Origin of the sequence: Salisaeta longa DSM 21114 (assembly GCF_000419585.1) — a bacterium.
Classification (GTDB): domain Bacteria; phylum Bacteroidota; class Rhodothermia; order Rhodothermales; family Salinibacteraceae; genus Salisaeta; species Salisaeta longa.
This window is the reverse complement of the sequence record NZ_ATTH01000001.1, coordinates 3,144,728-3,192,765: the sequence shown is the minus strand read 5'-3', so window position 1 is coordinate 3,192,765 and position 48,038 is coordinate 3,144,728. Positions and strand designations below refer to the sequence as shown.

General features: G+C 64.1%; 39 protein-coding genes, 2 CRISPR repeat arrays and 1 riboswitch (1 of these 42 cut by a window edge). Of the genes, 17 read left to right on the top strand and 22 right to left on the bottom strand.

Going from position 1 to position 48,038, the window contains the following annotated elements:
- The coding region (locus SALLO_RS17300) for a DinB family protein (protein ID WP_022836805.1) at positions 1 to 377 on the top strand (377 nt) is incomplete at its 5' end.
- Positions 374 to 808: a hypothetical protein gene (locus SALLO_RS0113330; protein WP_022836804.1), complete on the top strand. Its 435-nt coding sequence runs from the start codon at positions 374 to 376 to the stop codon at positions 806 to 808. The genes SALLO_RS17300 and SALLO_RS0113330, both read left to right, overlap by 4 nt.
- 289 nt (positions 809 to 1,097) lie before the next feature.
- Here the strand turns inward: SALLO_RS0113330 and SALLO_RS0113320 are convergent, their stop codons facing one another.
- Both SALLO_RS0113320 and ccmA read right to left on the bottom strand, forming a co-directional pair.
- Positions 1,098 to 2,153, bottom strand: coding sequence for an SDR family oxidoreductase (locus tag SALLO_RS0113320; RefSeq protein ID WP_022836802.1), 1,056 nt, complete (start codon positions 2,151 to 2,153; stop codon positions 1,098 to 1,100).
- 73 nt (positions 2,154 to 2,226) lie between these two features.
- Positions 2,227 to 2,853, bottom strand: coding sequence for a heme ABC exporter ATP-binding protein CcmA (gene ccmA / locus SALLO_RS17295; protein WP_040605780.1), 627 nt, complete (start codon positions 2,851 to 2,853; stop codon positions 2,227 to 2,229).
- Between the two features lie 89 nt (positions 2,854 to 2,942).
- Here ccmA and SALLO_RS0113310 point away from each other — a divergent pair, with 89 nt between their 5' ends.
- The 3 genes from SALLO_RS0113310 (at position 2,943) to hisG (ending at position 4,916) form a co-directional block, all read left to right on the top strand.
- Positions 2,943 to 3,644 carry an ABC transporter ATP-binding protein gene (locus tag SALLO_RS0113310; protein ID WP_022836800.1) on the top strand — a complete coding sequence of 234 codons (702 nt, stop codon included), beginning with the start codon at positions 2,943 to 2,945 and terminating at the stop codon, positions 3,642 to 3,644.
- Positions 3,645 to 3,752: 108 nt separating this feature from the next.
- Entirely contained in the window at positions 3,753 to 4,016 is a 264-nt protein-coding gene (locus SALLO_RS0113305; protein ID WP_022836799.1) for a phosphoribosyl-ATP diphosphatase, read from the top strand.
- A 48-nt stretch (positions 4,017 to 4,064) separates the two neighbouring features.
- Positions 4,065 to 4,916, top strand: coding sequence for an ATP phosphoribosyltransferase (gene hisG / locus SALLO_RS0113300; RefSeq protein ID WP_022836798.1), 852 nt, complete (start codon positions 4,065 to 4,067; stop codon positions 4,914 to 4,916).
- Positions 4,917 to 5,053: 137 nt separating this feature from the next.
- Here the strand turns inward: hisG and SALLO_RS17290 are convergent, their stop codons facing one another.
- Positions 5,054 to 5,782 (bottom strand): hypothetical protein, encoded by a 729-nt coding sequence (locus SALLO_RS17290; protein ID WP_022836797.1) that lies wholly within the window; start codon positions 5,780 to 5,782, stop codon positions 5,054 to 5,056.
- 201 nt (positions 5,783 to 5,983) lie between these two features.
- On the opposite strand from SALLO_RS17290, the gene SALLO_RS0113290 reads away from it, so the two are divergent.
- Positions 5,984 to 7,858 (top strand): putative nucleotidyltransferase substrate binding domain-containing protein, encoded by a 1,875-nt coding sequence (locus tag SALLO_RS0113290; protein ID WP_022836796.1) that lies wholly within the window; start codon positions 5,984 to 5,986, stop codon positions 7,856 to 7,858.
- A 3-nt stretch (positions 7,859 to 7,861) separates the two neighbouring features.
- Entirely contained in the window at positions 7,862 to 8,530 is a 669-nt protein-coding gene (locus tag SALLO_RS17285) for an exonuclease domain-containing protein (RefSeq protein ID WP_022836795.1), read from the top strand.
- A 31-nt stretch (positions 8,531 to 8,561) separates the two neighbouring features.
- On the opposite strand, the gene SALLO_RS0113280 is transcribed toward SALLO_RS17285, so the two are convergent.
- Together SALLO_RS0113280 and SALLO_RS0113275 are read right to left on the bottom strand one after the other, a co-directional pair.
- Positions 8,562 to 9,425, bottom strand: a complete 864-nt coding sequence (locus SALLO_RS0113280; protein ID WP_022836794.1) for an SDR family oxidoreductase — start codon at positions 9,423 to 9,425, stop codon at positions 8,562 to 8,564.
- A gap of 608 nt (positions 9,426 to 10,033) precedes the next feature.
- A CRISPR array of direct repeats spans positions 10,034 to 10,385; the repeat unit is 37 nt; unit sequence GTTTCAATCCTCTTGGAATGGAGGCAAGACTTCCGAC.
- Between the two features lie 865 nt (positions 10,386 to 11,250).
- A complete protein-coding gene (locus tag SALLO_RS0113275) occupies positions 11,251 to 12,942 on the bottom strand; it encodes a CTP synthase (RefSeq protein WP_022836793.1) in 1,692 nt (563 codons plus the stop codon).
- 152 nt (positions 12,943 to 13,094) lie between these two features.
- On the opposite strand from SALLO_RS0113275, the gene SALLO_RS0113270 reads away from it, so the two are divergent.
- From SALLO_RS0113270 to SALLO_RS17275, 5 genes are all read left to right on the top strand, one after another.
- Positions 13,095 to 13,835 carry a CDP-alcohol phosphatidyltransferase family protein gene (locus tag SALLO_RS0113270; protein ID WP_022836792.1) on the top strand — a complete coding sequence of 247 codons (741 nt, stop codon included), beginning with the start codon at positions 13,095 to 13,097 and terminating at the stop codon, positions 13,833 to 13,835.
- Positions 13,836 to 14,004: 169 nt separating this feature from the next.
- Positions 14,005 to 14,592: direct repeats of the CRISPR family, unit length 37 nt; unit sequence GTTTCAATCCTCTTGGAATGGAGGCAAGACTTCCGAC.
- Between the two features lie 1,771 nt (positions 14,593 to 16,363).
- Entirely contained in the window at positions 16,364 to 17,134 is a 771-nt protein-coding gene (locus SALLO_RS0113265; protein WP_022836791.1) for an SDR family NAD(P)-dependent oxidoreductase, read from the top strand.
- An 88-nt stretch (positions 17,135 to 17,222) separates the two neighbouring features.
- Positions 17,223 to 17,999 carry an energy transducer TonB gene (locus tag SALLO_RS17945; protein ID WP_084696306.1) on the top strand — a complete coding sequence of 259 codons (777 nt, stop codon included), beginning with the start codon at positions 17,223 to 17,225 and terminating at the stop codon, positions 17,997 to 17,999.
- 106 nt (positions 18,000 to 18,105) lie between these two features.
- Positions 18,106 to 19,248 carry a 4-hydroxyphenylpyruvate dioxygenase gene (gene hppD, locus SALLO_RS0113255; RefSeq protein ID WP_022836789.1) on the top strand — a complete coding sequence of 381 codons (1,143 nt, stop codon included), beginning with the start codon at positions 18,106 to 18,108 and terminating at the stop codon, positions 19,246 to 19,248.
- A gap of 40 nt (positions 19,249 to 19,288) precedes the next feature.
- Entirely contained in the window at positions 19,289 to 20,512 is a 1,224-nt protein-coding gene (locus SALLO_RS17275; protein WP_022836788.1) for a homogentisate 1,2-dioxygenase, read from the top strand.
- Between the two features lie 83 nt (positions 20,513 to 20,595).
- Here SALLO_RS17275 and menD read toward each other — a convergent pair whose 3' ends face one another.
- On the bottom strand, positions 20,596 to 22,356 hold the full coding sequence (menD, locus tag SALLO_RS0113245; protein ID WP_022836787.1) for a 2-succinyl-5-enolpyruvyl-6-hydroxy-3-cyclohexene-1-carboxylic-acid synthase: 1,761 nt from the start codon (positions 22,354 to 22,356) through the stop codon (positions 20,596 to 20,598).
- Between the two features lie 129 nt (positions 22,357 to 22,485).
- Between menD and SALLO_RS0113240 the strand changes: the two genes are divergently transcribed.
- Entirely contained in the window at positions 22,486 to 22,935 is a 450-nt protein-coding gene (locus tag SALLO_RS0113240) for a DoxX family protein (protein WP_022836786.1), read from the top strand.
- A 60-nt stretch (positions 22,936 to 22,995) separates the two neighbouring features.
- On the opposite strand, the gene meaB is transcribed toward SALLO_RS0113240, so the two are convergent.
- From meaB to hpf, 7 genes are all read right to left on the bottom strand, one after another.
- Positions 22,996 to 24,087, bottom strand: a complete 1,092-nt coding sequence (meaB, locus tag SALLO_RS0113235) for a methylmalonyl Co-A mutase-associated GTPase MeaB (protein ID WP_022836785.1) — start codon at positions 24,085 to 24,087, stop codon at positions 22,996 to 22,998.
- Between the two features lie 41 nt (positions 24,088 to 24,128).
- A complete protein-coding gene (locus tag SALLO_RS0113230) occupies positions 24,129 to 24,419 on the bottom strand; it encodes an FmdB family zinc ribbon protein (protein WP_022836784.1) in 291 nt (96 codons plus the stop codon).
- A gap of 124 nt (positions 24,420 to 24,543) precedes the next feature.
- Positions 24,544 to 24,888: a phosphomannose isomerase type II C-terminal cupin domain gene (locus SALLO_RS0113225; protein WP_022836783.1), complete on the bottom strand. Its 345-nt coding sequence runs from the start codon at positions 24,886 to 24,888 to the stop codon at positions 24,544 to 24,546.
- Between the two features lie 93 nt (positions 24,889 to 24,981).
- Positions 24,982 to 26,901, bottom strand: a complete 1,920-nt coding sequence (locus SALLO_RS17270; protein WP_022836782.1) for a Na+/H+ antiporter NhaC family protein — start codon at positions 26,899 to 26,901, stop codon at positions 24,982 to 24,984.
- Between the two features lie 54 nt (positions 26,902 to 26,955).
- A complete protein-coding gene (gene upp, locus SALLO_RS0113215; protein ID WP_022836781.1) occupies positions 26,956 to 27,582 on the bottom strand; it encodes a uracil phosphoribosyltransferase in 627 nt (208 codons plus the stop codon).
- 54 nt (positions 27,583 to 27,636) lie between these two features.
- On the bottom strand, positions 27,637 to 29,397 hold the full coding sequence (locus SALLO_RS17265; protein WP_022836780.1) for an alanine/glycine:cation symporter family protein: 1,761 nt from the start codon (positions 29,395 to 29,397) through the stop codon (positions 27,637 to 27,639).
- A gap of 1,024 nt (positions 29,398 to 30,421) precedes the next feature.
- Entirely contained in the window at positions 30,422 to 30,736 is a 315-nt protein-coding gene (gene hpf / locus SALLO_RS17260) for a ribosome hibernation-promoting factor, HPF/YfiA family (protein WP_022836779.1), read from the bottom strand.
- Between the two features lie 151 nt (positions 30,737 to 30,887).
- Here hpf and SALLO_RS0113200 point away from each other — a divergent pair, with 151 nt between their 5' ends.
- Positions 30,888 to 31,292, top strand: coding sequence for a hypothetical protein (locus tag SALLO_RS0113200; RefSeq protein ID WP_022836778.1), 405 nt, complete (start codon positions 30,888 to 30,890; stop codon positions 31,290 to 31,292).
- Positions 31,293 to 31,376: 84 nt separating this feature from the next.
- On the top strand, positions 31,377 to 32,831 hold the full coding sequence (locus SALLO_RS0113195) for an aldehyde dehydrogenase family protein (protein WP_022836777.1): 1,455 nt from the start codon (positions 31,377 to 31,379) through the stop codon (positions 32,829 to 32,831).
- 8 nt (positions 32,832 to 32,839) lie between these two features.
- Here SALLO_RS0113195 and SALLO_RS0113190 read toward each other — a convergent pair whose 3' ends face one another.
- Both SALLO_RS0113190 and SALLO_RS0113185 read right to left on the bottom strand, forming a co-directional pair.
- Positions 32,840 to 34,027, bottom strand: a complete 1,188-nt coding sequence (locus SALLO_RS0113190) for a DNA polymerase III subunit (RefSeq protein WP_022836776.1) — start codon at positions 34,025 to 34,027, stop codon at positions 32,840 to 32,842.
- Between the two features lie 34 nt (positions 34,028 to 34,061).
- The gene (locus SALLO_RS0113185) at positions 34,062 to 35,141 is read right to left on the bottom strand and encodes a mannose-1-phosphate guanylyltransferase (RefSeq protein ID WP_022836775.1); all 1,080 of its coding nucleotides are present in this window, start codon (positions 35,139 to 35,141) and stop codon (positions 34,062 to 34,064) included.
- A 263-nt stretch (positions 35,142 to 35,404) separates the two neighbouring features.
- On the opposite strand from SALLO_RS0113185, the gene SALLO_RS0113180 reads away from it, so the two are divergent.
- Together SALLO_RS0113180 and SALLO_RS0113175 are read left to right on the top strand one after the other, a co-directional pair.
- The gene (locus tag SALLO_RS0113180; protein ID WP_022836774.1) at positions 35,405 to 37,093 is read left to right on the top strand and encodes an acyl-CoA dehydrogenase family protein; all 1,689 of its coding nucleotides are present in this window, start codon (positions 35,405 to 35,407) and stop codon (positions 37,091 to 37,093) included.
- Positions 37,094 to 37,263: 170 nt separating this feature from the next.
- A complete protein-coding gene (locus SALLO_RS0113175) occupies positions 37,264 to 37,965 on the top strand; it encodes a CPBP family intramembrane glutamic endopeptidase (RefSeq protein ID WP_084696305.1) in 702 nt (233 codons plus the stop codon).
- Positions 37,966 to 37,975: 10 nt separating this feature from the next.
- Here SALLO_RS0113175 and purM read toward each other — a convergent pair whose 3' ends face one another.
- From purM to SALLO_RS17245, 7 genes are all read right to left on the bottom strand, one after another.
- The gene (gene purM / locus SALLO_RS0113170; protein WP_022836772.1) at positions 37,976 to 38,977 is read right to left on the bottom strand and encodes a phosphoribosylformylglycinamidine cyclo-ligase; all 1,002 of its coding nucleotides are present in this window, start codon (positions 38,975 to 38,977) and stop codon (positions 37,976 to 37,978) included.
- Between the two features lie 25 nt (positions 38,978 to 39,002).
- Positions 39,003 to 39,815: a squalene/phytoene synthase family protein gene (locus SALLO_RS0113165; RefSeq protein ID WP_022836771.1), complete on the bottom strand. Its 813-nt coding sequence runs from the start codon at positions 39,813 to 39,815 to the stop codon at positions 39,003 to 39,005.
- Between the two features lie 78 nt (positions 39,816 to 39,893).
- Positions 39,894 to 40,136, bottom strand: coding sequence for a (2Fe-2S)-binding protein (locus tag SALLO_RS17255; RefSeq protein WP_022836770.1), 243 nt, complete (start codon positions 40,134 to 40,136; stop codon positions 39,894 to 39,896).
- Positions 40,137 to 40,204: 68 nt separating this feature from the next.
- Complete coding sequence (locus tag SALLO_RS17250) at positions 40,205 to 41,296, bottom strand: DUF5074 domain-containing protein (protein ID WP_022836769.1); 1,092 nt, start codon at positions 41,294 to 41,296, stop codon at positions 40,205 to 40,207.
- Positions 41,297 to 41,320: 24 nt separating this feature from the next.
- A complete protein-coding gene (locus SALLO_RS0113150) occupies positions 41,321 to 43,267 on the bottom strand; it encodes a TonB-dependent receptor plug domain-containing protein (RefSeq protein ID WP_040605779.1) in 1,947 nt (648 codons plus the stop codon).
- Positions 43,268 to 43,385: 118 nt separating this feature from the next.
- Positions 43,386 to 43,617: riboswitch (cobalamin riboswitch) on the bottom strand.
- A 179-nt stretch (positions 43,618 to 43,796) separates the two neighbouring features.
- Positions 43,797 to 45,629 (bottom strand): RagB/SusD family nutrient uptake outer membrane protein, encoded by a 1,833-nt coding sequence (locus SALLO_RS0113145; protein ID WP_169577935.1) that lies wholly within the window; start codon positions 45,627 to 45,629, stop codon positions 43,797 to 43,799.
- A gap of 103 nt (positions 45,630 to 45,732) precedes the next feature.
- On the bottom strand, positions 45,733 to 48,038 hold the 3' portion of the coding sequence (locus tag SALLO_RS17245) for a SusC/RagA family TonB-linked outer membrane protein (RefSeq protein WP_169577934.1). The gene runs 736 nt beyond the window's last position; 2,306 of the gene's 3,042 nt are visible here — the last part of the coding sequence; the start codon falls outside the window, past its right edge; it ends in the stop codon at positions 45,733 to 45,735.

Below are 48,038 nucleotides of genomic sequence, written 5' to 3'. Positions count from 1 at the left end.
CCACGGGGCTGCCGCACTCCGGCTGGGAGCTGGTAGAGCACCTCCGCATCGCCCAACGCGACATCCTGGATTTCTGCCAGGCCGATGCCTACGAACAGCCGGCCTGGCCCGACGACTACTGGCCCGCGGCCGCGGCGCCCCCCAGCGAAAACGCCTGGCACGACAGCCTGCAGCAGATCCGCGACGACCACGCCGCCCTCTGCACGCTCGTGCGCGACACGCCCGACCTGATGGCCGTCGTACCGCACGGCGAAACGCAAACCTTCTTGCGCGAAGCCCTGCTCGTTGCCGACCACAACGCGTACCACCTCGGGCAACTGGTGGATGTGCGGCGCGCGCTGGACTGCTGGCCGCCCGAAGCCGACGATGCCGCATGACGCTTACGCTCCTCCTCGTGCATGCCGCGGCCACCCTGCTCATGACGGGCGTCATCTGGGTCGTGCAGCTGGTGCACTACCCGGCCTTTCGGTGGATAGACCCGGCCCGCACGGCCGACTTTCAGGCGTTTCATATGCGCCGCATCACGTGGATTGTGGGCCCGGCCATGACGCTGGAGCTAGGCACGGGCCTCGCGTTGCTGGCGTACGCGCCTGCTGCCGTGCCCCCTGCAATGCCATGGAGCGGCGCGGGGTTGCTCGTGCTCATCTGGGGCATGACGGGCCTCGTGCATGTGCCGCAGCACGCACGCCTCACCGACGGCTTCGATGCCGCCACCCACCGGGCCCTCGTGCGCAGCAACTGGATACGCACCCTCGCCTGGACGCTCCGCGCGGCTCTTGCGGGATGGATGTGTGCCGTCGCGCTGTAGTCACCGACACGGGTGGGACGATGCCCGACCCTTAAAGGCCGAAGAGACGCTCGGATGCGACCGCAACAACGTTCCAGCGTGACGCTCCGTTGGTCGGCCACGAAGCGGACGGCGCCTCGGACGCGGAGGGGCGTGCGATGAAGAAGCTGTTCTGATTTTGGGTCAAGTCAAAAATGAACATTACCCCGGAGCGCATGGGGCGCCCCCCGAAACACGAAAACGCTACGTTATCATCATGCAGGGAAAAGAAATTCCCGCATCAGATGGGCAGGGCGCATCCGGATTCGAGTTAGTACATCGCTTCCGCGCGTTGCCCGCCATGCGCCTGCATGAAGCGCACCATGGCCGGCGCGTAGTCGCGCAGCGACGGGCAGCGAATGCCGGTGCCCGCGAGTGCCGATTGGGTGTGCTGGCTGTCGTATGTTGCTGCATGATCGAAATAGTCGATGAGCTCGGGCGCAATGCCCAGCGCCCGGCCCGGCCCGGTGTTCATGAGGCCACGGGCCACCGCCGGCGGCACACCCACGTACGCCACCTTCATGTTCAGCAGTGTCGTAAACGTCTTCATGATCTGCTGCGTGGTTAGCGGCTGCGGATCCGTGAGATGAAACACGGTGCCCGCGTGCTCCGCTGTCGAGAGCGCAAGCATCGCGTCGATGACAAAATCCACCGGCACCAGGTTCACCGTTTCCTGCCCCGTACCGATGCGCGTCATGAGCGTGTAGCGCGGCAGCTTCTGCAGCGCGCTCAGGATGAAGTACGGACCGTCAAACTTATCGGTCGCGCCCGTTTTCGAATCGCCCACCACGATGCCCGGCCGAAAAACTACGGTGGGCAGCGTATCGAAGCGCTCCTGCACCAGCACCTCGGCGTGGTACTTGGTCTCCTCGTAGAAATTCTTGAACCCGGCGTGGTGCGTCAGCTCCTCCTCGCGGATAACGCCGGTGCGCCGGCCCGACACGTACGCCGTGCTCACGTACCCGAACACCGAAAGCTGCGGCGCATCGTCCAGCAGGTCGAGCACGTGGCGCGTGCCCTCCACGTTGATGCGCCAGCCCACCTCGCGCGGGATGGACAGGTCGTAGACCGCCGCCAGGTGATACGCCTCGGTGATGGATTCTGCCACCGCGTCGTAGCGATCGCCCAGCCCCAGATCCGGCTGCGTGATGTCGCCCGGCAGGAGCGTTGCACGGTCCCACAGGCCCAGGTCTTGCAGCACGAGGCGCGCTTTGGTTTCGAACTTGGGCTGCACCAGGAGCTGAAAGTGGGCGTCGGGGGTGCGCTGGGCCAACGCCTGCACCAGGCGTGTGCCTAAAAAGCCCGGAAAGCCGGTCAGGAAGATCATAAGGAGCCCGCAGGTTCAATGAACGCTTGGTTAACGCCGTTAATACGACGGGCCTTGGAAGCGGTTCGCGCCGTTAGCGATGATCTTCAATGCGGAGCACGCGATGGGCGGTGGCGGCTTCTTCGGGCCGGTTGGTGGCCACCACCAGCGCGCCGCCCCGTGCATGCTGCGCGGCCGTGACCTGCTCCACCAGCGCGCGCCCGGCGGCGTCGAAATTTGCCGACGGCTCGTCGAGCAGCAGCACCAGCGGCTTAGGGAGCAGGGCCGCTGCGTATTTGACGCGCTGCTTCATCCCCGACGAGTAGGTGGCCACTTGCGCGTCGGCGCGCCCGGCGAGCCCCACCGTATGCAGCGCCGCGTCGATGCGCTGTTGGGGCTCCGAGAGGCCGCGGGCGGCGGCTAAGAACGCCAGGTTCTCGCGGGCCGTGAGGCCGTCGTACACGTTTAGGTACGGCGCCACGAGGCCCACATGCTGCGGGTGGCGGGCCCGCTCGACCACGCGCCCCTCCCGATGCAGCACCACGCGGCCCGCGCGGGGCGTAAGCACACCGGCCAGGATGCGAATCAGCGTCGATTTGCCGGATCCATTGGCCCCCGTGATGGCCAGCGTCTGACCCGCGGCCAGCGTAAACGAAAGGTCGCGAAAGAGCAGCAAGGCGCCGAAGCGGTGCCCCACGCCGGTGGCGGTAAGGATAGGCATGCGCGGTGGTGGACTTTGACTTTTGTTTACGAACCGAGACCCACGGCGGCGGTTCAAGGCCGCACGTTTGTTTCATCAACGCCCGTGCCATGCCCGACGCTTCGTCTGCCGACGCCCCGCTGGTTGTCGTCGATCACGTCTCGAAGACCTACCGGATGGGCGCTGCGCCGGTGCACGCCTTGCGCGACGTGAGCCTGACGCTCCCCCGCGGCAGCTTTACCGGCGTGGTGGGCCCCAGCGGCTCGGGGAAGTCGACGTTGCTGCATCTGCTCGCGGCCCTCGATGCGCCCACGCAGGGCACGCTGCGGGTGGGCGAGTGGACGCTGGGCGCGCTGTCGGCCCGCGAGCAGTCGCGCTTTCGCCGGACCATGGTGGGCGTCGTCTTTCAGCAGTTTCACCTGATCCCGACGATGACGGCGCTGCAAAACGTGGCCCTGCCGCTCATCCTCGCCGGCGTGCCGCCTGCAGAGCGCGCCCGTCGGGCGGCCGCGTGCCTCGCGCAGGTGGACCTGGCCGACCGCACCGGCCATCGGCCCGTGGAGCTCTCCGGCGGCGAGCAGCAACGCGTGGCTGTGGCGCGGGCGCTGGTGGGCGATCCCCCGCTATTGCTTGCCGATGAGCCCACCGGCAACCTCGACGCCGACACCGGGGCGCAGATCATTGACCTCCTGGCCGACTTGCACCGCACGCAAGGCCGTACCGTCGTGGTCGTCACGCACCACCCGGCATCCATAACCGCTTACGCCCAGCGGCTCATCCGCCTGCGCGACGGCGCCCGCGCCTCCACGTGAGCGTCCCTCTGCGAATTCTGCCCAAAAGCCGCCCCGCCGGGTTCCGCTCGCCCCCGCTATGCGCTATCCTGTAGCTGTTTATCGCCCTGCCCAACCGTTCACGTTGCTATGAAGCGCTTCGAGGAATTGTTTGCCGAACTGCAAGCCAAGGTGGCCCGCCAAGATCCAACCTCGGGCACCGTACAGGCCGTACACGACGGTCCGCATGCGATTGGCAAGAAGCTGCTGGAAGAAGCCGGCGAGGTGTGGATGGCCGCCGAGCATGAAGGCAAAACCCGCACTGCCGAAGAAATCTCGCAGCTCTTGTACCACATACAGGTGATGATGCTGGCGTGCGATCTTGACCTCGACGACGTGTACGAACACCTGTAGCGCCCCACGCCCTCCGCGACGCCCTCTTTCCTACGACTGCTTTCTGCTATGCTCAAGATCGCCCTGCCCAACAAAGGCGCCCTCTCCGACGGCGCGGTTGCACTTGCCGCGGCCGCCGGGTATCGCTGCCGCCGCCGCGGCCGCGAGCTGTCGGTGCGCGATACCGACAACGACGTCATGTTCATCTTCCTGCGCCCCCGCGACATTGCCACGTACGTGAGCAACGGCACGCTCGACCTGGGCGTTACCGGCCTCGACCTGCTCCACGACAGCGGCGCCAACGTGGAGCGCGTAATGGACCTCAACTTCGGCAACGCGCGCTTCTGCTACGCGGCCCCCAAGGAACAGGACATCACGCCCGACGACTTTACGAGCCAGACGCGCATCGCCACCTCGTACGCCAACCTGGTGCGCAAAGACCTCGACGCCCGCGATATTGACGCAACGGTGGTGCACCTGGACGGCGCGGTAGAGATTTCGATCGACCTGGGCGTCGCCGATGCCATTGCCGACGTGGTGCAAACCGGCCGCACCATCGACGAGGCCGGCCTGCACGTCATTGGCGATCCTATCTTGGAGACCGAGGCTGTGCTCGTGGCACAGAACGGCGCGACCCTACAGCGCGAGGCGGCCCAGCGCTTCATCGAGCGCGTGCAGGGCATTCTGATGGCCCGCGCCTACGTGATGGTGGAGTACGACCTGCCCCGCGACCAACTCGCGACGGCCCGCGACATTACGCCCGGCATCGAGTCGCCCACCGTGTCGCCGCTGAGCAAGGACGGCTGGGTTGCCGTGAAGGCAATGGCCCGCGAGGCCCGCGTCAACGAGATCATGGACGACCTGACGGCCATCGGCGCGAAGGGCATCATCATCACCGACATCCGGACGTGCCGCATCTAACCCCCTGCAACGCGCCGCACGCACGTGGGCGGTTTCGAAGGAGGCGGCTGTTTTAGTCATCGGGGAAGGGGCCACGGCGTCCCCGCCGGAGCGCGCGCGGCCCCCGGCGGGGAGGATGGACCCGTTCCGTATCGCCTCTACGCTTGCCCCTCTTGGCGCGCCAGGTAGCGCATCAGCTTGCGCTTCACAATCGGCAACACGGTATCCTCGTACGGAAACGTCTCCTCAGTGTCAATCAAGTACGTCGCCGGATTCGGTAGATCCTTGCGCTCATCCACCAGCGACAGCTTGATGCTGCTGGGGTGCTCGGCCACGGTGCCTTGGGCAATCGTTTTGCAATGCTCGGTGCGCAGCGTGCGGTAACGCTCGCCCTCACGCGTGATGAGCGACAACGTGTAACGCAGCACGTGCACCGCCGCGGCCCCGGGGTCGCGCACAAGCACGTAGCCCTCCTGCACATACGACGGCACAATGCCCACCGTCTCCAGCGCCAGGTTGTCCTCCACGTACTCGTACACGTCGGTGCCTTCCGCAATGGCCGCGCGCAGGTGCGGCAGCGCCCAGTGCATCAGCTCCGTGACCACCGCCATCTGATCCTGGTCCAGATCCGGCCACGCATACTGCAGCCGCTGATTCTCCCAGTCGATGCCCGTCATGGTGCCCGTGGCGGACGTGCGGTACGCCTCGGAGCGCTCCATGACCGTCGTGAGGGCCTCGTGCAGCTTCACCAGGCGGCCCAGGTGCGGATATACCCGCCGGTCGGAAAACGCCGTACGAGCGCGCTGCAAGCCGCCCAAGATTTCGTACTGCGTGCGCTCCACATCGTCAACGGCGCGGGTAAAGGTTTGTAGCGAGAGCGGTTGCATAAGCGTCCTTCTCTTGTGAACGTATTGTTACGTTGGTGGATCGCCCTCATGAATAGCCAACGATTCACACAACGTCAACATGAACGAGCAATGAACATGCCAATGCGTCCCAGCGTTAGTTTAGCCCTTGCCGGGTGTGCATTCGCGCGCCGGGTGTTGTAGATTGGCGTTCGTGTGTCCGACGAATACGAGGAAGGTGCTATGTCCGCTCGCGTGCCGTCGCCTGCGGCTGCCGATCCGGTGACGGCGTTTTTGCACGAAACGCCGCCGTTTGCGTCGCTGCCCGCCGCCGTCATTGAACAGGCCGCGCAGCGGATGCAGATCGCCTATGCCCCACACGAAACGACGGTGCTGGCGCTCGATGAACCGGTGGAGGCCGTGTCCCTCATCCGCAGCGGCGCGGTTGAACTCACCGACGCCCGCGGCACCCTCGTGGCCCGCCTGGGGCCGCACGACTTTTTTGGCTACCCGGCGCTGCTCACCGACACGCCCGCCCAGCGGCAGGTGACCACGCTAGAGGACACCCTGCTGTACCTGCTGCCGCCTTCGCTCTTTCACGACCTGCGGGCGGCGCATCCCACCGTCGACCGGTTTTTTGCGCAGGCCCACAGCGCCCGCCTCCGCGCCGCCTTGGCCGAGCGCGAGGGACGGCGTCCGCTGGCCCAGCCCGTGGATCAGCTCATTACGCGGCCGCCGGTGACGGCGCGGCCCTCGGTGTCGATCCGCGAAGCAGCCGAGATCATGCGCACGGCGGGCGTCTCCTCCTTGCTGCTGTGCGATGCCGCGGGCGCCGTGCAGGGCCTGCTCACCGACCGCGACCTGCGCTCGCGCGTGGTTGCCGCGGGCGTCGCGCCGGAGGCCCCCGTACGCACCGTCATGACGCCCCGCCCGGTGACCATCGCCGCCGGCCGCTATGCCTTCGAGGCGCTGCTGACCATGACGCGCCACAACATCCATCACCTGCCCGTGTTGCGCGACGACGCGCTGATCGGCGTGGTTACCACCACCGACCTGATGCGCGTGCAGTCCGACAGCCCCGTGTACCTGATGGGCGATCTGCGGGCCGCCGCGACGGTTGACGCCCTGGCTGCTACGGCCCAAAAGATTCCGGCGCTCGTTGTTCATCTGGTGGAACGCGGCACCCCTGCTGCGGATGTTACGCGCACGGTATCGACCCTTACCGACGCCCTCACCCACCACCTGTTAACGATGGCCGAGGAGCGCCTGGGCCCGCCGCCCGTGCCGTACGCGTGGCTCGCGCTGGGATCGCAGGCGCGCTTCGAACAAACCGCGCACTCCGATCAGGACCATGCCCTGCTGCTCGACGATGCGTTCGATGCGCCGTCGCACGACACCTACTTCCGCTCGCTGGCCGCGTTTGTGCGCGACGGCCTGCAGGCCTGCGGCTATCCGCTATGCCCCGGCGACGTGATGGCCACCAACGAGCGCTGGCGGCAGCCCCTGGCTGCGTGGAAGGATACGTTTCGGCAGTGGATCGACGCACCCACCCCGCAGGCCCTGATGCACACGAGCATCTTCTTCGACCTGCGGGCCGTGGCCGGACGCACCGCCCTCGCCGATACCCTGCAGGCATTTATCCACGAGCGCACTGCCGCCAACACCATCTTTCTGGCGAGCCTGGCCACCAACGCCCTCAACCACCGGCCGCCGCTCGGCTTCTTCCGCCAGCTTGTGCTGGAGCGCACCGGCGAGCACAAGGATACGCTCGACCTCAAGCATCAGGGCGTGGTGCCCATCGTGGATCTCGCGCGTATCCACGCGCTGGCGCACGGCCTCAGCGGCCCCTCAACCGACGACCGCCTGCGCCGGCTGGCCGATACGCACGCGCTGGCTACCGACGATGCGGCCGACCTGCGCGACGCCCACGCGTTCATCAACCGGGTGCGCCTGGAGCATCAGGCCGAGCAGCTGCGCACCGGTACGGCGCCCGACAACTTTGTCGATCCGGCGGCGCTTTCTCCGCTCGACCGCCGCCACCTCAAGGATGCGTTTTCGGTGGTGCGCACGCTGCAGCAGGGCCTTGCCCAACGCTACCAAACGGATTTGCTGTCGTAGCCTATGTGGATGCGCGCGCGGCGGTGGTGGTACCGGCACCGGACAACGCATCCGGCCATGCGGGCCTTTTTGGATGCCCCCGTGCCGTCGCCCGCGGCCGATGCCCGCGCGCTGCCGTACCTGGTGCTCGACCTCGAAACGACCGGCTTGCACCCCCGCTCCGATGCCATTGTGAGCCTCGGGTGGGTGCCCATCACCAACGGACGCATCGCCCTCTCCGGCGCCCGCCACCTGCCCCTGGCGCTCCGCCGCTCCGTGCACGAAAGCGCAACGGTGCATCACCTGCGCGATGCCGACCTGGCCGGGGGCTGGCCGCTGAAAGACGCGTTGCAGCACCTGCTGCGTGCGCTCGAAGGACGCGTGTTGGTGGTGCACCACGCCCCGCTCGACGTCCGCTTTTTAGACGCCGCATGCCGGCAGCACCTGGGCGCCCCGCTGCTGGTGCGCGTCGTCGACACCCTCGACCTTGCCCGGCGCCGCCAACGCTCGCCCGGTGTGGATGCCGAGGCGCTGCGGCTCGGTGCCGTCCGGGCGGCGCACGGCCTGCCGGCGTATCCGGCGCACCATGCCCTCTCCGATGCCCTCGCCACCGCCGAGCTGTGGCTGGCCCTTCAATCGGTGTGGGCCGGCGCGGCGCCCCTGCCGCTGCGCACGGTGCTCCGCACGCTGTAGCCTGTAGCGCCCCCCGGCCTGCGCGCGTCCATCAGTCGCTGGCCGAGCGCATCGCCTCAAACATCGCTTTCACCTGCGCGCGTGGCATCCGCGTAAAGTCGTTGAACTGACCGCCCGCCACCAGCTTCTCGCCGCCGTCAAACGTCACCACCTCGCCGTTCATGTAGCTATTGGCCGAGCTCATCAGAAAAGCCACCAGCCGCGCTAGCTCCTCCGGCTTGCCAAAGCGCTTGAGCGGCACGCGGCTTTTCATCTTTTGCTCCATGTCGTCGCCCGGCACGAGGCGGCTCCACGCCCCCTTGGTGGGAAAGGGCCCCGGCGCTACGGCATTCAGCCGGATGCCCGCGTGCCCCCACTCGGCCGCTAGCGACTTTGTCATGGCCACGATGCCGGCCTTCGACATGGCGCTGGGCAACACAAAGGCGCTGCCGGTTTCGGCGTAGGTGGTGGCAATGGAGAGCACCGTGCCGCGTTCCTCTCGTTTCAGCCAGCGCTGCCCGCACTGCTGCGTGCAGTAGAAGGTGCCGTACAGGTTCGTTTTGATGATCGCGTCGAAGCCGTTGGGCGAGATGTCTTCGGCGGCCGCCAGAAAGTTGGCCGCGGCATTATTGACGAGCCCCGTTACCGGCCCCTGCCGCTCCTCGGCAGCATCAAAGAAGTCGCGCACGGCATCGGCCTCGCGCACGTTGCAGGAGATACCCGCGGCCGTGCCGCCGGCGTCGCGAATGGCCGCTACCGTCTCATCCAGCGGCTCGGTGCGGCGCCCGTTGATGGTGATGGTCGCGCCTAGGGCGGCCATCTGCTCGGCCATGGCACGGCCCAGGCCGGTGCCGCCGCCGGTCACCACGATGTGTTCATCAGCAAGGAGGTCGGAGGCAAGCGGGGCGTCGGACATAGCGTGTGCGGGTCGGTGCAAAAGCGAACGGACCCCTAAGCTAAGGCACAGCGGACTTGATTCCAATGCCCGATCCGGCACGCCGCCCCCTCCCTTTTCGTCCGGTGGAAATTGACACCCTGCGGAGCCTGGGCTTCAAGGGTGATCTGTTCTTTGGGTTTGCTCGGTGCGCTTCTGCCTATTTGCGGAGATTGCGCTTTCAGGATGACCCAAGGGCCCCCGCGTCGTTCGCATCCGCTCACTCCTCGCAATGACATTGCGGGGTGCGCGAAAAGCCGCGCGTTGATGGTTCAAATGGTTGTTCGGGGTGGTGTGCCCATCTGCACGCGCAACGCACCAAAGCAGCAAAAAGCAATATGTCATCGCGAGGAACGACCGAAGGGAGTGACGCGGGGGCCGAAGGTCATATCTATGATGGGGCCGGAGGTCATGCCTGTGGTGAGATCTCCATGTGCGAAGGCGAACGGCTCGCTGCAAAGGGTACCCCGCACAGCAGATACGCACGCGACGCCCCCAACCACCAAACGCCCGCCCGCAGCAGCGGACAGGCGTTCGTGTGTACACGTAGGGTGCTGCGCAAAATGTGCGTCAGGCGTCATCACCAGAAGCCATCAATCCTCTTGGAATGGAGGCAAGACTTCCGACTATGGTGTATATCACAGTATATGATTTGATTGAAAAAGCCCCGTTTCAATCCTCTTGGAATGGAGGCAAGACTTCCGACATGCAGACGATATACGACATACTCGACACCGACCGCCGCAGGTTTCAATCCTCTTGGAATGGAGGCAAGACTTCCGACTGTGAATCAATTTGTTGAACAGAGATTCATCATACATTCGTTTCAATCCTCTTGGAATGGAGGCAAGACTTCCGACCTTCCATTTTAAATCGCCTGCCATCAACCAGGCGATTAATATAGGGTTTCAATCCTCTTGGAATGGAGGCAAGACTTCCGACGGTACCTGAAGGAGAGATGAATACCGGTGCGAAAGGCAGCTGTTGCGGCCGCTGCAAGCCGTTGGTGGTAGCTCGGAGGCGTCATTTCTGCAGACCCTGTTCTAGCATGCGCTTGCTTCATGGCTTTTGGTGAAGCCGCCATGAAGGCGTTTTGCGTAACCCTATGTAAAAGAACACCTTGCGCGTGTGTCGCAGACCCCCCGCCTTGAGCGGACATTTTAGGTCTGCAACGCGCGTTGAATTCAATGGCATAGCACTGATTTCAACATCACGCAAAAGCAGGGTATATAAGCGGCTGGAGAATGTCAAGTGCCGCGGCCCGCTTTTTTTGCGGTGGGCTAGCGCGGAGGGTTGCCCGGCTGCGGAGGTTGCCCGGCTGCGGAGGTTGCCCGGCTGAGGAGATTGCCCGGCTGAGGAGATTGCCCGGATGGGGAGATTGCCCGGCTGAGGAGATTGCCCGGATGGGGAGATTGCCCGGATGGGGAGATTGCCCGGATGGGGAGATTGCGCTTTCAGCATGACCCAAGGGCCCCCGCGTCGTTCGCATCCGCTCACTCCTCGCAATGACATTGCGGGGTGCGCGAAAAGCCGCGCGTTGATGGTTCAAATGGTTGTTCGGGGTGGTGTGCCCATCTGCACGCGCAACGCAACAGAGCAGCAAAAAGCAATATGTCATCGCGAGGAACGACCGAAGGGAGTGACGTGGCGATCTCCATGTACGGAGCGTAACGCTCCACTGCGGAGATTGCCACGTCGCTCCGCTCCTCGCAATGACAACAGTGGTTGATGCCACAAACAAGGCGTCGATGGTTCAGAGGGCTGTTCGGACCGGTTCGCCCATCTGCATGCCCAACGCAGGCGCAGCTCACATATCGGCCGACGCCAGCGGAATCACCTGCTGCTCCGGCGGCTGCGGACGCCCCATCAGGTTGCGCTCGCGGGCCACGGCCGAGCAGGCCGACACAAACGAGCAAAACAGGGGATGCGGGTGGCCCACCGTGCTGCGGTACTCCGGATGAAACTGCACGCCCAAAAACCACGGATGGTCGGGCAGCTCTACGATCTCCACCAGGTCGGTCTCGGGATTGACGCCCGTAAAGCGCAGCCCCTCCTCGCGCAGGCGGTAGCGCAGCACGTTGTTCACCTCGTAGCGGTGCCGGTGGCGCTCCTGTACCACATTGGTGCCGTACACGCGGCGCGCCCGCGACCCCTCCCTCAGCGCACAGGTGTACTGACCGAGCCGCATCGTGCCGCCCTTGTCCGAGATGTTCTTCTGGGTCTCCATCAGGTTGATGACGGGATGCGGCGTCTCGGGGTCAAACTCGGTCGAGTGCGCGTCGTCCCATCCGCACACGTGGCGCGCGAACTCCACGATGGCGCATTGCAGCCCCAGGCAAATGCCAAAGAACGGAAGCTCGTGGGTGCGGGCGTACTGCACCGCCGCAATTTTGCCCGCAATGCCGCGATCGCCAAACCCGGGGGCCACCAGCACCCCCGCCACATCGCCCAGCCGGTCGGCCACATTGTCGGGCGTTAGGTCGTCCGACAGCACAAACGAGATGTCGATCTGGAGTTGGTCGGGCACGCCGGCCAGCATCAAGCTTTCCGTAATCGACTTGTACGCGTCCTGGTGCTCCACGTACTTTCCCACAAGCGCAATGGGCACGGTAGCTTCCGGATTCTTGAGCTGCTTCAGGAAGTTCACCCAGGCGTCGAGGTCGGGCGTGTCGGCGATCTGCGCCCGCTCGCTATCCGAAAACAGGTGGTTGACGGCCAGCGTGCCGGCCTGCTCGTCTTGCAGCAGCAGCGGCACCTCGTAGATTGTCTCGGCGTCCAGCATCTGCAGCACCGCCTCGGTTTCTACGTTGCAGAACAGGGCGATCTTTTCGCGGATCTCGGCGCTCAGGGCGCGCTCCGAGCGGCACACCAGCACGTCGGGCTGCAAGCCGTTGGCCAGCAGCGTTTTAACGGAGTGCTGGGTGGGCTTCGTCTTGAGCTCGCCCGCGGCGCGCAGGTACGGCACTAGGGTAAGGTGCGCGAGCATCGAGTTGGCGCGGCCCAGCTCGTTGCGCAGCTGCCGGATGGCCTCCAGGTACGGCTGGCTCTCGATGTCGCCCACGGTGCCGCCAATCTCGGTGATGACGACGTCGTACGTGCCGGTTTGGCCGAGCTTCAGCATCCAGTGCTTGATCTCGTCGATGATGTGCGGCACCACCTGCACGGTTTTGCCGAGGTAGGCGCCGGCGCGCTCCTTGGCGATGACCTCCGAGTACACGCGGCCGGTGGTTACGTTATTGGCCTGCGAGGTGGGGCGGCCCAAAAAGCGCTCGTAGTGGCCCAGGTCGAGATCGGTCTCGGCGCCGTCTTCGGTCACGTACACCTCGCCGTGCTCGTAGGGGTTCATCGTCCCCGGATCGACGTTGATGTACGGGTCGAACTTTTGGATGGTGACGCGCAGGCCGCGCGCTTCGAGCAGGCGGCCCAGCGAAGCGCTAAAGATGCCTTTGCCGAGCGACGAGGTGACGCCGCCGGTCACAAAAATATATTTCGTTTGCACGGGTCGGTGGGGTCGGGTGATGCACGCAGAAGAACTGGAAGACAACATACGCGCAAGCTACGCGTCTTTCAATGGGGAACCGGCGGGCCCGGGCCTGCCGGTGGTGAAGGTCACGCGGCTTTTCTGTTTGGAGATGATCAATCGAGGGTGCTATGTCTGATGCGTGGCCGACCGTACGGGCGTACGCCGTGCATCTCTTCACGGCGTCGGGCGTGCTGTGCGCGCTCGCGGCCTTGTGGTACGTGATGCGCACGCCCCCGGCCCCGGCGTGGGCATTTGCCATGCTGGGGCTTGCCGTGCTCATTGACGCGGCCGACGGGCCGCTGGCGCGCCGCTGGGCGGTAACCATCCATGCCGCCCGCATCGACGGCGGCCTGATCGACAATATCGTTGACTACCTCACGTTTACGTTTCTGCCGCTGGTGCTGGTGTGGCGCATGGGCTGGCTCGCGGGCCCCGATGTGGTGTGGGTGGGGCTGGCCATGACGGCGAGTTTGTTTGGCTTTGCCAACCACAGCGCCAAGCAGGCAGCCGACGGGTTCTTTTTGGGCTTTCCGTCGTACTGGAATATTCTGGCGTATTACGCGGGCCTGTTGCACGCGGCGTACGGCGCTACGGGCCGCGCGGTGATGCTGGGGGTGGTGCTGCTGGCCACAGCGCTTACCGTGGCGCCGGTGCGCTTCATCTATCCCAACCAGGCGCCGTCGCCCTGGAAGCCGTGGATCATTGGCGGCGCGCTGGGGTGGCTGGCGCTGCTGGTGGGCTTCTTGCCCACCTACCCGGCCGTGCCAACGTGGGCGCAGCCCTGGGGCCTGCCGGTGTCTATGCTCTACCCGGCGTTTTATGTGGGCCTGTCGGGGTACCTGGATGTGCGCCTGCGCCGGGCGGCCTAGGGCGGAAGGCGGTGCGCAGCAACGCTGCCCGCCGACCGCGTGCGCAAGGATGGAGCCTTGGGGCACCTCCTTCCCCCTTCAAACACGAAACGCCTGCTCGCAGACGCGGGCAGGCGTTGGTGTATATGCTCGGGGTGCGGCGTTAGCGCGTGTCAGGCACTGCTGGAAGCCATCAATCCTCTTGGAATGGAGGCAAGACTTCCGACGCACCATTCGTAATACCGTAACGCCGTGTACTGCAATTCACGTTTCAATCCTCTTGGAATGGAGGCAAAACTTCCGACCTTATCAACGCCGGCGACTATGATCGGGTGTTGCACCGTTTCAATCCTCTTGGAATGGAGGCAAAACTTCCGACGAGGCCGACCAATTCGAGATCCACGAAGAGCCGTTCGCGGCGATCGTGTTTCAATCCTCTTGGAATGGAGGCAAGACTTCCGACTGGCGGCCGGCGACTACAAGGGTCGCGACGTGGTCGCGACGCTGTTTCAATCCTCTTGGAATGGAGGCAAGACTTCCGACATTCGTGGACCACGGAAGCATTAACCGTGAGTGGTTCGGCCCGTTTCAATCCTCTTGGAATGGAGGCAAGACTTCCGACTTTTTTGGTTATCGGCGATTGTGCCGATAGACCAGCCAAAGTTTCAATCCTCTTGGAATGGAGGCAAGACTTCCGACTCATCGTCTTGGACCAGTACCTCCCTTGGTCCGGAATGCCAGGTTTCAATCCTCTTGGAATGGAGGCAAGACTTCCGACGGTACCTGAAGGAGAGGTGAATACCGGTGCGAAAGGCAGCTGTTGCGGCCGCTGCAGGCCGTTGGTCGTAGCACGGAGGCGTCATTTCTGCAGACCCTGGTGCTAGCATGCGCTTGCTTCATGGCTTTTGATGAAGCCATCGTGAAGGCATTTTGCGCAACCCTATGTAAAGAACACCTTGCGCGTGTGCCGCAGACCCCCCCGCCTTGAGCGGACATTTTAGGTCTGAAGCGCGCGTTGAATTCAATGACGTAGCACTGATTTCAACGCCACACGGATTGCAGGGTAGTAAGCGTGAGTGGTTCGGCCCGTTTCAATCCTCTTGGAATGGAGGCAAGACTTCCGACTTTTTTGGTTATCGGCGATTGTGCCGATAGACCAGCCAAAGTTTCAATCCTCTTGGAATGGAGGCAAGACTTCCGACTCATCGTCTTGGACCAGTACCTCCCTTGGTCCGGAATGCCAGGTTTCAATCCTCTTGGAATGGAGGCAAGACTTCCGACGGTACCTGAAGGAGAGGTGAATACCGGTGCGAAAGGCAGCTGTTGCGGCCGCTGCAGGCCGTTGGTCGTAGCACGGAGGCGTCATTTCTGCAGACCCTGTGCTAGCATGCGCTTGCTTCATGGCTTTTGATGAAGCCATCGTGAAGGCATTTTGCGCAACCCTATGTAAAAGAACACCTTGCGCGTGTGCCGCAGACCCCCCGCCTTGAGCGGACATTTTAGGTCTGAAGCGCGCGTTGAATTCAATGACGTAGCACTGATTTCAACGCCACACGATTGCAGGGTATGTAAGCGGCTGGAGAATGTCAAGCGCCGCGGCCCGCTTTTTTTGCGGTGGGCTAGCGCGGAGGGTTGCCCGGCTGGGGAGGTTGCCCGGCTGGGGAGATTGCCCGGCTGGGGAGATTGCCGCGTCGTTCGCATCCGCTCACTCCTCGCAATGACATTGCGGGGTGCGCGAAAAGCCGCGCGTTGATGGTTCAAATGGCCGTCCGGGGTGGTGTGCCCATATGCACGCACAACGTGTCAAAGCAGCAAAAACTGATGTGTCATCGCGAGGCGCGAGCGGCAGTGAGCAACGTGGGGGCCGGAAGGTCATGCCCGTGGTGCGATCTCCATGTACGGAGCGTAACGCTCCACTGCGGAGATTGCCACGTCGCTCCGCTCCTCGCAATGACAACAGTGGTTGATGAAAAATAGAGCGTTGATGGTTCAGATGGCTATTCGGGGTGGTCTGCCCATCTGCACGCACAACGCAACAGAGCAGCAAAAAGCAATGTGTCATCGCGAGGACTGAACGAAGTGAAGGACGTGGCGATCTCCATGTGCGAAGGCAACGGCCGATTGCGGAGATTGCGCTTTCAAGCATGACCCAAGGGCCCCCGCGTCGCCTTTGGCTCCTCGCAATGACAACAGTGGTTGATGAAAAATGGAGCGTTGATGGTTCAGATGGCCATTCGGGGTGGTCTGCCCATCTGCACGCGCAACGCACCAAAACAACCTAACCTTTCCTGTCATCGCGAGGACTGAAGGGCCTTGGTCATGCCACTGGTGCGAAGTAAAGGACGCGGGGGCCGAAGGTCATATCTATGATGGGGCCGAAGGTCATGCCCGTGGTGCGATCTCCATGTACGAAGGCGAACGCCCCATTGCGGAGATTGCCCGGCTGCGGACATTACCCTTCGGGAGAGGGTACGGCGGGGCGGATGCAGGAGTGCAGCGCAGCCATTATGTTGGCCCCACGCGCACTCTCCACAAGACGTTGATGCATCATGTCGTTCGACCTCTCCGACAAAGTAGCCATTATCACCGGCGCCTCGCGCGGCATTGGGCGCGCCATTGCGGAGGCTTACGCCGCCGCCGGCGCCCGCGTGGTCCTGTCGAGCCGCACGCAAGAAACCCTCGACGCCGTCGCTGCCGACATCGAAGCCGCCGGCGGCACGGCGCTCCCCCACGCCGCCCACACCGGCGACCGCGCCGCCATTCAGCAGCTCGTGGAAACCACCGTCGACACCTTCGGCGGCGTCGACGTGCTGGTCAACAACGCCGCGACGAATCCGCACTTTGGACCACTGCTCACCGCCGAGGAAGGCCACTGGGACAAAACGTTTGACGTAAACGTGAAGGGCTACTGGCGCACCATCCAGGCCTGTGCCCCGGCGCTGGGCGACGGCGGCGGCTCGGTCATCAACGTGGCCTCCATTGCGGGCGAGCAGCCCTTTCCCGGCATGGGCGTGTACTGCGCCAGCAAGGCAGCCGTCCTAATGCTCACCGAAACGCTTGCGGCCGAGCTGGCGGACGCGGACATCCGCGTCAATGCTATGGTGCCGGGCTTTGTAAAGACGAAGTTCAGCAAGGCGATTTGGGACAACGAGCGCTTTAACGAGGCGGTGCTGCGGGCCACCCCCCAGCAACGCATGGCCGAACCCGAGGAGCTGACCGGCCTGGCCTGCTACCTGGCCAGCGACGAGAGCGCGTTTGTAACCGGCGCGGCGCTCCGCATCGATGGCGGGCTGCGGGTTGGCACGGGCGCCGCACCGTAACCTGAAGCGTTGCCCGGCACTTCTTCGAAATTCGTGCATTGAAAATATGAAGAGGACACGAATCGAAGAACCAACGTGAGAGGTCGCCATGTCCAGCCTCCACCGCTCGGCCGGTTTACCGTCGCGTCGCCGCAGGCCGGCAACGTACCGCACCCGCCTCTTGGGGAGCGTGGTGCTGGTGCTGCTGCTGTGTCTGGGCGCGGTGCACCTTCCGTGGGCGTCATGGATCGATGCGCCCGGCCGGGTGGGGTGGATCGCCCGAGCGGCCGCTAGCGAGCGTATCCAACTGCTCGACCTACGTCCGCCCTCGTCTGATGCTGACGCGCCGGCCCCCTCCGTGGCGCGCAACCGGCTGTTGGGCGTCGTAGGCGCCCCGCCGCCCACGCAGCAGCGCGACCCATCGCCCGAGGCCCAGGCGACCACCGGCCGCTCTGGAGCGCCTGTGCCGCCCCCGCCTGAAGCCACCGATGACGTTCCTCCGGCGGTCGCGATGCGCACGCTAGGCGCCACGATGAACCGCGGGCCGGGGGTGAAGGGCGGGCTGGGCTCGCTGTACCTAAACATCGAGTATCCGCGCGAGGCCCGCATGCAGGGCATCCAGGGCCAGGTGGTGCTCACATTCGTTGTGCAGCCCAGCGGGCGAACGGCGCGCATCCGGGTCCGGAAATCGCTGCACCCCCTGTGCGACTCCGCCGCGGTGCGTGCCCTCCGAACCACCCGCTTCGTGCCCGCCACCCGCAACGGCACCGCCATCCCCATCCACATGCAGCTTCCCATCACTTTTCGGCTGACCAACGCGCCAGCGCCCGCCCACCATACGCCCGCCACAGCCAACCGCGGACGCTCGTCCACAAAGGAACGTTGAAGCCCCCTCGTCGTGCAATAACGATGCGTTGCGAGTTTACCTGCAACAAAAAATCGCGCGCTGTGGAAGCGCTTTTTCGCCGTTCCGCTCACCGTCCCGATATACCATGCCAGAATCGACTGTAGCGCCCCAAACGGATCCTACGACGGCCGAGGATTTTCTGCCGATCAACGGCACCGATTACATTGAGTTTTACGTTGGCAACGCCAAACAATCGGCGCTCTATTATGCCCACTGCTTTGGCTTCAGCATCGCGGGCTACCGCGGCCCCGAAACCGGCCACCGCGAAGCATCGAGCTGGCTCCTCACGCAGGACAAGATTCGGTTTGTGCTCACGACAGCGCTCACGCCCGGTCACCCCGTAGCCGACCACGTACAGCGCCACGGCGATGGCGTGAAGGACATTGCCCTGTGGGTGGACGACGCCGCGCAGGCCTATCAGGAGGCGACGTCGCGCGGCGCGGTGCCCGTGCACGAGCCCACCCACCACGAGGATGCCGACGGCACGATCGTAACCGCAGCCATCGCCACCTACGGCGACACCATCCACACGTTTGTAGACCGCTCGGCCTACGACGGGCTGTTCTTCCCGGGCTTTGTGCCGTACGAAAACGACGACTGGCACGCCACGCCCACCGGCCTGAAGTACGTCGACCATTGCGTGGGGAACGTCGCGCGCGGCGACATGGACAAGTACGTCGACTACTACGCCCGCACCATGGGCTTCTACAACATGCTCCACTTCACCGACGACGACATCTCGACGGAGTACTCCGCGCTGATGTCGAAGGTGATGGCCAACGGCAACGAGCGCATCAAATTTCCCATCAACGAGCCGGCCGAAGGCAAACGGAAAAGCCAGATTGAGGAGTACCTCGAGTTTTACAACGGCGCGGGCGTGCAGCACGTGGCCATTGCCACCGACGACATCATTGCGACCGTGCGCGACCTGCGCAGCCGCGGCGTTGAGTTCCTGGAGGTGCCCGACACCTACTACAACCCCGAAACGCTGAAGAAGCGCGTGGGCGACATCGATGAACAAATCGACGCGCTGCATGAGCTAAGCATTCTGGTAGACCGCGATCCGGAAGGCTACCTCCTGCAGATCTTTACCAAGCCGCTGCAAGACCGTCCCACGGTATTCTTCGAAATCATCCAGCGGAAAGGGGCCCGCACGTTTGGCGAAGGCAACTTCAAGGCCCTTTTTGAAGCCATTGAGCGCGAACAAGCCAAGCGCGGCAACCTGTAGCGTTCCCTTGCCTGCTATCTTCTGAAAAGCAACCATCGTTATGCCGTACTACACACGCGTTGGAAACGTCCCCAAGAAGCGCCACACCCAATTTCGCCGCCCCGACGGCGAGCTCTACACCGAGGAGGTGATTGGCGCGGAGGGCTTTAGCGGCATCTCGTCGATCGCCTACCACATCCACCAGCCCACGATTGTGGATCGTATCGACGACCCGGTGCCCTACGACATTGAATATGCCGATGAGGATTTCCTGCAGCATCGCCACATTAAGGGCTTCGAGGTGGAAGCGGGCGGCGACTGGCTGAACGGCCGCACCTACATGATGGGCAACAGCGACGTGAACCTCGCGCTGTGCCGCCCCACCGAAAACATGGAAGGCTACTTCTACCGGAATGCCTCGTGCGACGAGCTCGTTTACGTGCACGAAGGCGAAGGCCGGCTGGAAACGCCACTCGGCACGGTCTCCTTCACCGACGGCGACTACGTGCACGTACCACGTACCATTGCGCATCGCTGGCACTTTACGGGCGACCTGGACGAAAACCCGCCGCGGCTGCTCGTCATCGAGTCCAACTCGGAGGTCCGCTTCCCCAAGAAGTACCGGAACGACATGGGGCAGCTGCTGGAGCACAGTCCGTTTTGCGAGCGTGATGTGCGCCCGCCCACCGAGCTGAAGACGTACGACGAAGAGGGGCCGTTTGAGCTGCGCATCAAAAAACACGGGCGGTTGCACCGCTACTACGTGCGCTACCATCCGTTTGACGTGGTGGGCTGGGATGGCTGCATGTACCCGTACGCCATCTCCATCCACGACTTTGAGCCCATCACGGGGCGCATCCATCAGCCGCCGCCCGTGCACCAGATGTACGAGGCCCACAATTTTGTGGTGTGCTCGTTTGTGCCGCGGCTCTTCGACTACCATCCCAAGAGCATCCCGGCGCCTTACAACCACTCGAACATCGACTCGGACGAGGTGCTGTTTTACGCCGAGGGTGACTTCATGAGCCGGAAGGGCATCGCGCGCGGCTCCTTCTCGCTGCATCCCGGCGGCATCCCGCACGGCCCGCACCCCGGAACCGCCGAGGCCTCCATTGGCAAAGAGGGCACCGAGGAGCTCGCGGTGATGGTGGACACCTTCCGCCCGCTGAAGCTTACCGCGGCGGCGCTTGCCGTAGAAGACGAGGAGTACGCGTACTCGTGGCAGCCCGAGCGCCATGTGGGCGGCGACGGACAGGTGCAGTCGGAGCAACCGGCGCAGCCATAGACGCCCCGCATATCCTGATGCACCCTCCGCCCGTTCTGCTTTGTGCAGGACGGGCGGTTCTGTTTGGGCCCGGCGCCCGCGCGCTACAGGGCATCGGCAATGCGCTGTTCGAGCTGGGCATGCACGGACCGGTTCTGCTCCCGCCCGGTGCGCACTTCAATCAGCGCGGACGTGCCGTTATGCGTGCGCAACGCTTCGCGCAGGGCCTGTGGCGTGGCGGGCGCCGCGTACGGCAGCTGGTAGGTAGCCGCCGCATGCGTAAACGAGCGGCCGTGCGGCGTGCCAAAGTACGGCTCAAAGACATCCGTGTGCTCGGCAATCGGCAGGAAGTGGAAGATGCCGCCGCCGTCGTTGTTCACCACCACCACCGTCACGGGCGCGTGCTGGAGCAGCGCCAGGCTGCTGATGTCGTGCCACAGCGCGAGGTCGCCAATCAGCAGCAGCACAGCTTGCCCTGTAGCATGGGCCAGGCCCGCCGCGGTGGCGACGGTGCCGTCGATGCCGCTCGCGCCGCGGTTGGCGTAGATGGGTCCGCCCGGGGCTGAAGGATTCGCGTAGCGGTTCATGTCGCGCACCGGCATGCTGCTAGCGCACACGAGGGGCTGCCCCGGCGTTCGCGCCGCAGCGACGGTGCGCGCCACAAGCGGCTCGGACAGCGCGTCGGCGCCATCGGCATACGCCATAAGCACACGTGCGGCCTGGGCGTCGGCCTGTTGCCACGCATCGCACCAAGCCGAGAGCCGAGGCGGCGCATCGTGCGACGTGAGGACCTCGGCCAGGGCCGGTAGGGCCGTTTCCCAGTGGTGGGTGACGCGGTGATCGGGATCGAGGCGCGACGGGCTGGGGCGCACTACGATGCGCCAACGGGGCCCGTGCGCCGCCAGGTACTGGCGCAGGCGCTTCGAGACGGCGCGGCCGCCGAGGTGCAGCACGGCCTCGGGCGCGTGGCGGTTCGCAAAAGCATCGGCCGCCAGCAGCTGATCGGCATAGGCGATGCGCAGCGCCTCCACGGCACCCGTCCGCAGCCCCGAGGTAACGTCTGCTACAAGCGGCCAGCCCAGGTGCGCGGCCATGCGCTGCGCGGCCGCGCGGTCGTCTGCCGTATCCAGCCGCCCGGCCACCACGAGGCCCCGCACGCCGTCCTGCCAATCGGCCATGCAGCGGGCCGCCGCCTCGGGCACCGACGCGGCCGGCACCGGATAGGTGGTGTACGGCGCGTCGCCTGCCAGCCACTGCGCCAGCGGCGCCAGATCGTTCGTTGCATCGCGGCCGTCGGGGACGGGGTCGAGCGGCTTCCGAAACATGGCGTTCACGTGCACCGGCCCCATGGGCCCGCGCACCGCCTGGTGAACGGCGTGCGCGGCGGTCGTCAGGACATACGCCAGATCAATCGCGGGCGTCGGGGGCGGCAGGTCGACCTGCCAGCGCGCATACGACCCAAACAGCTTCACCTGGTCGATGGTCTGGTTCGCGCCCGTATCGCGCAGCTCGGGCGGACGATCGGCCGTGAGGAGGAGCATGGGCACGTCGTCGGTGGCAGCCTCCACCACTGCGGGCATGCCGTTGGCAACGGCGGTTCCGGAGGTTGTAATCCACCCTGCGGGGCGCTGCGTGGCCCGTCCGTAGCCCAGCGCCGCGAAGGCGGTGCCGCGCTCGTCGACGTGCACAACGGCGCGCGCTTGGGGATGCTGCGCCACCGCCACCGTGAGCGGCGTAGAGCGCGAGCCTGGCGCAATAAAAAACGTGTCGACGCCGTGGCGCACCAGCGCCTCCACCAGCAGACGCGTCCACAGATGGGTGCGATTGGGGGCGTTGTGCACATACGATTCAGCGGGGGTGGGCATGCAAACAGCGGCTACGAGGAAAGCGACGCGTGGGGACGCTCCGGCGTGTAACGCTGCCTTGCCTCCTTGCACCAAGGAAACAGCAAAAGAGGGCTACTTCGTGTTTCAACAACCAAATAGCGACACGCCATGAACGTACTCAACCGTATTGCCCCCCATGCCCACTGGTTTCTCCGGATTTCGCTTGCGAGCGTCTTTCTGTACCACGGCCTCGCCAAATTTCCAGTGCTTGGCGCATTGGCCAGCATGATGAAGATGCCCGTGGCGATGGTTGCGGTGCTCGCGATCATGGAAACGCTGGGCGGCGCGCTCATTTTGGCCGGCGGCGTCGTGAATAAGGACTGGGTGACGCGCCTGGGCGGCTTGCTGCTTGTGCCCATCATGCTCGGTGCCATCTTTATGGTGCATGCGCAGCACGGCTGGAACTCGGTGAATATGGGCAGCGGCAATATGGGCCGCGGGATGGAGTTTCAGGTGACGCTGCTCTTGCAAGCCCTCACCTTTTTGGTGGTGGGTAACGCATTCAACGGACTCCAGATTGGCACTGGGGCGCACAAGCCGCAGGCGGCCGCGCAATGAGCCGCGGACCGATATGCTGTGGAAAACGAAGCCGCTCCGGGACCGCCGGGGCGGCTTCGGTCATGATCCCTCGGGGGCGTCGTGGTAGGCGGACAGCAGCTGCTCGGCGGCCTCGAACGAGCTGAGCGTGCCGTCGAGCACGCGGGCTTCCACGGCCGGACGCAGGGCGCGCACCGCCTCGTCCTGAAAGAAGTCGTCGCGGAGGCGCTGTTCGATGGTTTGTTGCATCCAGTGGCGCGCCTGTTCGTGGCGCTGCTCGGCGAAGAAGCCGTTCGCTTTGGTGTGGGCCACGTACGCCTCCACCACGTCCCACACCTCGGCGATGCCCTGCTGTTGGAGGGCCGAGCACAGCACCACCGGCGGCGACCAATCGGCGGGGCCGGGCGGAAAGAGGTGCAGCGCATTTTGGAAGTCGCGCCGCGCCCGCTCGGCCGCGGATCGGCGCTCGCCCTCGGCCTTGTTGATGACCACCGCGTCGGCCATCTCCACGATGCCGCGCTTGATGCCCTGCAGCTCGTCGCCCGCGTTGGCCAGCGCAAGCAGCACGAACACGTCGACCATCGAGTGCACCGTAACCTCCGACTGCCCCACGCCCACCGTTTCGACGAGCACCACATCGTAGCCCGCGGCCTCGCACAGCAGCATCGTCTCGCGCGTCTTGCGGGCCACGCCGCCGAGCGAGCCCGCCGTGGGCGAGGGCCGGATGAAAACCTCGTCGCGGGCACTGAGCGCCTGCATGCGCGTCTTGTCGCCCAGAATGCTTCCGTGGCTCTGCGTACTGCTCGGGTCAATCGCGAGCACCGCGAGGCGATGCCCCGCGTCGATGAGGTGACCGCCCAACGCTTCGATAAACGTACTCTTGCCCACGCCCGGCACGCCGGTGATGGCCACGCGCAGGGCATGGCCGGTGGCCGGCATCACCGCGGAGAGCACCGCGCGCGCCACATCCCGATGATCGGTCCGTGTGCTTTCCAGCAAGGTGATGGCCCGGCTGAGCATGGCGCGATCGCCCGCCCGGAGCCCGTCGACGATTGTATCGCGGGAAGGCACCGGCCGTCGCTGCTTCAGGTGCTGCTTGAGGTTGGGGTTGAGCGGCTGCCCGCCGCCCGCGCCCGACGACTCCGACAGGTGCGACTCGGACGCGTCAGACATAGCACAGCGCGGGGAACGGACAGGTAGGCAACGGACCGTCTTTACGCGGCTTCTGTCGCGCCGTTCGACGATGCATCCGATGCGGCACGGCCTTCGCCCGCGGAGGACGACCCGTTTGCCGCGCCGTTGCCATTGTTCTTCGCCGGCTGGCTCTTCGATCCGTAATCGTTCACGTAAAACCCGTCGCCCTTAAAGATGAGGCCGGCCTGCCCGCTGATGATGCGCTCCACAGGCTGTCCGGTTTCTGGGCACTTCTCCAGCGGATCGGCGGTGATGCGTTGCTGAATTTCGAAGGTGGTGCCGTCTTCGCGGCGGTACACGTATGTTGGCATTGGTCGGTTTGGTCGATGGGTAGCATGACAATCGGTGTGCCGACGACGCGCGCACGGACACGGTTCTTCCGATCTCGTGAAATCTCGACAACGCCGGGCAGCGGCCCGTAGAACAAGGCGGCGCTTACCCGCGGCCGTAGTCATCCTCCAGGCGGATGATGTCGTCCTCCACGCACAGGCCCATCTGTGTCTCGATGAACACCAGGTAGTCGTCGCCGGTGTTTTCGATGCGGTGCACGTCGCCCACTTCAATAAAGAGCGTGTCGCCCGCGGCCACGTCGATGGTCTCATCGTTGTGCGTAAACACGCCCGCGCCGCGCACAATCACCCAATGCTCCTTGCGGTGCTCGTGCTTTTGCAGCGAGAGGCGCTCGCCCGGGTTTACCACAATGCGCTTTACGCGGTAGCCCGGCTCGTTCAGGTATTCTTCCCAGCGCCCCCACGGGCGGTCGTCGGCGTCGAGTAACATGTGGTTGAATGGCTTGGGTGTGTAGTGCGTGAATGGTGTAGAATAGGCGCTGCCGGAGCGTTGCACCAGCAGGCGCCCAACGTCCAACAAAAGTTATGCCGGCGCCGCTTCATCGGCCGTGTCGGCAATGGCCACGGGCGTCCCCACGGTGCGTAGCAGCACCGAGAGCACGATCATCCCAAGCGGCAGAAGGATCCAGGGCGAGATGCCAAACCCGGCGGGCAGGGTACCAAGCAACAGCGCCACTACGCCTACGGCCAGTGCATACGGCAGCTGGGTGCGTACGTGCTCGATATGGTCGCAGCCGGACGCCATCGACGACAGGATCGTGGTGTCGGAGATAGGCGAACAATGATCGCCCCACACCGATCCGGCCAAGACGCAAGAGATCGACGAATAGATGATGTGGTAGTGCGCCGGATCGCCCATGCCGTTGGCGACGAGCACGGCCCACGAGAGCGGCACCACCAGCGGCATCAGGATGCCCATGGTGCCCCAGCTCGATCCGGTGGCGAACGCAGTGGCCGCCGCGAGCACGAAAATGATGGCCGGTACCACGCCTGGCGGCAGCGTATCCCCCAGCACCGAGACCAGGAAATCGGCGGTGTGCAGCACCTCGGTGATGGAGGAGAGCGACCAGGCCAGCACCAAAATGATCATCGCAAACAGCATCGACTTGAGGCCCGCGTACCACGCCTCGACCACCTCTTCCAAACTTAACAGGCGCTGCCCAAACGACAGCACAGCCGCCGCCAGCACGCCCAGCAGCGAGCCCCACATGAGCGACTTGTAGGAATCGGCCGCCCCAATAATTTCGCGCAGCGGCGCCTCGTAGCCCACCGACTGCGCGCCGGTTACGTACAACGACGCCAACACAGATCCTACCAGCACCACCACCGGAACGATGGCATTGAAGGCGCGGCGCGGAATATCGGCCGGGGGCTCCAGTTCGTCGCCCTCAGCCGCTGCAGCGTCCACTTTGGCATTGGGGCCAAGCACATCGCCGGTGGTACGGGCGCGCTCCTCGGCGGCCCGCATGGGGCCAAACTCGCGGCGCGACGACGCGATGGCAAACACAAAGTAGAGCGCCAGGATGGGATAAAAGCTGTAGGGAATGGATTGCAGAAAGATGCTGTATGCCGACTGGCTGAACCCTTCGATGCTCGCGACCGCCGTGCCCACCAATCCGACTTCGTACCCAATCCACGTCGTAACGAAGGCCAAGCACGCCACCGGCGCGGCCGTCGAGTCGACAATGTAGGCAAGTTTCTCGCGTGAGATGCGCAGCTGATCGGTAACCGGGCGCATGGTGTTGCCCACCACGAGCGTGTTGGCGTAATCGTCAAAGAAAATGCCGACGCCCATCAGGCCCGTAGCCACCTGCCCGCGGCGCGAATTATCGGCCCACGCGGTGATGCGGTCGACGATGCCGTAGGTGCCGCCATTTTTAGAGATGATGCCCACCATACCGCCAATCATCAAGGAGAACAGGATGATGGCCGCATGGCTTTCGTCGGCCAGCGCCCCCAGCACGTACACCTGGAACGACTCCAGGAGTCCAACGAATGCGCCCGTGAGCGAGAGCTCGATAGCCATCCATGCCCCCACCCAAATGCCCAGAAAGAGCGCCGGCACGACGCGCCGAAAGATCAGGGCGATGACAATAGCCAGCAGCGGCGGCAGGATGGACAGCCACCCCGGCAGCCCGCGCGTGGTTGTGGCGGCGATGACCGCGCCGTCGCGCACCACACGCAGCGTCGGGCGCCACGCGCCGTCTACCACCGCCGCATCGGTCGTCCACACGCCCGCAGCGGCATCGTACGTGAGCGGGTAGGAGCGCCCTTCGAGCTGGAGCACCGGCGGCTGCGCCGTCGCAGAATCGGCAGGCACCGACACTTCAAAAGAGATGCCGTGCAGCACCAGGTCGGGCGCCGTGAGGGGCGCAGCGTCTTGCGCCTGTACCGGCGCGGCGAGCCACCAAAGGGCGCAGAGAACAGCAAATACGGTGCGCATAGAAACGACAAGCAGTTGCATAAACAACGAGGAAGGCAGGCGACGCGCGGCAGATTATTCCGTGCCGAAGATGCGATCGCCAGCGTCGCCCAAGCCTGGACGGATAAACGCGTTGGCGTCAAGTTCGCGGTCTACCGTGGCCGCTACGATGGGCACCTCCGGGTGGTCGGCCTGCAGCCGCTCGATGCCTTCGGGCGCGGCGACCAGGCATGCAAACGTAAACTGCTGCCCGCCCGCTTGCTTCAGGTGCCGGATGGCGTGCGAGGCGCTGCCGCCCGTTGCCAGCATCGGATCGACCACAAACACGTGCGCCTCGGCGAGGCCGTCGGGGATGTTGCTGTAGTAGTCGACCGGGCGGTACGTCTCTTCATCGCGGTGCATGCCCAAGTGGCCGACGCGCGCCTCGGGCACAAACCGCACAAAGCCATCCACCATGCCGAGCCCCGCCCGCATGATCGGCACCACGATGACATCTTCCGCCAAGGCGTAGCCGGTGGTAGTTTCCAGCGGCGTTTCGATAGCCGTTTCTTTCAGCGCAATGCTGCGCATGGCTTCGTACGCCAGTATCGCCGCTGCATCGGACACCGTTTTTCGAAACTGTCCGTGGGGCGTTTCGCGGCGACGCAGGATGGTGAGGTCGCGTTTCAACAGCGGGTGATCAACGACAGTAAGTGATGCCATGAGGAGCGTGGAGGCGACCAAGCAGGAACGGAATGCGAGCAGCGTGTGGAGGGGCTATGCCTCTTTATCCTTCTGGCGTTTTTCCTCGCGCACGCGATCGGCCACTTTCTCGTTTTCGATCCATGGCATGCGCTTAAAGTAGCTCGTCGTCATCTCGCGGACCTCGCCAGAGAGCGCCACGAGCGCAATCAGGTTGGGCAGCACCACGAGGCCCAGGGCAATGTCGCCCAGTGTCCAGATGGTGGTAAGCGCGGTAACGGCCCCCACGAAGTTCATGATGACGAATACAATTTTGTAGGGAACGATGGCTTGCTTCCCGAACAGGTAGTTGGCGCAGCGGTCGCCGTAGTAGCTCCAGGAGATGGCCGTGGAGATGGCAAACAGCAGCACGCTCAGCAGCACGATCATGTCGCCCCAGTCGCCCAGCGGTGCGAGGCCGCGTTCAAAGGCAAGCTGCGTAAGCGGCGCGCCGGTCTCTACCGCGGGTCCGTAGAGGGTTTCGAGCGTCGTGCCATCGGCGGCTACGGCCACGCCCCGGTCGGGGTAGAGCGTGCCCGTAAAGAGGTTCTGGAAGTTAGCCTTCGAGGTGCAGCCGCCCGGGCAGGCCGTGTAAAAGGTGTCGACCACAGCTTCATTCCAGGCAAACTGCACGGCGTCCGCTTCAACCTGCGGCACGCCATTTTCGATGGTTATTTGCGCGGGCACCGTGTTGCTGCTCAAAATCTGTCCGCTTTCTTCCACGCGGTAACTTACGGCGTTGCCGTCCAGATCGAGTTGCGTGGGCACGGTGTCGTCCCACACCCCAGTGACGATGATGGCGAGGCCCGTGAGCGTACAAATGACGATGGTGTCAATGAACGGCTCCAGCAGCGCCACCACGCCTTCGGAGACCGGCTCGTCGGTCTTGGCTGCCGAGTGCGCGATGGGCGCCGAGCCCTGCCCGGCCTCGTTCGAGAAGAGCCCTCGCTGCACGCCGTAGATCATGGTGAGCAAGAACACCCCTGCGCCGGTTCCTGCCACGCCCGAGGTGGGGTTGAAGGCCTCCGTGAGCACCGTCATGAAGGCGGCCGGCACCTGCGGCAGGTTGAACGCCAGAATGCCGAGTGCCCCCAGCACGTAGATCGCGGCCATGACCGGAGCCACAATGCCTGTGACCTTCCCGATGCGCCGGATGCCCCCAATTACGACGAGGCCGATGATGCTTGCCACCACCAGCCCCGTAGTCCATACCGGAATGCCAAAGTCGCCCAGGAGGACATCCGAGACGGTGTTGGCCTGCACCGCGTTGCCTGTCAAAAACGAGGTCATCATGAGCATGATGGCAAAGAAGCCAGCCATCGGTTTCCAGCCCAGCCCCTTATCGATGTAGTACATGGGGCCGCCGGACACGGTACCTAGCAGCGCATTGCCAGGCGCCTCCGTCTGCCGATAGCGCTGCGCGAGCGTGACCTCGGTGTACTTTGTGGCCATGCCCAGGAGCGCGGTGACCCACATCCAGAAGAGGGCGCCGGGCCCGCCAAAGTGGATCGCCAACGCGACGCCCGCGATATTTCCGATACCTACCGTCGCCGAAAGGGCCGTGGTGAGCGCCTGAAAGTGCGGCACGTCGCCGGGCTCGTCGGGATCGTCGTATTTGCCAGACGTGACGGCGAAGCCGTGGGCCAAACGCCGAAATTGGATAAACCCGAGGCGTATGGTAAGAAACACGCCCGTGCCCAGCAGCAAAACCACAACCCACGGGATGCTTCCGTCGCCCACCGGTATGCCGAGGTCCCAGACAAACCAGACGAGCCAATCTACAATTTCCTTGAACATATAGTCGCGTTAGCACTCCAGTCGAACGAACATGAACGCCCCCGCCAGGAAGGACAAAGCAAGGGCACCGGGTTGTGCACCGGCCTGCTTCCATGCGAGGATAACATCGGTGTAATATAGTGGCGAGACGCAAGGGCTGCAACCCCGCATCCCGCTACTCGAAATCCTTGCATGAACTTTTGCGTGCCGGCGTGCTCTTCGCCCCCTTCGTTTGAGGCGATGACAAGAGGTGGGGCGCTTTTTCGATGCGCTGCGCGTGCAGCCGACCGGAATGAACCGGACAGCCACCTGAACCATCAACGCTCCCTTTTTATCATCAACCAACGTTGTCATTGCGAGCGATCGATGGGAGCGCGGAGGCCTTTAAGGGCAATCTCCGCATTGGATCGTCTGTCTCAACACACGGAGATCGCCGCGTCCCTCACGCTGTTCGGTCCTCGCGATGACACAATGATTTCTGCTTTTTTGATTCGTTGGGCGTGCAGTTGGTCAAATCCGTCCGAACAGCCATCTGAATCATTGACGTATCGTTTCTGCATTTCACCCCTGTTGTCATTGCGAACGACTGAAAGGAGCGTGGAGGCCTTATAGGTTATCCTGGAAGGGGGGCTTTGGGTCATGCTGAAAGCGAGGCCTTTAGGTCATTCCGAAGGGGCAATCTCCGCATTGGATCGTCTGTCTCCATACACGGAGATCGCACCACAGGAATGACCTTCGGCCTCCACGTCTTTCACGTCCGCTCATTCCTCGCGATGACAAGGAGGGAATTTTTTTGTTGTGCGTTGAGCGTGCAGTAGGGGCAACCTGGCCCAAACAGCCGATTGAACCATCGACGCTTGACCCTTCATCCAACCATTCCTGTCATTGCGAGCGAACGCAGTGAGCGGGGGGGCTTTACGTGGTACAACCTCCACAAACGAGCTTGAACGTACCGTACAGTGGTAGGTGACCGCTCAATCTAGAAATACAATCTCCACAACAGGGCATTTTCTGCCATAGACAAGATCCTAACTGACCCGCGCGCCTACCGATGCGCGTCTTTGTTCGTACTCCGGAGCTGCGCCTTGTAGCGCTCAAGCTGCCGCCGCAGGTGATCGACGCAAAGCTTTACCGCCGCCTCATGCGTCGACGCCTTGTCGGCTGCAGACAACCGCTTCTGGTACACGTCGATGTTAATCTCGGCGGTCTTTTCCTCGGCGGGTGAGTTGTCTTTCCCGAGAATGACATGCGCATCGACAATGCCGTCGTAATAGCGCTCTAGCTTCTGGGTGCGCTGCTCAACGTGGGTGCGCAAACTGTCGGTGAGGTCGACGTGACGAGCGGTGATCTGCACTTTCATAAACAGTCGCGGGTAGTCGTGGTAGCATGTGAGCGCCGTATGGATGCGGCATGTTATCTCATTGTGTACTCCGGGATATGTTTCGGTGCGCGCGCGGTATTGCACCGGATCGTAGCCCCACGTTCCTTTTGCCGTCTACCCTCCGTGTGCCATGTTCTTCTCGCTGCTGCTTGTCACCTTCACGCTCGCCTGTGGCACCGCGGCCCTCGTGCATCTGCTCTTCCGGCAACCCATTCAAGCCATTCTGGAGGCTGTTATCGACCCGGAATTGGGCGGCGCGTGGCAGCGCTACATCCTGTTTGCGCTGTACGTGGTGGGCATCTCGGGGGGCGTACGGCTCTACGATCTGGAGCGCTACATCACGGGCCTGGGCCCCAAGGATGCGCCGCTGCGGCTTACCACCGAGCGCTGGACCCTGGAGGCGTACCGCACCATCATCGAAACGCTGCAGAGCATCGCCTGGATGCTGCTCGTCTTTTTCGGATTGGCCCTGATCGCGTTCGTCATTCGGCGCGGACTTGCCCTCCGCCGCGGCTCGCGCGATGATGCGGCGTAACACCGACACCGGGCCCCATTGGATCTTCACACGGTGGCCCCGGTTCATTGGTGGAGTTAACGGTGTAAACCTTTCGGTGCTTTTATGACTGCTCCCCTCGCTTCTGCTCCGCCGTCGCCAACCGCGCCAAACGACACGATGCGCGCGCGCATCGCCGACACGTTTGCTGCACAACGGGCCCACACGGCCCGCCTCCGCCGCTCGACGGCCGCTGAACGACGCGACAAAATCCGCCGCCTGCGCGATGCGGTGCAGGCCCGCCGCCAAGACCTGCGCGATGCCCTATACGCCGACTTCCGCAAAGCAGCCCCCGAGGTGGACCTCACCGAGGCCAAGAGCGTCATCGACGAGGCCGACTTTGCACTGCAGCACCTCGACGAATGGATGGCCCTGGAGCGCGTGGCCACCCCGCCGTTGCTGCTGGGCACCCAATCGGAAATTCGGTACCAGCCGAAGGGCGTGGCGCTCATTCTCTCGCCCTGGAACTATCCCTTCAACCTTACGCTGGGCCCCCTCATCGCGGCGCTCGCGGCCGGCTGCGCCGTCACGCTCAAGCCGTCCGAGTTCACTCCGCACAGCAGCGCGGTGATGCAAGACCTCATCGCGTCGCTGTATGCGCCCGCGGACGTCGCGCTGTTTCGGGGCGACAAAACCGTGGCGCAGGCCCTGCTCGATCAGCCGTTCGACCACATCTACTTCACGGGCAGCCCGTCGGTGGGGAAGATCGTGATGCGTGCGGCTGCCGAGCACCTCGCGTCCGTTACGCTAGAGCTGGGCGGCAAGTCGCCGGTGGTGGTGGATGCCAGCGCCGACCTCGACGACGCGGCGCGCAAAATTGTGTGGGGCAAGTATACCAACACCGGCCAAACGTGCATCGCCCCCGATTACGTGTACGTGCATGCCTCGGTGCACGACGCGCTGGTCGACCGCATGCGCCAGTGCATCACCGACTTCTACGGCGACGCCCCGCAGGACTCGCCCGATTACGCCCGCCTGGTCAGCGACAAGCACTTTCGGCATGTGTCTGGGCTCCTCGACGAGGCGATACAAGACGGCGCAACCGTGGCGGCCGGCGGCACCTGCGCGGCAGATACGCGCTACGTGGCGCCTACGCTGCTTACCGACGTGCCACCCGACAGCCGCATCATGGCGGAGGAAATCTTTGGGCCGCTGCTGCCGGTGCTTCCGTTTCAGGCGCTCGACGACGCCATTGCCGCCATCAACGACCGGCCGAATCCGTTGGCGCTGTACATCTTTTCGGAGCACGAGCGAACCACCGAGGCCCTTCTCAACCGCACCGTGGCCGGCGGTAGCTGCGTGAACGACGTCCTGATTCACTACATGAACCCCCACCTGCCGTTTGGCGGCGCGGGGCACAGCGGCATCGGGCGGGGGCACGGCGTGTATGCCTTTCGGGAGTTCTCGAACGCCCGCTCGGTGGTGCGGCGCACGGCCGGGTCGAAGGTCATGCAGACGCTGTATCCGCCCTATCGCGGATGGATGAAGCGGCTCACCGACTGGGTCGTGCAGTGGTCGTAGGGCGCTGCCTACGCCTTTCGTTGGGCCGCGGCCGCCGGGAGTGATACGTACAGCCCGTCGGCCGGCAGCCCGCGCATGACCCGCGCCAGGGCCTGCGCGAGCGTCGTGAGCACCAGTTCGATGCGCACGTTGCGCGTGGTAAGGGCCAGCGCCTCCTCAATGAGGATCACCATCGCCTCCAGGTTTGCATCGGGCAGGTTGTCGCAAAACCGCGCAATCGCTTCGCGCTGATCGACGTTTACAAGCGGTGCTTCGGTGCCCAGTGCGCGGTACAAGATGAGGTCGCGCACCCAGCGCAGCATGAGCTGCAGGGCGTTTTTGAGCGATTCCCGCCCGCTATTGCGCAGGCGCTGAATCTGGCTGTTGAGGGTTTGGGTGGACTGCGTGTAGGCGCTCCGCAGATACTCCAGCACCAACATGCGGTGCTCTAAGAGCGCCTCGTTTTCGTGCAGCGCCAGCGCCCGCTCAAGCGAGCCGTCGGCCATGCGCGCCAGCATTGCCCCGCGCTCATCGGCCACGTCGGTGTACCGCCGCAGCCCGCGCTGAATCGCGGCCTCCGAGAGCATGTCGAACCGGAGCTTCTGGCAGCGCGAGGTAATGGTCGGCAGGAGATCTTGCGGACGGTGCGTGGTGAGCAAAAAGACGGTACGCGGCGGCGGCTCCTCCAGCAGCTTCAAAAACGCGTTGGCCCCTTCCTCTCGCATCCGATGCACATCCGGCACAATGCCCACCTTGTAGCGCCCCTCGCCGGCATGCAGGCTCATGGGCCGCAGCAAGTCGTTGTGCACCTGATCGATGCGGTACAGCACCTGCTTGTTGGACGTGGCCGTGGGATCATCGAGCGACGGGCGTTGCGCGTACCCCACCGGCGCATACGGATTGTCGCCCAGGCGCTTAATGCGCTGCGCCATGTCGTCCTCATCCCGTTTGCCCTCTTGGCTCCACGGATGAGGCATGAGCACGTGCACATCCGGGTGCACCATGCGGCGCGTTTTGCGGCAGGCCGCGCACGACTCGCAGGCTTCGGCGCGCTGCTCGGTGCACTCCAGCGCCCGCGCCATCTCCAGCGCCGCCGCGCGCTTCCCCACGCCCGCCGGGCCATGGAACAGGTACGCGTGGGCCACCCGCTCCTGCGCCAGCGTGCGGCGCAGCGTACGCTCCACCCGCTCCTGCTCAATGAGTGCTGTCCAGGCCATAATGCGCTCCGGCGTACTCGTTTACGTGTACCGTTTACGTGTACTCGTCCAGCTGATGCGCGTGCAGGTACTCCACCACATTTTTCACCTGCTGCGTGCTTTCGCGTTTGCACACCAACAGGGCATCATCCGTTTCGACCACCACGGTATCGTGCATGCCTACAAGCACCACGAGGCGGTCGTCGTCGCTCTGCACGTAGTTGCGGCTGCTATCGTGCACAATCACCTGGCCCTCCAGGGCGTTGCCGTGCTCGTCTTTGTCGCGGAGCTCGTACACCGCGCGCCAGTCGCCCACGTCGCTCCACCCAAAGTCGCCCGGCACCACGCGCACCGTATCGGCCCGCTCCATGACGCCGTAGTCGATGGAGATGCGCGGACTCTCCTGAAAGGCCGTGTGCAGCACCTCCTGCTCCTCGGGCGTGTCGGCGGCTTCGCGCACCGGCTGAAACGCCTCGTAGGCCTTGGGCAGATGCGTGTGGAGCTGCTCCATGATCGTGTCGGCCCGCCAGATGAACATGCCGCTGTTCCACAGGAAGTCGCCCGAGTCGATAAAGCGCTCGGCGGTGGCCACGTCCGGCTTTTCGGCAAAGGTGCGCACCGGGTAGGCGTCTAAGGCGGCCTCGTCGATGCTGGGGCCATCGTACTGAATGTAGCCGTATCCCGTGGCCGGGTGCGTAGGCTGAATACCGATGGTGACGAGCGTTTCCGGCGCCTGGGCGGCCTCAATGGCCACGTGCAGCGTCTCGTGAAAGCGCTGTACGTTCTGGATCATGTGATCCGCCGGCAGCACAATCATGGTCGCGTCTTTATCGCGGGCCTGCAGCTTCGCCCCGGCGTATGCAATGCACGGGGCAGTATTGCGGCTAATGGGCTCGGCCAGAATGTTCTCCTCGGGCACAGCCGGCAGCTGCTCTTTCGTTTGCTGCACGTAGCGCTCGTGCGTCACAATCAGGCACCGCTCGGGCGGCACCAGCCCTTGCAAGCGGGCAACGGTGTTTTGAATGAGCGTTGCGTCGCCAAAGACGTTCAGAAATTGCTTGGGACGGGCTTTGCGGCTGGCGGGCCAGAACCGGCTGCCAATGCCTCCGGCCATGATAACGGCATATGTAGCCATGATGGGCGCAGCGCTTTGTGGAGAAAAGTGCGGAACGGATAAGGTAGGCACCACGCGGCACATAATCAGGCGGGCCGTGCGGTGCGCTGCTGTTGTTTGTGTTAAAAATCAACCGGATGGCCCCATGCAAGGAAAATCCCCACACCCGTCCCCGGTCCCCACGGACAAGGAGGCAGGGACTCTGACGCACTCGCGGGCTGCTCTGCGGCGTTTTTCTTGCGTGTACACCGTGCCCGACACCATTTTATTCAGCACGCTTCCGTATGTCACACGACGCCAAGATTGCCGATCTTTCCAATCAGTACCATGACGATCGCGTTCTTAAAAGCTACCTGCAGCGCGTCCTTCCCGCGGATGTGCATGCAGCCATTGCGCCCGACCTGGAGTCGCTCGGTGCTATTGCGGCCAACGAGCTGTACGACCTGCAGCTGGCCGACCGTCTCAATGAGCCGCGGCTGACGCAGTGGGATGCGGCCGGAAACCGTATCGACCACATCGAGCTGACGGATGTGTGGAAGCGGGCGCTGGTGCTCGCGCCCGAATACGGCGTAATTGCCGCCCCGTACGAGCAGGCGCACGGCGCCTACAGCCGCATCCATCAGTTTGCACTTGCGCATCTGTTCATTCCGGCCACCGACATGGCGGCCTTCTTGATGGCCACCACCGACGGCGCCGCCCGCACCATCAGCCGCTTTGGCAGCGACGAACTGAAGGCCACCGCCTTGCCGCACCTCACGAGCCGCTCGCCGGAGGCCTTCTGGACCGCCGGGCAATGGCGCACCGAGCAAACCGGCGGGTCGGACCTGAGCCGCATCCAAACCGAGGCGCGCTACGAGGACGGGCAGTGGCGCCTCTACGGCCGCAAATGGTTCACCTCCTCCAGCATGGCCAACATGGCCCTCGTGCTGGCCAAGCCCGCCCCCGATGCGTACGACGGCCTGGGGCTGTTCTACCTGCCCATTCGCACCGAAGCGCGCAGCGTAAACGACGGCATCCGCGTGAACCGCCTCAAGGAAAGCATGGGCGCTCGCAAGCTGCCGGTGTCCGAGATTCAGCTGGATGGCGCCGCCTGCAGCCCCATTGGGCCGCCCGACGAGGGCGGGCGCTACCTGACCGAAATGGTGGAAATTGCGCGCACCTGGAATGCCGAAATTGCGGTGGCGTACATGCGGCGCGGCATTGCCCTGGCGCGCGACTTCAGCCGATCGCGCACCGCCTTTGGCACGCCCATCATTGAAAAGCCGCTCCACTACGACACCATGGCCGGCTTGCAGGCCACCTACGAGGGCGCGTTTCACCTCACGTTTCGCCTTGTGGAGCTCCTGGGAAAACGCGAGGCCGGCTCGCTGTCTTCCACCGAGCAACACCTGCTGCGGGCGCTCACGCCCATCGTGAAGCTGACGACTGCGAAGCAAGCGGTGGAGGTAACCAGCGAGGTCATGGAGGCCTTTGGCGGCGCCGGATTTGCCGAAGACACCGGCATCCCGGCCCTGATGCGCGACGTGCATGCCCTGCCCATTTGGGAAGGCACGACCAACGTGATGTCGCTCGTGGCCCTACAGACGCTGCGGCGCAATGGGTACTTGCAGGCCCTCACCGACGAGCTGAACCGCTGCGCCGCCGCGGTGACAACCCCGGAGCTGAAGCAAGCCGTCGATACTGCGCGGGCTGCGTTTCGGAATGCGGTCAGCTGGCTCTCCGACGCCACGAAAGAAGACGAGCAGGCCCCGCAGGCCGGCGCCCGTCGGTTTGCGCGCACCATTGGACAGGCTCTAGAGCTCGCCCTCCTGGCGCGCCACGCGCAGTGGGCCCTGCAGCATGAGGGCGGCCGCGCCGTCGCCGTCGTCGAGCATTTTGCAGCCCAGGGCATCGACCGCATTGCCCCGCGCCGCCACTACGATGCCTATCAGCTGGCGCAAGACCGCACCCGCCAAACGCTGTTTCAGATGTGAGACGTACGTACCGTCCGAAAACGCATGACGCATGCGCCGAGGGCCGCGTGTCGGTGAAACGGTTTGCCGTTTATTTGACACGTACCGGAGACACGTAACATGTGCCGCTGGTACGTGTCTACCGCACACGGCGTCCTACTGCCGACCAACGAATCAACGGTGAGCTGCGTATGCCTACGGCTTCCTCCCCTTCTGCCCATCGGTTGCACGAGGCGCCGCTGGTTCCGGCAACGGGCCTCCGGTGGTACCTCGCGGCCGAGTTTGCGTTACTGTTCGTGGGGCTTCCGCTGCTGCTGTACACGCAGCGCATGCACCTTGACGGCCTCATTGCGCCGATCCTCATGGGCCTGGCGCTCGGCTGCGGCGCCCTCTTGTACTACGACCGCTCGTTCGATCGCACGCGCCTCTGGAACCGGGCGGCGGCGCGGTCGCACCTGGGCACTGTCGGCCGCTTTTTTCTCGCGGGCGGCGCGCTCACGGTCCTCATCGTGGCAGCCCTGCGGCCCGATCTGCTCCTGTCCTTTCCGCGTGAGCATCCGCGCCTCTGGCTCATCATCGTGTGCACCTACCCCGTGGTGTCGGTCTACCCGCAAGAGGTCATCTTCCGCGCGTTCCTCTTTCACCGCTACGATGCGCTCTTTCCGCAACGCGCCACCAAAATTGCCGTGAGCGGCGTGGCCTTCGGACTCGCGCATATCGTGTTTGCAAACTGGACGGCCCCGCTCATGACGGCCGTGAGCGGCTGGGTGCTGGGCTACCGCTACACGCGCTCGCACTCCACCCTGCTCGTTACCGTCGAGCATGGGCTGTGGGGCGCCTTTGCATTTACCATCGGGCTGGGGTGGTACGTGTACAGCGGCGCCATTGGATGAGCAGCGCTCCTTACGCCGGCCGCACGGTGCCAATGCGCACGGGGGCCTCGCCCATTGCGCGCCACGTCTCCATCGCGGCATCGGCTGCATCCGGCGCAACAACGGCAACCAGCCCGATGCCCATGTTAAACGTCTGGCGCATGTCGCCGGTGGGCACGTCGCCGGTGGTTTGGATGAGATCGAAGAGCGGGCCCGGGGTCCAGGCGTCGTAGTCTACAGCCGCTACGCAGCCCTCGGGCACGACGCGGCGCAGGTTGCCCGGCAGGCCGCCGCCGGTGATGTGTGCGCAGGCGTGGACCAGCTCCTCGGCCACCAGCGCCTGGATGGCTGCTAGGTACGACCGATGCACGCGCAGCAACGCCTCGCCCACGGTTTCTCCGCCCAGCGCCTCCGGCGCATCGTCCACATCGTACGCGCCAAAGAGCACCGTGCGCGCCAGCGTGTAGCCGTTGGTATGCAGCCCATTGGAGGGCAGCCCAATGAGCACGTCGCCCGCCGACACCCGCTGCGGTCCCAGAATCTTGTCTTTCTCCACGAGGCCCACAATGCACCCGGCCAGGTCGTAGGCATCCGCCGGATACACATCGGGCATCTCTGCAATCTCGCCGCCCACCAAGGCGCATTCGTTGGCCGCACACGCCGTCGCAAATCCACCCACCACGGCTTCGGCCACCGCCGGCTGCAAGGTGCCCGTCGCGTAGTAATCCAAGAAGTACAGCGGCACCGCCCCGCCCACGGCAATGTCGTTCACGCAGTGGTTCACCAGATCCTGCCCCACCGTGTCGTAGCGCCCGGCGCGGCTTGCCACCTTCACCTTCGTCCCCACCCCGTCGATCGAGGACACCAGCACCGGCCGCTCGTACCCCGAGAGGTCCAGCTCAAAGAACGAGCCAAACGCGCCAATATCGGTGAGCACGCCGGGCGTGAAGGTCTGGCGCACCAGCGGCTTGATGCGATCAACAGCGTCGTCGCCTGCTTCAAGATCAACGCCGGCGTCTTTGTAGGTGGTCATGGCAACAGGGGAAGGTGGGTGAGAGCTACGTGCTAAGGGCCCGGCCAAAGAAGGCCTGAACGTGAATTTGTACGTGCTGATACCAGGGCAGGAGCGGGCGATACGCCCATACATCGAAGCCGGCCGCCTCTAGCGCATCGAGGTGCGCGAGGGCCCCAAGCCAGTAGCGCTTGAGGTGAAAGCGCAGCCGCCAGTCCACATCGCGCAGCACCAGTTGCCCCTGGCCCAGGGCATCGCGAATACGTACCGATTGCTTCCAGAGCAGCCGCCGCACGTCCTCGTTCATGCGGCCATCGACGAGTCGGACGTCCCGCACGCCGTGCTGATCCAGTTCGGCTTCGGGAATGAAGAGCCGGTCGTCGTCGAGGTCATCGGGGAGTTGCAACAAGCGCCCGAGCAGAAAAAATCCGCGCGAGAGCTCGGCCACGGGGTTGCGCGCAAACCGTTTGTGCCCGGCGAGGCCGGCCAACAAGTGGCCATGGGCAACCGCCCAGTCGTGCACAAAGGCATTCAGATCGGCCGCGGTGGCGAAGCGCGTGCGGCCGTGCAGGTGACGGGCGGCGCGCACCTGCCGGGCCAGCAGCGCACGATCGAGCCCGTGGGCCGCGCAGGCCTCGTACGCCGGCTGCGCAACCCCGGCCGGCAGCAGCTGCAGCGCGTCCCCCGCCGCTGCCCGCTCGGCCTCGTCGGCAAAGAAGTGGTCGTCGAACCCAAACGCCCCGTCGCCGCCCACCGCCTGCGGACGCGCCAGGGCGCTATGCCATGCCCACAGGGCCGTTGCGGCCGGTTGTTGGGCCGCGGGCCACGTGTCGTAAAGCGGACGCGGAAGCGTAGACACAGCAAAGGGAGTCAGTACAAGAGGGCGTACCGCTGTGTCCGAACCGCCGCTTTGCGCCTGGGATCCGCGAAGAACGCGTCAGTCGGACGGCGTGCGCGCGGGCTGCGGCGTGGGCGGCTCATCGGCTGCCTCAACGATCGTGTCGAACACGGTGTCGCCGGTGCGCAGCATGCGCCGCACGTACGGGTGACACAGCTGACAGTTGTGGCCAAACACAGCCTCGGCCTGCAGCGCTTCTACCGACGCCGCCCCTGTCGCCTCGGCGACGGCCTTCAGCTCGGCGAAGGTTTTCTGGAAGCAGTAGCAGCGGTCAATGTGCATGGGCTTGGTCAATCGTTATCATGAAGGGCGTGCAAGAGCAAGTGGGCACCCACGGTATCAGACAGCGCTTACGGCGTGGACCGCTGCAGCACCACATCGGCCGGCGCGATGCCCGCGGGAAACGAGCCGGTTTGTGTGCCATCGGGGCGGTGGAGGGTCACCGTACCGGCCGACGCAAATCCATTCTCGGCCGCCAGCCGGCCCACGTACAACCGCTCCACGGCCGCATCGTAGGCCAGCGTGCCAATGGGTGCGCCATCATCCGGAATACGCGCCGCAATCGTGTTCGTCGCGGTATTGAAACGCACGATGGTGTTGCCGCCCACCACCGTATGCACCACATCGGCCGATGGGCTGTGCCACACGCGCTGCCCCAGGCTGGCAGAGGTCAGCTGTCCGTCCAGACTAATTTCCGTTGTGATGGTGTTGGTGGAGGGGTCGAGCACGTGGATGGCGCCGTTGGTGCGATCGACCACCTCAAAGTTTTCGTTGTAGATGGTGGCGCCCGCGCAGAAGACCAGCAGTTCGCCATCGCCGTCGTGTACCAGCGCCCGGGGCACGTCGCATCCCACGGGCACGGCGTCGTCCATCACTGTACGGTTGGTCGCGTCAATCACCGCGAGGGTGCCGTTTTGGTTGCCCTCGGCCACGTAGAGCCGGTCGCCCACCAGGGCCATCCGCTCGGGCGATCCGCTCACGGGAATGGTGTCGACGATCTGGCGCGTGTCGAGATTGGCCACGTATACCGCGGGCTGCGGGTTGCTGGCGTAATCCTGGCTCGTGATGAATGCCTGATTGCCGCTGAACGCGACGTAGCGGGGATTGGGAATGCCGGAGAGCTGACCCACGCGGCTGTTGGTTTCGGCGTTGAAGATGTCGACGGTGCCGGTTTCGCCAAAGGCCACGTAGAGGCGTTCCTCGTAGCGCGCAAGGCTCTGGATGTACGACGCAAATCCGTCTTGGGCAGGCAGGCGCTCGGTGGCGTCGCTGGTTGGGTTGTAGAAGGTAAGGCTGCTGTTTTGATTGCCGAAGGCGCCGGCGTTGGCCACAACGACGCGTGCCGGGGCAGGTGGGGCATCGTCTTCGGTGCCCAGCAGGTCGCATCCGCTGAGTCCAGCGAGTAGAAAAAGAACGAGCAGGCGGTGCAGAACTGTGCGCATGGGTCGGTGGTGGGTTGCGATAGGTTAAAGCGAAAGACGTACGGTGATGCGTAGGTGCCGCGGCGGCATTGGATGGCCGTCGGCGACGGTGTATTGCGTGTTTAGGGCGTTGCGGAGTTGAAGGGTGGCGCCCAGGCGCGTTTGGGCGATGTGCGTGTGCCAGCGCAGGTGCGCGTCGGTTACGAGGTACGGCTCGCGCGTGCCATCGCCCGTGGGCCGCGCCCCAATGTAGCGGCTACTTAGGTCGAGCGCCCACCGGTGCCACTGCACCGTAAGCGATGGCTTGATGGTCGTTACCGGCAGAAAGGGCAGGCGCGTATTGTAGCCCGGGCGGCCCCGCACCGATCGGTCGCGGGCGTTGGTGTAGGTGGCCGCCACACGCGGCCGCAGGCTCCACGACGCCGCGGGGGTCCAGTGCAGCTCGGCCGATGCCTCGAGGCCCAGCGCGCGCACGTTCTGCACATTCTGCGGACGCCAGTAGCCGGCGGGCTGCGGCGTCCACACAATCTGATTGTACCGCCAGTTGGCAAACGCCGTCACCTCCATCCGATACCAGCCGCCCCGCACGTACGCGCCCACGTCGGTATTCCAGCTGCGCTCGGGTGCCAGCTGCGGGTTGCCGCCCGGCTGCCAGTACCGGTCGTTAAGCGTGGGCATGCGAAAGGCGCGCCCAACCTGTGCCTTGAGGGCAACCAGCGGCGCGCGCGCCACCTGCCAGTTGAGCCCAAGCCGCGGACTGATGGCCACAGCGCTTGCATTGCTCGCGGGCCGCGCGTAGCCATCGACGCGAAGGGCCGGGTGCACCGTCAGTCGGCCGTAGCGTCCGCTACCGCTTGCAAACAGACTGGCGTGGCCCTCGCGTGCTGCGGTTGCGAGCTGCGGATGCTGCGCCGTGACGCCGCGGGCATCGCCCCCGAAAGCCACGCGCCAGCGGTTGCCCCATGGCCGCCGCGCCGTAACGTCGACGGAGGCGAGCCATGTGCGGCCGGTAGTGGCAAGGTTTTGGGCCGGATCGACGTAGCGCAGGGTTTTGTGCTGCACCAGCCCCCCAATGTCGAGCGTGCCCCACGGACGCTGCCAGGTATCGGTGGCCCAGAGGCGCACGCTCTCGTCCCACTGCCGCGCCGCGGACGTGCCCCCCACGGCCGCCGGAATGCCGCGCTCCGCCTGGCTCCACCACCCCGAGACGCGGATGCGATGCGCGCCGGTGGTTACGGCTGTTGCGACGTAGGCATTCGCAAACTGCCGATCGGCGTTTGTGCGCTCCACACGGGTGGGCGGGAAGCGGGCCTCGTTGCGGTAGGAGTAGTCGCCGGCGGCTTGCCGGTAGGATACCGCGGCCACCGTGCTGAGCGGCCCAGCGCGGCCCGTAATGAGTCCGCTGCCCCCGCGTGCGCCAAACGCTCCCGCGTGCAGTTGCGTCTTCAAGCGAAATGCAGGTTGCGGCGCAACAGTTTGCAGATTCACCGCCCCGCCGATGCCGCTCGATCCGTAGAGGGCCGAGGCGGGCCCGTGCAGCACCTCGGCCTGTTGCAGCAAGACGGTAGGGAGGAGCGTCCAGTCGAGCTGCCCGAGTTGCGGATCGACGATGCGATGCCCGTCCAGCAGGACGAGCGTCTGGGCTGCGCCGGTGCCGCGCATGGACACCGAGGCGAGGCCGCCCGGGCCGTAGCGCCGAACGTGGAGCGCAGCCCGCTCGCGGAGTAATGTGGCCACCGAGCGGGCCCCCGTAGTGAGCAGGGCGGTCGAGTCGAACGTAGCGATGCGGGCAGGCGCCTGCGCTGCGGCCGTAGGAAGACGCGTAGCCATGACGGTCAGGCGCGGCAGTACCGCCTCCATCAGCGGCGCGCGCGACGTGTCGGGCGTTGTCGTCGTATCACGCGGTGCCCCTTGCGCGCACGTGGTGCGTGCGGCGCACAGGCTTCCAGCGAGCGTGAGCGCCCAAAGGATAAGAAGTGTTCGGTGCATCATAAATAAACGGCCCGCCCCTCAAAAAGGTGTAGGCCGCCACGATGCCTGCAGACGTGCGCTCAGCGCACGCATGCGCAACCGAAGACAGCGCCACACCTCAAGATCCCGGAGGTTATTGGCAAAACGCACGTCCGCGGCAGGTCTCCTGGCTTTCCGGAGGTACAGCGCTTTCAGCAGCTCGGCGCGCCCCTTCCCATCTGCGGGAGCAGACAGTGGCGCGCGCGTCCTCACCTCGAAGCGCCTCCGGTACACAGTTGCGGGTACAGCCCCAGCATCGAGCCTATGGCTCGCCTGGCGTTCCCTTTTAATCGTGCATCAGCAATGCACGAACCGGCAGCGTGTATCAATGAACGTTTGTGAATGTAGCGCGCGGCGCGGGTAAATCCAACAGATACGCCCATCCTTAACCGAAGCTATACACAAACGCAGTTTAGAACGGGCATTCTCGCGGTGCGCATAAAAAACGCCCCGCCAGCAGAAAGCCGACGAGGCGCTGTACGTGATTTGTATGTGCGGATGCCGACGAACCTCAGCCCACCGGCGGGCACTGACCGCCCCCGTATCCGCAGTTTTGCGTGAGCTTGCTGTTTGCATCAAGCTGCGGCTGCGGTATCGGGAAGAGCATGCGGTACATATTGCTCTGATCCTTGAAGATCCAGGGTGCCGTGAACGTGGGTGCGTACGGGTCACTGGGCGACGTGTAGGGGCCTCCGGATGCCGTGCCACCGCTCACCTGGTACCGGACGAGGTCTTGACGACGCAGCCCTTCGTAGTAGTGCTCGTGCCCGCGCTCCTGCAGGATGAGGCTACGCATTTGGGCCTGGGACAACCCGGTGGGCACCGCGCCTTCGTTCGGGTAGTCGGGATAGGCCCGCTCGCGCAGTGGAATGAGGGCGTCGCGCGCGGCCGACGGCTGTCCCATCTCATTGAGCGCCTCGGCCCGAATCAGATACATCTCGGACAGGCGGAACAACGGCAAGTCGTTGCTGGAGAACTGGGCCGTCTGGTTCGGGTCCACCTCAAACTTGAGCGGGCGGGCCCCGGCTGCCTCAATCGCGGGATTGCTTTCCAGCGTTATGCTTGGAATTTCGAGCGTGATGTCAAGCGGCGTATCGGTGCCGCGCACTTTCACCGTAGGCGTGTTCTCATTGCTAAAGCAGTTGATGCCATAGCACCCGGTGTTAGGCTCAGAGTAGGTGCGCCCCACGAGAAAGCCCTGGGTGCGCACGTCATTGCGCACATCGTCCCGCGTGCCGACTTGGCCATCTGGACCTGCCTGTACGTCAAACCCTTTGTAGAACTCCGCAATCGTCGTGAAGCCGTTCCACGGTGTTTCGGGGATCATGTTGTAATGCATGACCCGCATGTTGAGGGTGAGGCCCAAGCCCGTCTCTGCCTTGTACGTTGCCGGCCATATGATCTCGGGCGATGAGGCATTGCTGACCGCAAAGTTGTCGAAGTAGTTGTCGGCCAGCATGAACTGCCCCGAGGAGATCACCTCATCGGCGGCCGCTTCGGCTTCTTCCCAAAACGAGAGCCCCGGCGTGAAGCTGTTGTTACCGGTGAACTGCCCGGTGTACACCTCAGCGTTCACGAAGAGGCGCGCCAAAAGTCCGTAGCCGGCCCACTTGCTCGCGCGTCCGTATTCAACGGACGGCGGCAAATTGGCGAGAGCTCCGCCGCTTGGGTTCTCCACACAGTCTTGTACATTCACAGCGCTCAAGTCGGCGCAACCCGTGAGCTCTTCGATCAGGAAGCGGAAGACCTCGCGGCGGCTTTGCTGCGCAGGCGGATCTTGGCTACTCACCGGCTGCTGCGGGTACTGCTCGTAGGAGCTTCCCTGCTCCACCACAATCGGAACGTTGCCGTACAGGTCAAGCAGCTGGTAGTAGAAGAACGCCCGAAGGAAGCGCAGCTCAGCGCGAAACTGTGGCGCCTGCTCCAGATCGGTCTGGGTGTTATTAAGCGCCGCAAGGACCGAGTTGGCACGGGCCACGCCGGTAAAGGCGCTCACCCACGCGCCGTCAATGTTCGGATGCTGCGCCGTCCACTGATGCTGCGTGAGCCGGCGCCAGTTTCCATTATCTCCCCAATCGGTGCCACGGGTGGGCACCATAATCTCGTCGGAGGAGTGCTCCGAGATATTGAAGTAGTTGTTTTGGTAGTCACGGACCTGAGCGTATACCGGTGCGATGGCCGCCACAAACTCGCTCTCTGTCTTAAAGAACTCGTTTGGGGTGACCACGCTAAACGGATCTTCGTCCAGGTCGCACCCCGCAAGCAGGGTAGCGGCCAGGCATACAGCCAAGAGCGCCGATACGCTAGGCACTCGCTGTAGCAATCGTTGTACGTATACAGTCATGGGATCAATCGTCATGAGTTTGAATCGGCAATCGGCTGGAGACCGTGCCCCGGGCGATGCTAGCCGCCCGGAGCACAGGCCTATGCAGAGGGCAAGGAACGGCTTACAGGCCGAGGTCTACGCCAAAGGTAAAGGTGCGTGCACGCGGGTAATTGGTGTAGTCCACGCCTAGGGCCGGAATCGCAAGACTACGCAGCCCGCCGCTCGTATCGGTACCGTTGGCCGTGGTGCTCACCTCCGGATCGTACCCGTTGTAGGGCGTGATCACGAAGAGATTTTGCCCCGAGAAGTAAATCCGAGCCCGCTGAATGCCCAGTTGCTCCGCAATAGGCAGCGTGTAGCCGATGGTCAGGTTGTCCAGACGCAAGAAGGATGCGTCTTGAATCCATCGGGACGAATACACCGGCGTGATAGCCGCCTCGTCGTCCAGCGCACTTTCCAACATGTTGATGTTACGGTTCAGGTTGTTCTTGGTGGAGAACTCCAGCGCGGTATTGTTGAACACGTCTTTCCCATAGATCCCACGGAAGAACGTGCTGAAGTCAAAGTTGCCATACCGCCCCGAGAACGTGAACCCGTAGTTGAAGTCGGGCTGCGCATCGCCAATCACCCGGCGCTCGGCGTCGCCCACATTGGTTGTGGTGCCGCCATCGGCCGTGAGGAAGAGCTGCTGCCCTTGCGCGTTGGTTCCGGCATAGACCGGGCCGTAAAACGTGCCGATGGGCGAGCCTTCCTGGATGATCTGCGCGTTGGTGCCCGTTTGGCCGGCCCCGCTTACCGGGGTCAGGAAGATGGTGCCGCGCTGGCCAAGATCGGTCACTTCGTTCTTGTTGTAGCTGATGTTACCCCCCACGTTGAGAGTAAAGTTGTCGCGGTTAAACAGCTGCGTGTTCAGCGAGAACTCGACACCGGTGTTTTCCACCGCGCCAATGTTTTCGAGGCGCTGGCTCACCACGGCCGGCTGCGGCACGCTGATGAAAAGCAACAGGTCCTCGGTTTTCTTCTGGTACACGTCGATGGTGCCATCGAAGCGCCCAACGATGAAGTCCATTCCCACATTCAGCGACGTGGTGGTTTCCCACTTCAGGTTCGGGTTGGCAAAGTTGATGGGCGCAAACCCGGTGGTCTCGGCCTCACCCGATCCGAAGACGGCAATGTTGGATTGGTCGGGGCCCAGCAGCTGCAGCGTCTGGTACGGCGGAATGGCTTGGTTGCCGCTCAGGCCGTACGACGCGCGCACTTTCAGTTCATTCAGCCAGTTGACCGACTCCATGAACGACTCGTTGGTTACCCGCCAGGCAATCGACCCGGCCGGGAAATACGCATACTTGTTGTTGGCCCCGAACACCGAGGCACCGTCGCGGCGGAGCGTACCCTGCAGGATGTAACGGTCGTCGTAGTTGTAATCGACGCGCCCAAAGAACGAGAGCTGTTCAATCTGCTCTTTGCCCGAGCCAGGCAGTTGAGGGTCGTTGCCGCCGGCCAGGTTGTTGTAAATGAGTTCATCGGTTACAAAGCCCTGCGTTTGAGCATCGATCTGCTCGTAGGTCTCGCGCTTGAACTCGTAGCCCGCGAGCACACCCACGCGATGCACATCCGTGAGCTGTTTCTGGTACTGAAGGGTGCTCTGCACGATGGCGCTCGACACCTCACGCGCCGTTTGCTGCGCGATGCCGCTTTGCGTTGCCCCTAGGGGCGAGGCCTGCGGAATGTACGACCGGCGGGTGGCGTTCGTCTGGTCGTACCCGAAGTTCACTTTCGCCGTCAGGCTCTCCAGCACGTCGTACGACGCCGACACGTTGCCCAGCAGCCGCGTGCTTTCGGTAAAGTCATCCAACTGATTTTGAATGGCCACCGGGTTGATCACGGTGTTCGAGTACTCGAAGAACCGCGCGCTGCCGCCTTGGCCAACCACCGGAAACGTGGGGTTGAACTTCAGCATGTTCGAAAAGACGCCGCCCTGAAAACCGGCCGACTGCGCGTAGAACACGTGATCGCGCTCAAGCAGCGAACCGGTCACATTCAGGTTCAACTGCAGCTTGTCGTCGTAGAGCTTTTGGCTGGCGTTGACGCGCGCCGTGTAGCGCGTGATGCCCGAGCTCGTGACCACGCCCGGCTGATCGAGATAGCCCAACGAGGCGCGATACGTGGTCGACTCGTTTCCGCCCGAAAACGACAGGTTATGATCTTGCGCGACCGCCGTTTGGAAGACCTCCTGTTGCCAGTCGGTGTTCGCCGAACCAAGCGCGTCGGCCGCCTGCGAGCCCGCAAAGTCAGTGAGCGCGCGCCGGTATTGGTCGGCCGACAGCAAATCGAGGGGGTTGGCTACGTTCGAGGCCGAGACCTCGCCGCTATAGCTCACTTCAAGCCCGCCGGCATCGCCCGATTTCGTTTCAATCAGGATTACGC

Excerpts from the sequence above, each read along its gene's own strand:
- SALLO_RS0113330 (WP_022836804.1), top strand. The coding sequence starts at position 374 with ATGACGCTTACGCTCCTCCTCGTGCATGCCGCGGCCACCCTGCTCATG.
- SALLO_RS0113320 (WP_022836802.1), bottom strand. The coding sequence starts at position 2,153 with ATGATCTTCCTGACCGGCTTTCCGGGCTTTTTAGGCACACGCCTGGTG.
- ccmA (WP_040605780.1), bottom strand. The coding sequence starts at position 2,853 with ATGCCTATCCTTACCGCCACCGGCGTGGGGCACCGCTTCGGCGCCTTG.
- SALLO_RS0113310 (WP_022836800.1), top strand. The coding sequence starts at position 2,943 with ATGCCCGACGCTTCGTCTGCCGACGCCCCGCTGGTTGTCGTCGATCAC.
- SALLO_RS0113305 (WP_022836799.1), top strand. The coding sequence starts at position 3,753 with ATGAAGCGCTTCGAGGAATTGTTTGCCGAACTGCAAGCCAAGGTGGCC.
- hisG (WP_022836798.1), top strand. The coding sequence starts at position 4,065 with ATGCTCAAGATCGCCCTGCCCAACAAAGGCGCCCTCTCCGACGGCGCG.
- SALLO_RS17290 (WP_022836797.1), bottom strand. The coding sequence starts at position 5,782 with ATGCAACCGCTCTCGCTACAAACCTTTACCCGCGCCGTTGACGATGTG.
- SALLO_RS0113290 (WP_022836796.1), top strand. The coding sequence starts at position 5,984 with ATGTCCGCTCGCGTGCCGTCGCCTGCGGCTGCCGATCCGGTGACGGCG.
- SALLO_RS17285 (WP_022836795.1), top strand. The coding sequence starts at position 7,862 with ATGTGGATGCGCGCGCGGCGGTGGTGGTACCGGCACCGGACAACGCAT.
- SALLO_RS0113280 (WP_022836794.1), bottom strand. The coding sequence starts at position 9,425 with ATGTCCGACGCCCCGCTTGCCTCCGACCTCCTTGCTGATGAACACATC.
- SALLO_RS0113270 (WP_022836792.1), top strand. The coding sequence starts at position 13,095 with ATGTCTGATGCGTGGCCGACCGTACGGGCGTACGCCGTGCATCTCTTC.
- SALLO_RS0113265 (WP_022836791.1), top strand. The coding sequence starts at position 16,364 with ATGTCGTTCGACCTCTCCGACAAAGTAGCCATTATCACCGGCGCCTCG.
- SALLO_RS17945 (WP_084696306.1), top strand. The coding sequence starts at position 17,223 with ATGTCCAGCCTCCACCGCTCGGCCGGTTTACCGTCGCGTCGCCGCAGG.
- hppD (WP_022836789.1), top strand. The coding sequence starts at position 18,106 with ATGCCAGAATCGACTGTAGCGCCCCAAACGGATCCTACGACGGCCGAG.
- SALLO_RS17275 (WP_022836788.1), top strand. The coding sequence starts at position 19,289 with ATGCCGTACTACACACGCGTTGGAAACGTCCCCAAGAAGCGCCACACC.
- menD (WP_022836787.1), bottom strand. The coding sequence starts at position 22,356 with ATGCCCACCCCCGCTGAATCGTATGTGCACAACGCCCCCAATCGCACC.
- SALLO_RS0113240 (WP_022836786.1), top strand. The coding sequence starts at position 22,486 with ATGAACGTACTCAACCGTATTGCCCCCCATGCCCACTGGTTTCTCCGG.
- meaB (WP_022836785.1), bottom strand. The coding sequence starts at position 24,087 with ATGTCTGACGCGTCCGAGTCGCACCTGTCGGAGTCGTCGGGCGCGGGC.
- SALLO_RS0113230 (WP_022836784.1), bottom strand. The coding sequence starts at position 24,419 with ATGCCAACATACGTGTACCGCCGCGAAGACGGCACCACCTTCGAAATT.
- SALLO_RS0113225 (WP_022836783.1), bottom strand. The coding sequence starts at position 24,888 with ATGTTACTCGACGCCGACGACCGCCCGTGGGGGCGCTGGGAAGAATAC.
- SALLO_RS17270 (WP_022836782.1), bottom strand. The coding sequence starts at position 26,901 with ATGCGCACCGTATTTGCTGTTCTCTGCGCCCTTTGGTGGCTCGCCGCG.
- upp (WP_022836781.1), bottom strand. The coding sequence starts at position 27,582 with ATGGCATCACTTACTGTCGTTGATCACCCGCTGTTGAAACGCGACCTC.
- SALLO_RS17265 (WP_022836780.1), bottom strand. The coding sequence starts at position 29,397 with ATGTTCAAGGAAATTGTAGATTGGCTCGTCTGGTTTGTCTGGGACCTC.
- hpf (WP_022836779.1), bottom strand. The coding sequence starts at position 30,736 with ATGAAAGTGCAGATCACCGCTCGTCACGTCGACCTCACCGACAGTTTG.
- SALLO_RS0113200 (WP_022836778.1), top strand. The coding sequence starts at position 30,888 with ATGTTCTTCTCGCTGCTGCTTGTCACCTTCACGCTCGCCTGTGGCACC.
- SALLO_RS0113195 (WP_022836777.1), top strand. The coding sequence starts at position 31,377 with ATGACTGCTCCCCTCGCTTCTGCTCCGCCGTCGCCAACCGCGCCAAAC.
- SALLO_RS0113190 (WP_022836776.1), bottom strand. The coding sequence starts at position 34,027 with ATGGCCTGGACAGCACTCATTGAGCAGGAGCGGGTGGAGCGTACGCTG.
- SALLO_RS0113185 (WP_022836775.1), bottom strand. The coding sequence starts at position 35,141 with ATGGCTACATATGCCGTTATCATGGCCGGAGGCATTGGCAGCCGGTTC.
- SALLO_RS0113180 (WP_022836774.1), top strand. The coding sequence starts at position 35,405 with ATGTCACACGACGCCAAGATTGCCGATCTTTCCAATCAGTACCATGAC.
- SALLO_RS0113175 (WP_084696305.1), top strand. The coding sequence starts at position 37,264 with ATGCCTACGGCTTCCTCCCCTTCTGCCCATCGGTTGCACGAGGCGCCG.
- purM (WP_022836772.1), bottom strand. The coding sequence starts at position 38,977 with ATGACCACCTACAAAGACGCCGGCGTTGATCTTGAAGCAGGCGACGAC.
- SALLO_RS17255 (WP_022836770.1), bottom strand. The coding sequence starts at position 40,136 with ATGCACATTGACCGCTGCTACTGCTTCCAGAAAACCTTCGCCGAGCTG.
- SALLO_RS17250 (WP_022836769.1), bottom strand. The coding sequence starts at position 41,296 with ATGCGCACAGTTCTGCACCGCCTGCTCGTTCTTTTTCTACTCGCTGGA.
- SALLO_RS0113150 (WP_040605779.1), bottom strand. The coding sequence starts at position 43,267 with ATGATGCACCGAACACTTCTTATCCTTTGGGCGCTCACGCTCGCTGGA.
- SALLO_RS0113145 (WP_169577935.1), bottom strand. The coding sequence starts at position 45,629 with ATGACTGTATACGTACAACGATTGCTACAGCGAGTGCCTAGCGTATCG.